Source organism: Actinacidiphila sp. bgisy160, from assembly GCF_057707815.1.
Map to the genome: position 1 here is coordinate 112300 of NZ_JBYIQW010000007.1, position 55686 is coordinate 167985.

A 55686-nucleotide genomic window follows, 5' to 3' on the forward strand; every position below is an offset into this window, starting at 1 on the left:
GGCCGGGGTGACCGCCGCCCCGCGCACCTGCTCCGGCGCGAGGAAGCCGGGGGAGCCGACAGCGGTGCCCACATGGGTGAGGGTGCTCGCGCCGGTGGACCAGGCGATGCCGAAGTCGATGATCCGGGGGCCCTTGGGCGACAGCAGGATGTTGGAGGGCTTCAGGTCGCGGTGGACGACCCCGGCCTCGTGGACGGCCACCAGGCCCTCCGCCAGGGCGGCGCCGATGGACGCGGTCTCGGCGGCCGGGAGCATGCCGTCCCGGGCGACCTTGTCGTGCAGGGAGGGCCCGGGGACGTACTGCGTGGCGAACCACGGGCGGTCCGCCTCCAGGTCGGCGGCGACCAGCCGGGCCGTGCAGCCGCCGCGGATACGTCTCGCTGCGGACACCTCGCGGGCGAAGCGGGAGCGGAACTCCTGGTCCTCCGCCAGCTCGGGGCGGATCACCTTCAGTGCGACGCGCTGGCCGCGCTTGTCGGCGCCCAGGTAGACGACGCCCATGCCGCCCGCGCCCAGCCGCCGGTGCAGGCGGAACGAGCCGACGACACGCGGATCCTCGCGCCGGAGCCGCATCATCGCCATGTCGTCCATCCCCGCTGCCTGCCTGGCCAGTCTGACGCCGACAGCTTACGGACTGTCCACCCGTCGTGCCGCGAGGCCGCGCCCGCGCGGGGCGGCGGATTGTCAGTGCCGGATGGGATCCTTGAAGAGTGGGGAACATTCCGGCCGCTGACGGCACGGAATTTCGACATGCCGTCAACAGTCCATCGGACAAGGGGGATTGACGCCATGAAGGGTGACCGCGTGGAGATAGTCGTCGACGCGGGCGACACGACGAGGACCTACGAAGTGGTCGCCACCAGGGCGGGCCGCAGGGTCGAAACGGCGGTCCGCCGAGGGGTGGTGGAAGTGAGCGAAGTCACCCGGTCCGGCTCGGTGGTGCGCACCGCGCGCTTCATGGCCACCCGGGTCCTCGCCCTGGTGGAACAGCCCGTGCCGACCGGCGACGTGGAGGACGACGAGCGGGGCTGACGGGCCGCGTCCGCGCCCGCCCGGGGGATCCCCTCGGGGATGTCCCGGGGGTGCGGCCGGGTCCCTCCACCCAGGGGAGTACACGAGCGGTCCCCGAGTCATCCTCGGGGAGGCCAGGGAAGCGGTACGAAGGCATGACGACCGGCGCCGGAGCCGCGCCTAGTGTTGAGCTCAAGCGGCGGGCGGAGCACTCGTCCCCCGAGGTCAAACGCCCGCCGCCCCGACAACTGTGCATGAGCACGGACCACGACCCGGGAGAGGGCCATGGCGAACACGGTGAGCCGTACGGTGCGGCCGGCGCGCGGCAACAGGATCGCCGCCTTCGGCATACGCCCGTCGGGCACCCGGCATCCGCTGGTGGCGGTGGCGATGGTGCTGCCGCTCGCGGTGCTGCTCGCGGTGGCCTTCGGGGGCTGGGACGCGGTGGTCACACAGGCGTCGTCCGTAGCCGGTCTGATGGGGCGCTGACAGATCGCCCGGCGGCCCCGGAAGAGCGGTCCGGGGCCGCGAGGACCGGTGAACCAACCCCGTGGGGACGGGGGTACGGCGGACGGCACGAATGCCCGGGTACCCGTGGCGGTACCCGGGCATCACACCCGGCATTGCCAGTGAGCGGCGCGCTGCCGCACAGTGGGCCGGTGACACGTGCAGTGGGGGAGGAAGTGACCAGTAGCGGAACACCGCTGACGCACGCCCTGGGGGCGGTCGCGGCCGCGGCCTCACGGGTCCCCGCCCAGGTGCGGCCCGCCGTGCTCGCCGAACGGCCCGACGCCACCGTCGTCCGGGGCGGCCGGCTCGTCGCCAAGGCCCACGCCCCGGGCACCGATCCGGAAGAGCTCGCGCTGCGGCTGCGCGTGGCGGCGCATCCGCTGCTGGACGGTGTCCTGCTGCCCCCGGCGCCGCTGACCGACCACAAAGGCGCGCTGAGCATCGTACTCCTCGGTCGCACCGTGAGCCTGTGGCCCCTCGGCGAGCCGGTCGACCACGACGACCCCGACGCCGCGCCCTGGGCCGAGGCCGGCACGCTCCTGGCCCGTCTGCACACCGTGCCGCCGGCCGGGCTGCCCGGCCGGACGCCGCCGATGCGCGGCCCGGTCAGGGCGGCCGCCGCGGTCGCCAGGATGCTCGCCGCGGGCCCCGGCGACCCGGCGGTGCTCGCCGCCTGGCACGGACTGCCGGCCTGGGCGCGCGGCGAGGCTGCGCAGCCGCGGCAGGTGCTCTGCCACGGCGACCTGCACATGGGCCAACTGGTGCGCCACCCGGCGCCCGACGGGCCGTGGTGCCTCATCGACGTGGACGACCTCGGGCTCGGCGAGCCCACCTGGGACCTGGCCCGGCCGGCGATGTGGTTCGCCGCCGGGCTGCTCGACCCCGCCGACTGGGGCCGCTTCCTCGGCGCCTACCGCGCCGCGGGCGGCCCCGCCGTCCCCGAGGACGGCGACCCGTGGCCGCATCTCGACGTGGCGGCGCGGACGTTGGCGGTACAGACCGCGGCCGTCGCGGTCGCCAAGGCCGCGCAGGAGGGCCGCGCGCTGGACGGTACGGAACAGGCCGTCCTCGACACGTGCCGCCGGATCGCGGAAGTAAAGTGCAGTTCTACGCCGGGGGAAGACCTCCGGCAGGCGCGAGCGAGGAGATGAGCCGACGATGCTCTGTCCCAAGTGTCATGGCCCGATGCAGACGTACACCCGCAGCGGCGTCCAGATCGAGCAGTGCGGCAACTGCCGGGGGATCTTCCTGGACTACGGGGAGCTCGAGGCCCTGACCCGCATGGAGGGGCAGTATGCCCAGCCCGCCCCGCCGCCGGCTGGTTACCCGCAGGCCTACCCGCAGCAGCACGCCGCGCCGGCCTGGGGTGCCCCGCACGGGGGTCACCACGGCCACCACAAGCACCAGAGCTGGGCGCACATGCTCTTCTCGTCGTGACGACGAGCGAGGGCCGGAGCGATTGCTCCGGCCCTCGGCTGCTGGTGGACGATACTGGGATTGAACCAGTGACCTCTTCCGTGTCAGGGAAGCGCTCTCCCGCTGAGCTAATCGTCCTCGGTACTGCGGGTGGTGCTGGTACGGCGTGCGCGATACTGGGATTGAACCAGTGACCTCTTCCGTGTCAGGGAAGCGCTCTCCCGCTGAGCTAATCGCGCTCGGGTCCCCGTGCCGAAGCCCTGGGGAAGGCCCTCCCGGGCCCAGTGGACGATACTGGGATTGAACCAGTGACCTCTTCCGTGTCAGGGAAGCGCTCTCCCGCTGAGCTAATCGTCCTCAGAGGTGGAGACGGGATTTGAACCCGTGTAGACGGCTTTGCAGGCCGTTGCCTCGCCTCTCGGCCACTCCACCAGCGCGGGGGCGCCAACCCCCACTTCGAGCGGACGACGAGATTCGAACTCGCGACCCTCACCTTGGCAAGGTGATGCTCTACCAACTGAGCCACGTCCGCAGTGTCTCCCCGGAGCTCACACCCGGGTGGGACCGCCGCCGGTGCGCTTCCGCGTCCCGGCGACGAGTTGAACTCTAGCGGATTACGGCTCCGCCACCAAAACGCGTTTCCGCAGCGTGCCGGGTCGGTGACCAGCGCATCTCGTCCGTCGCCGCCGACCTAGACTCGCACTCGCCCCTCCGGACCGACCTGGGAAGCCCCGTGCCCGACCTCGAGCCCCTCGCCCGATTCGGCGGCCTCGTCGCCTCCGACCTGCGGGATGTCACCACGGACCCGGCCGCGCTGGACTCGTCCGGCTTCTGGGCGGTGGTCGCCGGCTTCGAGGGCGGAACGGTCTGCGCGCGCTTCGGGAACGTACGGCCGGAACCCGCCACGGCGGCCCCCCGCCGGCTCTGGAAAGGCCCCGCCCGCGCCGACTGGACGTCCTCACTGGACCGTGCCGGGTACACCGCGGGAGTGCGCCGCGTCCGCGAGTACATCGCGGCCGGCGAGGTCTACCAGGCCAACCTCTGCCGGGTCCTCACCGCGCCGCTGCCCGACCCGGACGCCGACATCGACGCCCTCGCGGCCGTCCTCGCCCGCGGCAACCCCGCCCCGCATGCGGGAACGGTCCGGCTGCCCGCGCACGGCATAGAGGTGGCCAGCGCCTCCCCCGAACTCTTCCTGCGCCGCCGCGGCAAGGTGGTCGAGTCCGGGCCCATCAAGGGCACCGGCCGCACCGAGGCCGACCTGCTGCCCAAGGACCACGCGGAGAACGTCATGATCGTCGACCTGGTTCGCAACGACCTCGGCCAGGTCTGCGCCACCGGCACGGTCACCGTCCCCGATCTCTGCGTCGTGGAGAAGCACCCCGGCCTGGTCCACCTCGTCTCCACCGTGCGCGGCGAACTGCGCGAGGGCGCCGGCTGGGCCGCACTGCTGGACGCCGCGTTCCCGCCGGGATCCGTCACCGGGGCGCCCAAGTCCAGCGCCCTGCGCATCATCGCCGAACTGGAGACCGCCCCGCGCGGCCCCTACTGCGGTGGCATCGGCTGGGTCGACGCCGACCGCGGCACCGGCGAGCTCGCCGTGGGCATCCGCACCTTCTGGATCGACCGCGCCGCCCCCGGCGCCCCCGTGCTGCGCTTCGGCACCGGCGCCGGGATCACCTGGGGCTCCGATCCGGAGCGGGAGTGGGACGAGACGGAACTGAAGGCCTCCCGGCTGCTGGCGGTAGCGTCGGGTACGTACGACTCGAACGAAGGCGAACGGAACCATGGGGCAGAGTGACACCGTGAGCACGACCACCCTGGGCCCGATCTGGGTCAACGGCGCGCTGCGCGAGACCGACGAGGCGTCCGTGTCCGTCATGGACCATGGCCTGACCGTCGGGGACGGCGTCTTCGAGACGCTCAAGGCGACCGGCGGCACCGCGTTCGCGATGGACCGCCACCTGCGCAGGCTGACCCGCTCCGCGCGCGGCCTCGGCCTGCCCGAGCCCGACCAGGACGAGGTGCGCCACGCCTGCGAGGCCGTACTCGCCGCCAACCCGGTTCCCCACGGCCGGCTCCGCGTCACGTACACCGGCGGCGCCTCGCCGCTCGGCTCCGAGCGCGGCACCACCGGCCCCACCCTGGTCGTCGCCCTCGGTGCCGCGACCGTCCGTCCGGACACGACCGCCGTCGTCACCGTCCCCTGGACCCGCAACGAGAAGGGCGCCCTCGCGGGGCTCAAGACCACCTCGTACGGGGAGAACGTCGTCGCCCTGGCCCGCGCCCACCAGCACGGCGCCTCCGAGGCGCTGTTCGCCAACACGCAAGGACGCCTCTGCGAAGGCACCGGCTCCAACGTCTTCGTCGTCCTCGGGGGCAAGCTGCTCACGCCGCCGCTCGCCTCGGGCTGCCTCGCCGGGATCACCCGCGAGCTCGTCATCGACTGGGCGGGCGCCGAGGAGGCCGACCTGCCGTTCGAGGCCCTCGCCGAAGCGGAGGAGATCTTCGTGACCTCCTCGCTCCGCGACGTCCAGGGCGTCCACCGGGTCGACGACCGTGACCTGGCCACCGGGTCCCACCCCGGCCCGGTCACGGCCAAGGCGATGCGGGTCTTCGCGGAGCGGTCGGCGGAGCACCCGAACCCCTGAGTCCGGGATGGTTGAACCCGTGACGTAACCGCGGCGACCCGGTACAACTCCACACCATGACCACCACCCTGCGCCCGGCCGAGCCCGAGCAGCGCTGGCGCGGCGGAGTACGCGCCCGCCGCTTCCATGTCTGCGTCAACGGGCGACCGGTGGGGGAGACCACCTTGTGCACCGACGCCCGGTTCGGGCCCGAGGCCGGCCGCATCGCCGCGCTGCGGATCGACCACGACCAGCAGCGCCGCGGCCGCGGCACGGTCGCCGCCCTCGCCGCGGAGGAGGTCCTGCGGGGGTGGGGCTGCCGCCGCATCGAGGTCTCGGTGCGGACGCAGGACACGGCCGCGCTCCGCCTCGCGGGCGTGCTGGGGTACGTCGTCCGCAACCGGAGCATGCGCAAGGCGCTGCCCGACGTGCCCCCGGCCCTGCCCGAGGGCAGCGTCGTGCGGCCCATGACGGAGGCGGAGTACCCGGGGTGGGTGGCCCGCAGACAGGACGACTACGTCCGGTCCTGGACGCGGCACGGCGTGCCCGAGGCGCAGGCTCGCGAGAAGGCCGAGGCGGACGACCGGACGGCCCTGCCCGAGGGGCTCGCGACGCCCGGTGCGGTGCTGAGGGTGCTGAGGGCACGGGAGGCCGGCAGGACCGGGGTGGGGGACCCGGTGGGGGAGCTGTGGGTGGGGCGGAGGGACGAGGACACGGGATTCGTCTTCGACGTCCGCGTCGCAGCGGGGCACCGGAAACGGGGCCACGGGCGCACGCTCATGCTCGTCGCGGAGCGGGAGTGCCTGGCGGCGGGACTGCGGTGGCTCGGCCTCAACGTCTTCGCCGGGAACGAGGCGGCGGAGGGGCTCTACGCTTCGCTGGGGTACGGGGTGACAGAGGTGCACTTGGCGAAGCCGCTTGTCTGAGTGTCCGGGGTTGGCCCCGCCGGCGGTGCGGCCGGTTCACCGGCGGCGCTGCCTTCACCCGGCCCACCCGACGTACCCCGCGAGGCGGTCACTGAGCGCGCAGGGCGATCGGGCGGGAGGGGGGCGCACCCACCGACCGGCGTGCGCTGGCGTGCGCACGCCGATGAGTGCGCGGTGCGTGATGGTCAGTGGGCCAGGGCGGCGTCTGCGAGTGATTCGATGCGGGTGCGCAGGCCGTCCTGGGACCTGCCGCCGTCGAGGCGCTCGCCGGAGATGACGTAGGTGGGGGTGCCGGTGACCCCGATGGCCTTGCCCTCGGCCTGGTCGGCGTCGACGACGAGGAGATGCCGCCCGTCGACGAGCGCCGTGTCGACCTCTTCCGCGTCGAGCCCGAGCTCGGCCGCGATCTCGACCAGCAGCGCCTCGCCCCGCTCGCTCAGCTCCTCCGTGCGGGCGAGGACCGCCTCGGCGTACTCCCAGCCGTGGCCCTGGGCGAAGGCCTCCTCCGCGGCCTGGGCGGCGGCGTAGGAGTGCTTGTGCTTCTCCAGCGGGAAGTGCCGCAGCTGGATCTCCAGGGCGGCGCCGTACCGCTCGCGCAGGGCGTGCAGGTCGGTGAGGGCGGCGGCGCAGTCGGGGCACTGGAGCTCGCACCAGTACTCGAGGACCACGGTGCGGGGGGTCGCTTCGTTCATGGGGCCAGTCTCCCACCGGGGGAGGAGCCGTCCCGGAGATCACCCTGAGGTTCCCGCCCGGCCGTGGCCCGCGGGCGCCGGGCGGGTGCACGATGGAGCGAACAGACCACTTCGGAGGAGCTCCGCATGCTGACCTCGACCGTGTGTGTCGCGCTGTCCGCGGCGGGCCTGGTGATCGCCCTGCTCACCGCCTACCGGCGCAGGTTCCGCAGGGCGACGATGATCGCGGCGGCGGCGCTGCTGCCCGTCGGCCTGTACATGACGGGCCTTGTCTCGCTGGCCGGGACCGTCGTCCGGGCCGTCGCCGACTGGGCGGCGGACCTGGTGTTCAAGCCGTCGGTGTGGGCGGGCTTCGGCGTGCTCGCCCTGTCGGTCGTGCTGTACGTCCTCGCGCGGGTCGGACGCAGCAAGGGCGTCGCGCAGGGGAGCGCGGGCCGGGCTGTCGCGCCGGGCGTGGGGGCGCCGGCTCTGGCGCAGGGGAAGAAACCGGTCCCGAAGGCGGCGAAGACCGATCCCGACCTGGCCGAATTCGGTGAGATCGAGGAGATCCTCAAGCGCAGGGGGATCTGAGCGGCGTGTTGGTGGCCGGGGGCGGCGGGGCTACGCCATCATCGCCCTGGCGGACCTCGACTACCGCCCCCTGAGCGGGATTTGGCGTGTCCGGGGGCGTACGGTTGTGCGAGTTCGCGTCCCTCCGAGCACACCGTAAGGGCATGGAAGCCGAAGCAGACGACGACGAGCCCCGCGGCTGCCTGTTCGCCCTCTCCCAGCCGCCGCTCATGCTGTTCCTGGCCGTGATCGGCAGTCTGCTCGCCTTGGGCGGGCTCTACGACCTCTGGCCGTTCTGAGCCGGGACGGCGACGGCCTCGCGGCGGCGCGCCCGGTAGGCGGCGACGTGGAGCCTGTTGCCGCAGGTGCGGCTGTCGCAGTAGCGGCGCGAGCGGTTCCGTGACAGGTCGACGAAGGCGCGTCGGCAGTCGGGGGCGTCGCATCGGCGCAGCCGCTCGCGCTCACCGGCGACGAGGAGGAACGCCAGGGCCATCCCGCAGTCGGCGGCCAGGTGCTCGGCAAGGGAGGCGCCCGGGGCGAAGTAGTGGACGTGCCAGTCGTAGCCGTCATGGTCGGTGAGCCTGGGCGTGGTGCCGGCCTCGGCGACGAGCGAGTTGATCAGGGCCGCGGCCTCGGCCGTGCCGGGCGCGGAGAAGACCTGGGCGAAGAGCTGCCGTACGGCACGCACCGCGACGAGGTCGTCCTCGTCGAGCGTGCCCACCTCGCTGACCTCGTTGCGCTCCACGAACGCGCGCAGCGCGGCGAGGTCGCTCAGACCCTCGCGGCCGTCACTCTCCGGTGTGGTGTTGATGAGATCCACCACGCAGTCGAGTGCGCACCTGGTGTCATGGTTGATCAGCACGGGATCGCTCTCTCCCTGGCCTGGTGGGTCGGGCGTTCCGGTGACTGTAGCGCGAGAGCCGTCGTCGTGGAGCGTGCTGCTCCCCGACGACGGCTCTGGCAGGTCGGGTCCGCGCCGTACCCCCGAGATGCGTACGGCGACGGACGGTCGGTGGACTCAGCTCTCGGCGAGGATGTGCGAGAGCTCCGTGTCCAGGTCGAAATGACGGTGTTCGGTGCCGGGGGGCACCGCGGCGTCGGTCCGCTTGAGGAACGACTCCAGGGCCCGCGCAGGGGCCTCGAGCAGCGCCTCCCCCTCCGGAGAGCTGAGGGCGATGCACACGACGCCCTGGCCGTGACTGCGGGACGGCCAGACCCGGACGTCGCCGGTGCCGGTGGGCCGGTGCAGACCTTCGGCGAGCAGGTCGCGGGCGAAAACCCATTCGACTGTCTCCTCGGCACCGGTGTGGAAGGTGGCGTGCACGGCGTAGGGATCGGCCGTGTCGTACCGCAAGCCCGCGGGTACGGGCAGTGACGATTCGCTCGACACAACGAGGCGCAGGTGCAGCTCGCAGCTGACCGTGGTGTTCATAAGCGCCAGGGCCTTTCGCTCAGTGTGCGCTCGGGGATTCGCACGTCGGCGAAATCGACATGCCACCTGCGGGGACGTTGTAAACCCCTCTGACGGGTTTGTGAGGGTTCCGGTACCTCGTCCGGCCGAGTTCTTTTCCTCCCCGGCGAGCCATTCCGGTGACGAAGCGGGGTCGGGTAAGTTTGGCGGCATGACTGCGGAGAGTGACGGGCGGGAGGCGGCTGTGGCCATGGATCCCGCGACCGTCGGCAAGGGGGGCGGCGGGGGCGAGGAGCCGCAGGGCTCCGAGCGCCCGCTGGGGTCGAGGGCGCCGCGTTTCATCCGGCGCTCCCGCGCGCTGCACGTGAGCTGGCAGGCCGGGGTCTTCCTGGTGGGTCTGGCGATCGTCGGGACGGGCGTGGTCCTGCTTCCGCTGCCGGGGCCCGGCTGGGTGGTGATCTTCGCCGGCATGGCGGTCTGGGCGACCGAGTTCGTCTGGGCCCAGCTGGTGCTGCGCTGGACCAAGCGGAAGGTCACCGAGGCGGCGCAGAAGGCGCTCGACCCGAAGGTGCGGCGGCGGAACCTGACGCTGACCGTCATCGGACTGGTGATCATCGGCGTCCTGATGGGCTACTACGTGTGGCGGTTCGGCCTCGTGATGCCGTGGAAGGCCGACCTCCACTGAGGGTGCGCCGTGCGCGATGGTCGGGGCACCCGCTGACATGCGGTAATGTTGTTCCCGCACCGGGGCGATTAGCTCAGCGGGAGAGCACTTCGTTCACACCGAAGGGGTCACTGGTTCGATCCCAGTATCGCCCACCCGGACCGAGGGCCCGGAAGCCGGCAGCGGCTTCCGGGCCCTCGTCGTGTGCCCGGCGATCGTGGTGTTCAGGCCTTCCGCGGGACGTGGGGTGGCGTCCGCCCGAAGGGCCTGTCGTGAGCGTTCGACGGAGTGCGCGCGGGACACGGGGCCTGAGGGCGGCCGGGGCCGCCCTCGCCACGCCGGCCCTGCCGGAGGCCCGCTGCGGTGCCGGTGGCGACCCGGACGGCGGGACGGTGACCATCCGCTACCCCCGGTAGCGCCCAGGGCCAGGTGAAGACGGCCGCTCTTTTCGCGAAGGACCGCCCGCCCATCCACCTGAACGCCCAGTCGGGCCGGCGAGGCCCATGGCAGGCTGCTCGGCGTCCCCGTCGGCGGGGACGCCTTCGCCGTCGTCCACAGCCCCGGAGGCTTTCCAACGCGTCGGCGTCCCCCCGCCCTGGCGGGAGTGGGACGAGTTCGACGCCGTGTCCACAAGATCAGCGCCGCCGAGGGCGACCTGTACGTGCCGGCGAAAACCACGGGGTGATGCACCTGAACGAACCTCTATCCCCGCGCCAGAACGGCAGCGCGGCTGTACGGGGCGGCGCAGGTCGGCGGGGGCGGGGCCTGGCGGCGGTTCCGTTCCTCACCCCGCCCCGATGATCTCCCCGGTGCGATTCCGGGCGTGCGCCTGCTGACCGCGGTGCTGTTCCGCGCGAGGTCGGACGGACGCCCGATGAACCTCCGCCGAAAGGGGCCCCCGCCGCACGGCGCGCACCCTCGCCCGGCACGCGGGCGCCCCGGCCCTGCTCGCGGTGATCCCTCCACCGGGGGTGTGGCTGGTCGGGGCCCGGTTCAAGCCCGGCGACGAGATCGTCGCCAGCCTGGAACTGCTGCCCCGGGCGACCCACCGCCGACGACTACCGGTGGCTGACCCGCGGCATCGCGGACATCCCCGTACCCGCCTTCTCCGCCAACTCGCCCGTACTGGCCGCCGGTTCGGTGGTGGGCGTGCTCATCTCCTGCTCGCTGGGCGGCCTACGCCTTCGCCAGGATCCGCCTCACCGGGCGCAACCTGCTCTTGGCCGTGATGATCTCGACGCGGCTGCCGGCCTTTTTGGTACGTGCTCTCGAAAACCGACCTGATCAACACTTACCTTCCGTTGCTGCTCGGGAAATACCTCGCCGCCGACGCGTTCTTCGTCTTTCCCATGGTGCAATTCATACGCAATCAAGCCGGGAATTGCCGAGGCGGCCCGTATCGACGGCTGCGCACATCCGCGCGTCTATGGAGCATCGTGCTCCCTTTGTGCCGGCCCGCTCTCATCACGAGTGCCCTCTTCACGTTCATCTGGGGGCGCTGCCCGGCGGGGAAGCTCTCACCGGCGTCAGTGTGCTCACCGCGGTCGCGCTCGGCGGCGGGGCTGCGGGCCTTCGTGCCGCCGGCCGCGCCGTGCGGTGCTGCTGCTCGCGGGCGGGCCGGCGGTGGTCGCGGTCGCGGCGTGGACGCTCGTGCCGCTTGCGGTGGTGGCGGCGGGGTGCCTGGTCGGGGCGGCGGTGGCGGCGGGGTGCCGTCCCGGAGGGCAGCCCGCGTGCGCGGCCGGTTGTTGTGTGCGGCTCGTTTGCGCCCGCGGCGGGCGGTTCTCCCGCCCGCCCTCCCCGGACTTCGGCCAGGGTGTCAGGGGCGTACGTGCCGACGCAGTCCGCAGGATGCGAGCACGAGGTGGAGGCGCTCCTCGGTGGCCTCGGCGAGTGGCGGGACCAGCAGTGTCGGGATGCCCGCCTCGACCGCCGCGCCGTCGTGACCGGAACGGTCCCCGACCATCAGCGCCTCGTCCGGGCCCACCCCGAGCACGTCCAGCGCCACTCGGAAGATGGCGGGATCGGGCTTGCAGACACCGTGCTCGAAGGAAAGCACGAACCGGTCGACGTGACCGTCGAGGCCCGCCTTCACGAACCAGGGGCGGATGTCGAAGTGGACGTCACTGACCACGGCCACCCCGACCCCGGCGGCCTTCAGCGTCGCAAGCGTCCGCTCCACGTCCGTCGCGAAGAGATCGGCGTCCGGCTGCGCGAGCTCGTCGTACAGGGCGCCCATCAAGGCCTCGTCGATGCCCGCGGCCGAGACCCACCGCGCGAAACCGGCGCGGTACGACCCCAAGGACGCGTCCGCGCCGGTCATCGCCCGCGCCACGGCAGGCTGCCCGATCGCCGTGTCGAGTGCCGCGCTGAGCCGCCTCACCTCCGCCGGCGAGGTGTCCCGGGCGAGGCGCCGCAACGCGCCCTCGATCCACGACCCGCCCTTCGGACCGGCGTGGTCAGGACCCCACTTGGGGACGATGAGCGTTCCCACCCAGTCCAGAAGGACGGCCTTGAAGGTGGACGGGTCTTCCCCGGGGCGAGGTTCGATCACGTCGCCGGTATACCAGGTGCGGTTCGGCCGGGCGGAGGGTGACTTCCCCCAACCCCCCGTCCCGCCGTCCTGTGCCCGAACCGGCGGGAGGGGGTGTGGCGGGGTGCGCCCGTGGGCGCACCTCCCAGCGTTGGCTGGGCGAGCCGAGCGGCGAACCCGGAGCCGAATGACGTAGGGCCGGACCGCGAGCCCTGTGGGGTCCCCTGGCCGATGGCTGGGGGAGGGGCGCAAGCAACCCGCACGCGACAACGGACCGCGACCACAACCCACCCACCCGCACGATTCCTACCGCAGGCGCCCCAGCGCGTCCCGCACGCGCCGCACGTCGCGCAGACGGTGCTCGTACGTCGCCCCGACCGCCAGCAGGAGGACGCCCGCCAGGGCGAGCGGCACCCAGCGGGGGAGCGCGCCGAGGGCCTGGGCGATGTAGGGCGCCAGTTCGTGCAGCGCGTCGAGTGCGAGCACGCCCGACCCCAGCAGGAGCGGCGCCGCCAGCCGGTGCCGGGCACCAAGGAGCATCACGGCGAGCGAGGCCGCGCCCAGGAACAGGGGGCGGACCCAGCCCGGGTCTCCCCAGGCGGCGGCGAGGCTCGGGAGCAGGGTCGCGGAGAGTCCGGGGGCGTAGGCGGCCCAGGAGGAGAACGCGGAGTCACGGCGCCGGCGCAGGGCGCCGACGCCCAGGGCGGCGACCGTGACGGGGAGCGTGTACGCCTCCGGGACGTGGACGTCGGACGCCGCGAGGCGCACCCAACCGGCCGCGACCATCAGGCAGGTCGCGACGTACCCGAGCCACCGCCGGTCGGCCCGCAGCGCCGCGACCGCCGCGGCGAGGACGCCCGCGAGGGCGAGCGCGAGGGCGAGCAGTGCGCGGTCGTCGGCGACGAGGACGACCCCGAGGAGGGCCGCCGCGTGGCCGGGGTGCTCGAAGAAGCGCCCGGGGGTGCGGAGGGCGGCTGCCTGGGCGGCCGCGGCAATCGCGAGGAGGGTGAACGCCGCCGCGTGCGCGGGCAGTCCGGTCCAGGCGAGGCCGGCCGCGCAGGCGACCACGGCGGCGGCGCTCACCACGCGGGTGTGCGACGCCACGGCGTACAGCGCGCCGAGGCAGGCCGTCAGCACGGCGAGCACGATGAGCGTCGTCGTGCGCTGCGGGTGGGCCCAGGCGACAGCCGTCGCGGCGAGCCCGCACGCTGTCGCCAGGGCGGTCCAGGTCAGGGCCCTGGCCGACAGCGCGAGCAGGGCGGCCACGACGACGAGCCGTACGGGCAGCGGGCCGGGCACGCACACCGCGAGCGCGGCCGACACCAGGGCGCCGGAGGCGGCGACCGGGCCGTACGGGGTGCCGCGGTGCAGCCGCGCCGCCGCGGCCAGTTCCGCGGCGAGCAGGCCGGCCACCGCGACCGCGCCGTACGCGCCGTCCCACGCGTCGGGCGTGAGGACGCCCACGACCAGCGAGGGCAGCGCCCACAGCAGTGCGAGGGCGTGCACCGTGGCGGCGCCGGCCGCGAGACCCGCGGCCACCGGGCGGAGGCGGGCCGGTACGGCGAGGGCCGCCGCACCCAGCACGACCGCCGCGCACACCAGGTACTCCGGGACGACCCAGTCGCCGGGCACGCCGGCCCGCACGAGCCCGCCTGCCGCGCCGACGACCGCGAGCGCCACGACCCCGGACAGGATCCCGGACACGGCGGCGGGCACGGCGGGCCGCAGCGCGACGGCGAGGGCGACCGCCGCCGCGCCCAGCAGCAGCGCGCCCGCGCGCAGTGCCGCACCCGTGTCGCCGGCCGACAGGGAGAGCCCGCCCGCGGTGAGCAGTCCGGCCGTCCCGAGCGCCGTCCCGGCGACCGCGGCGGTGATCCGCGTCCCGCGCCCGGCGGTGAGGAGGGCGGCCGCCGCGTCCAGGGCGGCCGTGACGAGCAGGGCGGTCGCCAGACCGTACGCCGACTGCGCGGCCGACGCCCACAGCGCCAGGGGGAGTTGACCGATCGCCACGGCGAAGGGCACGGGCAGCACGAGCCGCCCGAGCGCCTTTCCGTACCCGGCCCACAGCGCGGTGACGACGGCCAGGGACACCGCCGCGTAGCGCAGCCCGTCCGTGCCGGAGAACACCACGCGGTGGAGCGCGTACGCGTCGAGCAGCAGCAGGACGAGGCCGAGGCAGGCGACGACCTCGGCCGTGGCGGTCAGCGCGCGGCGCAGCAGCAGCGACGGGACGCCCGTCGCCGCGAGGGTCAGCGCGCCCAGCACGGCGGCCCGGCCGCCGATGCCGAGGTGGCCCCAGCTGATGACGGTGAACGCGATGGCCGCGACCGCCAGCAGCACACCGCCCAGGGCCAGCAGCAGGTTCTGCACCGCGCGCGGCGACGTCTCGCGGCGCGGCGGGCCACCCCGGGGCGGAGCCGGCCGCGTGCCCCACGGGGCCGGAGGGTACGGCGGCCGCAGTTGCGCCAGCAACTGCCCGCGCCGGGCGATGAGGCGGCCACGCTCGGCGTCCAGCCGCAGGAGCGCGCGGTCGGTCTCGCGCAGTTCCTCGGCGACCGGCCCGAGCAGGGGCAGCGCGCAGCGCGGACAGGCGGGCGGCGGCGTCGCGGGCAGGTAGGCGCCGCACGCGGGGCAGCGGTCGTGCGGCGGGGGCGTGGTGTCCATGGCTCGGAGTGTGGCGCGGCCCACGTGGCCGGGCATGCGCGCCGGTACTCAGATCCGCGCTGAGTACGCACACTGGCTGCATGGACTGGAGCCGTTACCGCTTCCGCAGTCTGTGGCGGATCGCCGCCTCGCCCGAGGCCGTGTACGACCTCCTGGAGCGCCCGCACGAGTACCCGGCCTGGTGGCCCCAGGTCCGCGAGGTGCGGCAGACCGGCGAGACCGCCGGCATGCTGCGCTTGCGCTCGGTCCTGCCGTACGACCTGTTCGTCACCGCGCAGCAGACCCGCCGCGACCCGGGGGCGCGGGTTCTTGAGGCGGCGATGTACGGGGACCTGGAGGGGTGGGTGCGGTGGACGGTCGGCGCGGACGGCGCGGACGGCGGCACCCGGCTGCTCTTCGAGGAGGAAGTGATCGTCAACAAGCCGCTGATGCGGCGGCTGGCCGTGCCGTGCCGGCCGCTGTTCCGGGCGAACCACGCCCTGATGATGCGGCAGGGGAGGCGCGGCATGGCCGCCCGGTTGCGCGCGGAGGGCGCACCCGGCCGGGAAGCCGTTTGAACGCAGCCGCCGGTGCCCTGTATTGTTCAGGTCGTCCCGGGCGATTAGCTCAGCGGGAGAGCACTTCGTTCACACCGAAGGGGTCACTGGTTCGATCCCAGTATCGCCCACCGTCACGAAGGGCCGGTCCATCTAGGACCGGCCCTTCGTCGTGCGCTGGGCCCTGTCGTCAAAGTAGCTCCCCCAGCTCCGCTGGGAGGTGCCGCGCCAGGTGCCGCGGGGTGGGGGCACCCCCGGGCGAAGGCCGGGGGAGGGACTTCGACGACAGGGCCTAGGCCGCCGGCTCCTCGGGTGTCCGAGCGGGCGACGGCCGCAGCGGCCATGCCGGGTCGACCTGCTCGTCCGTGCCGCTGCGGGCGAACCAGGCCTGCAGCCCGCGGGCCTGGCCGGCGTGCCAGACCGCCTGCCGGGCGTGCAGTTCGGCGGGCGGCACGCCGCCGATGCGCGTGGAGAAGCGGTGTCCCAGCACTCGTACGAGTGTGAGCGCGGCGAGGGCGTCCGCCGCGGCGTCGTGAGCGTCGGTCAGCACCACGCCGTAGTGCGCGCACAGGTCGGTGAGGGTGCGGCGGCCCTTGCGGTAGCGGTCGAGGTGCTTGTCCAGGACCCGGGGGTCGAGGACGCGCAGCGCGCCGCGGACCAGGTAGGCGTCGAGCGGCATGCCGCGGTGGCGTTTCAACTCCCGGTCGAGCAGCGTCAGGTCGAAGGGCGCGTTCATCACCACCAGCGGCACGCCGGCCGCGGCCTGCTCGGCCAGCGCGCGTGCCAGTTCCTCCATCACCGGGCCGGGGCGGCGTCCGTTCGCCCGGAGGTGGTCGTCGTCCAGCCCGTGTACCGCGCGGGCCCCTTCGGGCACCGGGACCCCCGGGTCCACCAGCCAGCGGGTCGTCCTGGCCGGTATGCCGGGGGCGTCCTCGACCACCAACGCGGCCGAGACGACCCGGTCGTGCTCCACGTCGACCCCCGTGGTCTCCGTGTCGAAGGCGGCCAGCGGGCCGTCGTACCAGTGCGGCATGGCGCACCTCCCGTGCGGATCGCAGGATTTGGGCGGCCGGAGGGGCGCCCTTACGGTACGTACCCGTGACCGCACGTCACCGAACCGCAACGGTTTGCGACTTGTCGCTGGTGGGGATGAAGATGGCAACGGGGGTCACCAGGATTCCCGCGCCCGGAAGGCACGGAGAGCGATGGCGCTCGAGCAGCCCGGCCCGGGTGGGCTGCTGTCCGAACGGAACGCACCGTTGCGCGGCGGACTCGCCACCACCAGCTGCATGGAAACCCTCCAAGTGGGATATCTGCACGCGGTGGCGGCGGCCGCCGGCTGTTCGCTCGCCCAGCCCTTCCCGGACAACGGCATCGACTGGCACATAAGCCACAGTTCGCACGGCCACAGCGTGGACGACGAAGTGACCATCAAGGTGCAGCTCAAGTGCACCTACCAGGTCGCCCCGCGGCCCGCTGGCCCGACCTTCGCCTTCACGCTCGAGAACGAGCACCTGGTGAAGCTGGCCCGGAACCCGGTCTCGGTACACAAGATCCTCGTGGTGATGCTCGTGCCCCGCACCCAGGAGGAGTGGCTGCGCGCCAGCCACGACCGGCTGGAGCTGCGGCACTGCTGCTACTGGACGAACCTCGCCGGTCACGCGGTGACCGGCAGGCGCAAGACCACCGTGCGGATACCCACCGCGCGGATATTCGACGACCGGGCCCTGTGCGAGATCATGACGCGGGTCGGGGCGGGAGGGAGGCCCTGATGAGCCCGACGGCCGACGACGCACTCGTCCCGCCCGACCCCGAGCGGGTCGACCCCGGCGTCCTCGTCGCCCTCCTCGCCCGCCACGGCTGGCGGCTGCGCGGCGGCGCCCCCGGACGCTACACACGCTGGACGCCCCCCGGCGAGCCGGCGTCCGCCGCCCGGACCAGCCTCCTGGTGCCCGATCGGCGTACCGCGGGCGCCCGCTACGCCGACCACGCCGAACTGCTGGGCGAGGCCCTCGACGCCCTCGCCCGCTGCGGCGAGCCGTCGGCGCGCGAGGTGCTGACCGCGCTTGCCGTCCCCGGCGACGAGATCCGCTGGCACCGCGAGCCGCCGCCGGCCGCCGGTGCGGCCGTGCCGTGGACGGCCGCGGAGCAGTTGCGCGCCGCCGCCCGCGCCATGCTCATGTCCGCAGCCCGTGCCGAACGCGACCGCTTCGGCTACTTCGGCGCGCGCCACACCGGGCACGCCGACGCCTTCCTGGAACAGGTGCTGGTCGGGGACGCGCCGGGGCACCAGCTCACGGCGTACGCGCCGGTGCCCGAGGGCCGCCGCATCGTGACCACGCTGCTGCGTGCCCTGCAGGCCGCCCGGGACGCCGTGGACTACCAGCGGACCACCGGCGGCATGGAGGCCTTCGACGCGGCCGTGGGCCTCGGCGTCTGCCACGAACTGGCCGACTCCCTGATCCGGATGGTGCGCGGCACCGAGGGCGTGGCGGTCACCCTGGCCTGGGCACCGGCGGCCGGGCCACCGGCGGGGTTCGCGACCGTGCCGGAGCCGGTCGAGTTCTCCCCTGGCGACCTCCCCGCGCTGGAGGCCGCCAGTGATCGTTACGTGCGCGGGGAACCCTCCGTCGACGTGCGGATCACCGGCACCGTCACCCGGCTGCGCCGGCCGCGTCCCTCCGGGGGCGGCACCGTCCGGCTGCGTGTGCTGGCCGGTGCCGACGTACGCCACGTACGCGTCCGCCTGCCGGAGGATGGGTACCGCATCGCGGCCCAGGCGCACCTGGTCGGGCTGCCCGTCCGGCTCTCCGGGCGGCTGGAACGGCGTACCGGCTTCCGTCACCTCACCCACGCGTCCGTGCTGACCCCCGTGCACGTCGACGAGGCCGACCGCGACCGGCTGATGAAAGCCCTGCACGGCGGCGTCGACACCTTCGAGGACTCCTTCGGCGGCTGACCGGGGTGCCCGCCGGGCGGCGGCCGCGCCGCCGGGGCCATCGCTTCGCGGGGCACCCGTGCGGCTCGGTAGGATTCAGCGGTGCAGCATTCCGCTGCCGGACCCAGTGGGACATACGTCAGGAGAGACCGGTGTCAGACGTCCGTGTGATCATCAAACGCGATTCCGAGGAGCAGGAAGAGCGGCTGGTCACCACGGGCACGACGGCGGCCGAGCTCTTCGACGGCGACCGCACCGTCGTCGCCGCGCGCGTGGGGGGCCAGCTCAAGGACCTCACCCACGAGGTCGCCGACGGCGACGAGGTCGAGCCCGTCGGGATCGCCAGCGAGGACGGCCTCAACATCCTGCGCCACTCCACCGCGCACGTGATGGCCCAGGCCGTGCAGGAGCTCTTCCCGGAGGCCAAGCTCGGCATCGGCCCGCCGATCAAGGACGGCTTCTACTACGACTTCGACGTCGACAAGCCCTTCCACCCCGACGACCTCAAGCGCATCGAGAAGAAGATGCAGGAGATCGTCAAGCGCGGTCAGCGCTTCTCCCGCCGTGCCGTCAGCGACGACGAGGCCCGCGAGGAACTCGCCGACGAGCCCTACAAGCTGGAGCTGATCGGCCTCAAGGGCTCCGCCGCCGAGGCCGCCGAGGGCGCCTCCGCGGAGGTCGGCGCCGGCGAACTGACCATCTACGACAACCTGGACGCCAAGACCGGCGAGCTGTGCTGGAAGGACCTCTGCCGCGGTCCCCACCTGCCCTCCACCCGGATCATCCCCGCGTTCAAGCTGATGCGCTCGGCCGCCGCCTACTGGCGCGGCAGCGAGAAGAACAAGCAGCTGCAGCGGATCTACGGCACCGCCTGGCCGTCCAGGGACGAGCTCAAGGCGTACCTGGACTTCCTCGTCGAGGCCGAGAAGCGCGACCACCGCAAGCTCGGCCAGGAACTCGACCTGTTCTCCATCCCGGAGCAGATCGGCTCGGGCCTGGCGGTCTTCCACCCCAAGGGCGGCATCATCCGCCGGGTCATGGAGGACTACTCGCGCCGCCGGCACGAGGAGGAGGGCTACGAGTTCGTCTATACCCCGCACGCCACCAAGGGGAAGCTCTTCGAGACCTCGGGCCACCTGGACTGGTACGCCGACGGCATGTACCCGCCCATGCAGCTCGACGAGGGCGTGGACTACTACCTCAAGCCCATGAACTGCCCGATGCACAATCTGGTCTTCGACGCGCGCGGTCGCTCGTACCGTGAACTGCCGCTGCGCCTGTTCGAGTTCGGCACCGTGTACCGGTACGAGAAGTCGGGTGTCGTGCACGGCCTCACCCGTGCCCGCGGCTTCACCCAGGACGACGCGCACATCTACTGCACCAGGGAGCAGATGGCGGACGAGCTCGACAAGACGCTCACCTTCGTCCTCAACCTGCTGCGCGACTACGGCCTGACCGACTTCTACCTGGAGCTGTCCACCAAGGACCCGGAGAAGTTCGTCGGCTCCGACGAGATCTGGGAGGAGGCCACCGAGACGCTGCGGCAGGTGGCCGAGAAGCAGGGCCTCCCGCTCGTCCCCGACCCGGGCGGCGCCGCCTTCTACGGTCCCAAGATCTCCGTCCAGGCCAAGGACGCCATCGGCCGCACGTGGCAGATGTCGACCGTGCAGCTCGACTTCAACCTGCCGGAGCGCTTCGACCTGGAGTACACGGCGGCCGACGGCTCCAAGCAGCGCCCGGTCATGATCCACCGCGCGCTCTTCGGCTCCATCGAGCGCTTCTTCGCGGTGCTGCTGGAGCACTACGCGGGTGCCTTCCCGGTCTGGCTGGCGCCGGTCCAGGCGGTCGGCATCCCGATCGGCGACGCGCACGTGCCCTACCTGCAGGAGTTCGCCGCCGAGGCGAAGAAGAAGGGCCTGCGGGTCGAGGTGGACGCCTCGGCGGACCGCATGCAGAAGAAGATCCGCAACGCCCAGCGGAGCAAGGTGCCGTTCATGGTCATCGTCGGCGACGAGGACATGGCGGCGGGCTCGGTCTCCTTCCGCTACCGGGACGGCTCGCAGAAGAACGGCATCCCGCGCGACGAGGCGATCGCCGAGATCGCCAAGGCCGTCGAGGACCGCGTCCAGGTCTGACCGCCGGTTCGCACGACCGGGGCCCCGGAGGCTATTCGCCCTCCGGGGGCCCCGGTACGTCCGACCGCTCCCCGGGCCGGCGGAAGCTCTTGACCAGCCAGGACGAGAACGACCCGACGACCGCGCCGATCAGGACCACGCCCAGGAACATCACGCCGACGGCGATCACCCGCCCGCGCACCGTGACGGGGACGAGGTCGCCGTACCCGGTCGTGGTGATCGTGGAGCAGAGCCACCACACCGACTGGCCGTAGGTCCGGATCTCCGCGCCGGGGGTGTACCGCTCGTACGCGTAGACCTGCAGGCTCGCCGCGAAGCCGAGCAGGAGGGCGCTGAGCCCCGCATAGGACATGACCCGGGCTTCCAGGGAGAGCCGCGGCTGCTGGTGGCGGTTCAGCATCTGCCCGTAGAGCTGCAGCATGCGCAGCGGACGCAGCAGCGGCAGGATCACCACCACGAGGTCGAGCCAACGCCGGCGGACGTACGTCCAGCGGTGCGGTGCGACGGCCACCCGAACCAGGTAGTCCAGTACGAAGAACCCCCAGGTCACGACGGTGATCAGCAGCAGTAGGTCCGACCAGTCGGGCGGCAGGTCCGGGACGAGCACGCGCACCGCGTACGTGACGAGGAACACCAGGGACCCGATGGACAGCGGCACGCTGCCCCAACGCTCCCACTCCCGCAGCCGCCGCTCGTCATCCATGGACATGGGGCCAGCATCGTGCCACGTGGCCGGGAGCGCCCCCGGCGACACGCAGGCCCGGGACGACGCCATATGCTGCAAGACATGACGAGTGAGCCGGAACTGCAGAACGGAGTGGGGACGCAGGACGCGTTCCAGCGCCTGTGGACGCCGCACCGCATGGCGTACATCCAGGGCGAGAACAAGCCGACCGGCCCCGGGGCCGGGGACGGCTGCCCCTTCTGCGCGATTCCGGAGATGAGTGACGAGGACGGGCTGGTCATCGCGCGCGGCGACGCCGTGTACGCGGTCCTCAACCTCTACCCGTACAACGGCGGCCACCTCATGGTGGTCCCCTACCGCCACGTCGCGGACTACACCGACCTCGACGGGCCGGAGACCACCGAGCTGGCCGAGTTCACCAAGCGCGCCATGGTCGCGCTGCGCTCGGCCTCCGGCGCCCACGGCTTCAACATCGGCATGAACCAGGGCACCGTGGCGGGCGCGGGGATCGCCGCGCACCTGCACCAGCACGTGGTGCCGCGCTGGGGTGGCGACACCAACTTCATGCCGGTGGTCGGCCACACCAAGGTGCTGCCGCAGCTCCTCGCCGACACCCGCAAGATGCTCGCCGACGCCTGGCCGGCCGGCTGACCCGGCCCGTCCCGCCGCCGGGCCGGGGCGGCACGGCGGCCGTCCGGCCCGGGGCCCGTCAGTAGACGTCGGCCTCGCTGGGCGACGCGTCCTGCACCGAGGTGCTCAGGAACAGCGAGCGTGCGGTGAACTTGGTGGTGTCCACGCCGTTCTCCTCCATGACGGCGATCGCCGCGGAGTGCACCGCGCGCAGCACCGGGGTGGCCGCGCGCAGCGCGTCGTCGGCCATGAAGCGGTGCTTCCAGGGCGGCGACGCCCAGGTGTGGCGCAGCCCGAAGGGCTCGGGCAGAACGATCTTGCCGCCGAGGTAGTCCAGCAGCTGCGGGAAGCGGGTGAACGGGGCCCGCGCGGCCAGCCGGACGACCTCGGCGCTCTCCACGAGCGGCAGCTGCACCTTCTTCGTCTCCCAGAACTTGACGGGGTGACTCGTCTCCTTCTCCTTGGCCTCCGGCGCCGTGGTGAACAGGGAGTGCACCGGCCCCAGGGCGTGCCCGGTCACCTCGACCCGCAGGGTGCTGGCCAGCACCGTCACGGTGACCATCAGGGTCATCACCAGCTGGCCGTCCCACAGCACGAACTGCACGCCCAGGTAGTGCCGGTTGCCCTTGCCGAACTGCTGCTCGTTGCAGATCCGCTGGATCTCGAAGTCGCGGACGGTGTACCCGTCGACGTCCGAGCCGGCCGGCCGGGCGATCTTCTTGGCGTCCTCGCCCACGGGGGCGACGACCCAGTGCTGTATCAGGGGCTTGGTGAAGCCGCCGGTGTGCAGCGGGCCGCGCTGCAGGTCGCGCAGCCGGCCGTGGATCGCCTTGATCACGTCCCAGCTGCGGAACGGGTGGATCTCGGCGAGGCCCTCGCGGGGCGTCAGCTCCTCGGCCATCTGCCAGATGCCCCAGCGGGTGCCCATACCGAGTATGCCCTTGGGGCCGGCGTAGAAGACCACGTTGCTCTGCTGCTCGGCGGAGAGCTTGGCCAGGCTCTGGCGCAGCTTCTCGGCCCGGGTCTCGTTGGGGTTGCGCGGCACGGCCTCGGGGATCTTGGCGCCGACGCCGCTGCCGGAGACCAGCCCCGCCCAGCGTTCGCGCAGGTCCTTGGCCGTCTGCTCACAGATCCGCTTCGCCCAGAACCAGCCGAGGACCGGGGCCGCCATCATCACCCGCAGGTACTGCGACCAGAAGCCGGCGAGCGGCGGGTCGAGGACGAACAGGACGGCGAAGAAGCCGACCACGACCAGGACCACCGAGCCGAGCAGCCCGGCCCTGGAGCCCTCGGACTTCGCCACGACGGCGCGCAGTTGGAAGGCGCCCAGCCAGATCAGCATCCCGGGCAGGAAGAGCAGGCCGAACACGACCATGACGGCCGTCAGCTTGTTGTCCCTTTCCTGGCGGATCCGGTTGGCGGCCAGGCAGTGCTCGACGACGGTCTGCGGCTCCGCGCCGAAGGACTGCACCAGTTCGTTGCGGGCGGCGCCCAGCATCCGGTTCTGCACGGCGCGGGCGAAGGCCTCGCCCAGGTTCGCCTGGAGCAGCCTGACCCGCGCTTCCTTGACCGAGGACTTGCCCTCGTCGGCCTTCGACAGGGCCTCCAGGGGGCTGTCCCGGTAGGCGGCCGACGCGAGCGCCTGGGTGGCCGCGGTCTGCCCGTCGACACCGCTCAGCGGTATCTGCGCGCCCGGGCTCAGGAAGTCGAAACCGTCGGTCACTGCCGCCCCCTTCTGGTCCCCGCCCGCGCGGAAGTGAACCCGCCCGGCCCTTTCCCCGGCCGCGGCACCGGCACACCTGCGACGCCGCCCACCCAGCGTATACGGGGCGTGTGACGTGCGTCATCGGCCCGGCGGAAGAAGATCGTTCCGCCGGGCCGCCAACCTCCCCCACCTGGGGGTTACTTGCCGGACTCCTGGGCGTGCTGCTCCCTCAGTTTCTGCGCCAGCTGGGGCGGCATCGGCTCGTGCCGGGCGTAGCTGCGGCCGTACCGGCCGGTGCCGTGCGACAGCGACCTGAGGTCGACCGCGTAGCGCCCGATCTCGATCTCCGGTACCTCGGCCCGCACCAATGTGCGTCCCAGGCCGACCGGTTCGGTGCCCAGCACCCGTCCGCGGCGCCCGGACAGGTCGCTCATGACCGGACCGACGTACTCGTCCGGCACCATCACCCGGATCTCGCTGACGGGTTCCAGCAGGTGGATGCGGCACTGGGTGGCCGCCTCGCGCAGGGCGAGCGCGCCCGCCGTCTGGAAGGCGGCGTCGGAGGAGTCCACCGAGTGCGCCTTGCCGTCGACCAGGGTGATGCGGATGTCCTCGACCGGGAAGCCGAGGGCCACGCCCTTGGCGGCCTGGGCGCGGACGCCCTTCTCCACCGAGGGGATGAACTGCCGCGGTACCGCGCCGCCGACGACCTTGTCGACGAACTCGATGCCGGAGCCGACCGGCAGCGGTTCCACCTCGATGTCGCAGATGGCGTACTGGCCGTGCCCGCCGGACTGCTTGACGTGCCGTCCGCGCGCCGCCGACTTCTCGCCGAAGGTCTCGCGCAGCGCCACCTTGTGCGGCACCGCGTCGACCTGCACGCCGTAGCGCGTGCGCAGCCGCTCCAGTGCCACGTCCATGTGGGCCTCGCCCAGGCACCACAGCACGACCTGCCGCGTGTCGGGGTTCTGCTCCAGCCGCATCGTGGGGTCCTCGGCGACGAGCCGGGACAGGCCGACGGACAGCTTGTCCTCGTCGGCCTTGCTGTGCGCCTGGATGGCGACCGGCAGCAGGGGGTCCGGCATCAGCCAGGGCTCCATGAGCAGCGGGTCGTCCTTGGCGGAGAGGGTGTCCCCGGTCTCCGCGCGGGTCAGTTTGGCGACGCAGGCCAGGTCGCCCGCGACACAGTGCGGCACCGTCCGCTGCTGCTTGCCGAACGGCGAGGACAGGGCGCCGACGCGCTCGTCGACGTCGTGGTCCTCGTGGCCGCGGTCCTCCAGACCGTGTCCGGAGACGTGGACCGTCTCGTCGGGGCGCAACGTGCCCGAGAAGACCCGCACGAGGCTGATCCGCCCCACGTACGGGTCGGAGGAGGTCTTCACGACCTCGGCGGCCAGCGGCCCGTCCGGATCGCAGCTGAGCTGCGCGTGCGCGGTGCCCTGAGGCGTGGTGACCCGCGGCACCTCGCGTTCCAGCGGCGTCGGGAAGCCACCGGTGATCAACTCCAGCAGCTCCACGGTGCCGATGCCCTGTCTGCAGCCCTCAGCGGCCGGCGCAGCGGCCAGCACGGGGTGGAAGGAGCCGCGTGCCACGGCCCGCTCCAGGTCCTGGATCAGCGTCTTGAGGTCGAGCTCCTCGCCGCCGAGGTAGCGGTCCATGAGGGTCTCGTCCTCGCTCTCGGCGATGATCCCCTCGATGAGCCGGGCGCGCGCCTCGTCCATCTCCGGCAGTTGCCCGTCGTCCGGTGCGCGCTCCTCGCGCTTGCCGGAGGAGTAGTCGTAGACCCGCTGCGACAGCAGACCGATGAGCCCGGTCACGGGTGTGTGGCCGTCCGCGGCCTCCTCGCCGTGCAGCGGGAGGTACAGCGGCAGCACCGCGTCGGGGGAGTCGCCCCCGAAGGCCTCGCGGCAGGTCTGCGTCATCTCGTCGAAGTCCGCCCGTGCCGCCTCCAGGTGCGTGACGACGACCGCGCGCGGCATGCCGACCGCCGCGCACTCCTCCCAGACCATCCGGGTGGCGCCGTCGACGCCGTCGGCCGCCGAGACGACGAAGAGGGCCGCGTCCGCTGCCCGCAGACCGGCCCTGAGTTCCCCCACGAAGTCGGCGTACCCGGGGGTGTCCAGCAGATTGATCTTGATCCCGTCCCACTCCACCGGTACGAGCGAGAGCTGTACCGAGCGCTGCTGACGGTGCTCGATCTCGTCGTGGTCGGAGACGGTCCCGCCGTCGGCCACGTGCCCGGCGCGGTTCACCGCCCCTGTCGCCAGCGCGAGCGCCTCGACCAGTGTCGTCTTCCCGGAGCCACTGTGGCCGACCAGCACCACGTTGCGTACGTCCTCGGGCCGGCCGGCCGCCAATGCCCTTCCGGCGGCTCCCGGACCTGCATCTCTCCTGTCGCCCATGTGCCTCGCCTCCCGGTCCGTCACGGCATGGGGACTGGCGCCACGGGAGACCACCCGCCCAGGGCGGTCTGCAATGACGCCCGCGGTAATTCGACCTTCCCACGCGCGTCACGGTGCGTCCATACGTCGTACGGGTCGCGGTAGGACGGGAGCCAGGCAGCTGCGGTGGAACGCGCCTGGCTACGATGGGCCAGCCGGGCGGCCGACGGGGCCGCGCCGGGGCACCCACGAACCCCTCCGGGAAGGCCATGCTGAACAAGTACGCGCGTGCTTTCTTCACGCGTGTCCTCACACCGTTCGCCGCGTTTCTGCTGCGCCGGGGCGTCAGCCCGGACACGGTCACGCTGATCGGCACCGGAGGAGTGGTCGCGGGAGCGCTGGTCTTCTACCCCAGGGGCGAGTTCTTCTGGGGCACGGTCGTCATCACCCTGTTCGTCTTCTCCGACCTGGTGGACGGCAACATGGCCCGGCAGGCGGGCGTCTCCAGCCGCTGGGGCGCCTTCCTGGACTCCACGCTGGACCGGGTCGCCGACGCGGCCATCTTCGGCGGGCTGGCCCTGTGGTACGCCGGGGGCGGGAACGACCTCGTGCTGTGCGCGGTGACGATCTTCTGCCTCGCCAGCGGCCAGGTGGTCTCGTACACCAAGGCGCGCGGTGAGAGCATCGGACTGCCGGTGGCGGTGAACGGCCTGGTCGAACGAGCCGAGCGACTGGTGATCTCACTGGTGGCCTGCGGTTTCGCCGGACTCCACAAGTTCGGCGTCCCCGGCATCCAGTGGCTGCTGCCGATCGCCCTGTGGATCGTGGCCGTCGGCAGCCTGGTGACGCTGGTGCAGCGGGTGATCACCGTGCGCCGCGAGGCCTTCGAGGCCGACGCGGCGGCGCACGAGGGGAGCGGGCGGGCGTGAAGGACGCGCTGACCGACGCGCTGTACGGACTGGGCTGGGGCGCGGTCAAACGGCTGCCGGAACCCGCCGCGGCGCGGCTCGGCCGGTCCATCGCCGACCTCGCCTGGAGCCGACGTGGCAAGGGCGTGCAGCGCCTGGAGTCCAACCTGGCCAGGGTCGTGCCCGGCGCCGACGAGGCGCGGCTGCGCGAGCTGTCGAAGGCCGGTATGCGCTCGTACCTGCGCTACTGGATGGAGTCCTTCCGGCTGCCGGCCTGGAGCGAGGACCGCATCCGCGGCGCGTTCGACCCCAAGGACCTGCACCACCTGGAGGAAGGCCTGGCCAGTGGCCGCGGGGTCGTCCTCGCCCTGCCGCACATGGCCAACTGGGACCTCGCGGGCGCCTGGGTCACCACCAGGCTCGGGGTGCCCTTCGCCACCGTCGCCGAGCGGCTCAAGCCCGAGACGCTGTACGACCGGTTCGTCGCCTACCGCGAGGGCCTGGGCATGGAGGTGCTGCCGCACACCGGCGGCGCCGCCTTCGGCGCGCTGGCCCGGCGGCTGCGCGGCGGCGGCCTGGTGTGCCTGGTCGCCGACCGCGACCTGTCCTCCTCCGGCGTCGAGGTGGACTTCTTCGGCGAGGCCACCCGCATGCCCGCGGGGCCGGCCCTCCTCGCCCAGCAGACCGGGGCGCTGCTGCTGCCGGTCACCCTCTGGTACGACGACTCGCCCAACCTCCAGGGCCAGGTGCACGCCCCGGTCGACGTGCCGCAGGACGGCACGCGGGCGGAGCGGACCGCCGTCATGACGCAGCGCCTGGCGGACGTCTTCGCCGCCGGCATCGCCGAGCACCCCGAGGACTGGCACATGCTGCAGCGGCTGTGGCTCGCCGACCTCGAACCGCGGGCGGACGCGTCGGGCGGGCAACCCGGTGGGCGGGCCACGGCGTCCTCCCCGGTGTCCGGGCCCTCCCCGGCGTCCGGGCCCTCCCCGGCGTCCGGGGACCCCACTGACCGCTCCGGAACGGAGAAGCCTTGAGGATCGGGATCGTCAGCCCGTACTCGTGGGACGTCCCCGGCGGCGTCCAGTTCCACATCCGTGACCTCGCCGAGCACCTGATCGCGCTCGGCCACGAGGTCTCCGTCCTGGCGCCGGCCGACGACGACACCCCGCTGCCGCCCTACGTCGTCTCCTCCGGCCGTGCCGTGCCCGTGCCGTACAACGGCTCGGTCGCGCGACTCAACTTCGGCTTCCTGTCGGCCGCGCGAGTGCGCCGCTGGCTCCACGAGGGCGCCTTCGACGTCATCCACGTCCACGAGCCGTCCTCGCCCTCCCTCGGCCTGCTGACCTGCTGGGCCGCGCAGGGGCCGATCGTGGCCACCTTCCACACCTCCAACCCGCGCTCCCGGGCGATGATCGCCGCCTACCCGATCCTGCAGGCCGCACTGGAGAAGATCAGCGCCCGCATCGCGGTCAGCGAGTACGCGCGGCGCACCCTGGTCGAGCACCTGGGCGGCGACGCCGTGGTCATCCCCAACGGCGTCGACGTGGGCTTCTTCGCCGGCGCCGAGCCCAAGACGGAGTGGCAGGGGCAGACCATCGGCTTCATCGGGCGGATCGACGAGCCCCGCAAGGGCCTGCCCGTGCTGATGAAGGCCCTGCCGGGGATCCTCGCCGAGCGGCCGGACACCCGGCTGCTGGTCGCCGGGCGCGGCGACGAGGCCGAGGCGGTGGAGGACCTGCCCAAGGAGATGCGCGACCGGGTCGAGTTCCTCGGCATGATCAGCGACGAGGACAAGGCGCGCCTGCTGCGCAGCGTCGACCTGTACGTGGCGCCCAACACCGGCGGCGAGAGCTTCGGGATCATTCTCGTGGAGGCCATGTCGGCCGGGGCGCCGGTGCTCGCCAGCGACCTGGACGCCTTCCGTCAGGTGCTCGACGGGGGCGCGGCCGGCGAGCTCTTCCCCAACGAGGACCCGGACGCCCTGGCGGGCACCGCGGTGCGGCTGCTCGGCGACCCCGAGCGTCGCGCGCAGCTGCGTGAGCTGGGCTCGCGGCATGTCCGGCGTTTCGACTGGTCGGTCGTCGCCGCCGACATCCTCGCGGTGTACGAGACGGTCGCCGCCGGGGCGGCGTCGGTCGCCGCCGACGAGCGGGTGGGGCTGCGGGCCCGCTTCGGCTTCGCCCGCGACTGAGGCGCACGACCGGCGCCCGGCGGCCCGTCGCCCCGATGGGCCGTACCGGGCGCACCGGTAGCCTTGCGGCCCGTGACCACCTTCATCTGGGTCCTCGTGGCGCTGGTCGTCATCGGCCTCTACCTGAGCTGGACCGCGGGCCGGCTGGACCGCCTGCACACCCGTATCGACGCCGCCCGGGCCGCACTGGACGCGCAGCTGCTGCGCAGGGCCTCCGTGGCGCAGGAGCTGGCCACCGCGGGGGTGCTGGACCCGGCGGCGAGCATCGTGCTCTACGAGGCGGCGCACTCCGCCCGGCAGGCCCGGGACGAACGGCGCGAGGTGGCCGAGAGCGAACTGAGCCAGGCGCTGCGCGCCGTCTTCGCCGAGTCCGACGCGGTCGACGCGGTGCGGGCCGCCCCCGGTGGCGACGCGGCCGCCCACGAGCTCACCCAGGCGGTGCGCCGGGTGCCGATGGCGCGGCGCTTCCACAACGACGCCGTACGCGCCGCCAGGGCGCTGCGCGAGCACCGCAAGGTGCGCTGGTTCCGGCTCGCCGGGCACGCGCCGCGGCCGGTGACCTTCGAGATGGACGACGAGCCGCCGGCCGTCCTGACGGTGGAGGGCGTGGCAGGCCACTGAGGGGCGATTGGCCCTTTTGCGGTCCACTTCGTGGGGTCCACCATGAAACACAGAGCAACCATCGGTGTTCCGCCGGTCGCCCGTGAGGAGGCCGGCAGACGCCGGGGGTTGCCGCCATTCCGCAGTTGAGTCTCCGAGTGAGGTCCCCGTGTCCACCACGCTTCCCAGCACCCCCGAGTCCCCCGAGACCGGCACCGCCCGCGTCAAGCGCGGCATGGCCGAGCAGCTCAAGGGCGGCGTGATCATGGACGTCGTCACCCCCGAGCAGGCCAAGATCGCCGAGGACGCGGGCGCCGTCGCCGTCATGGCGCTGGAGCGGGTCCCGGCCGACATCCGCAAGGACGGCGGCGTGGCCCGCATGTCCGACCCGGACATGATCGAGGGCATCATCGACGCCGTCTCGATCCCGGTCATGGCCAAGTCGCGCATCGGCCACTTCGTCGAGGCCCAGGTCCTGCAGTCGCTCGGCGTCGACTACATCGACGAGTCCGAGGTCCTCACCCCGGCCGACGAGGTCAACCACTCCGACAAGTGGGCCTTCACCACCCCCTTCGTCTGCGGTGCCACCAACCTGGGCGAGGCCCTGCGCCGCATCGCCGAGGGCGCGGCCATGATCCGCTCCAAGGGCGAGGCCGGCACCGGCAACGTGGTCGAGGCCGTCCGCCACCTGCGTCAGATCAAGAACGAGATCGCCCGCCTGCGCGGCTTCGACAACCACGAGCTGTACGCCGCCGCCAAGGAACTGCGCGCGCCGTACGAGCTCGTCAAGGAGGTCGCCGAGCTCGGCAAGCTGCCGGTGGTGCTGTTCTCCGCCGGTGGTGTCGCCACCCCGGCCGACGCGGCGCTGATGCGCCAGCTCGGCGCCGAGGGCGTCTTCGTCGGCTCCGGCATCTTCAAGTCCGGCGACCCGGCCAAGCGCGCCGCCGCCATCGTGAAGGCCACCACCTTCTACGACGACCCCAAGATCATCGCGGACGCCTCCCGCAACCTGGGCGAGGCCATGGTGGGCATCAACTGCGACACCCTCCCCGAGGCCGAGCGCTACGCCAACCGCGGCTGGTAAGCGCCCCGCGCCCCTCGATGGGCAGGCCGGCGCCGGCCTGCCCATCGATCGTTGCCCCACCCGACGTTCCGGAAGGTCCCAACCCCGTGTCCAGCAGCACCCCGACCATCGGAGTCCTCGCCCTGCAGGGCGACGTCCGCGAGCACCTCGTCGCGCTCGCCGAGGCCGACGCCCTGGCCCGCCCCGTGCGGCGGCCCGGCGAACTGGCGGAGGTGGACGGCCTGGTGGTCCCCGGCGGCGAGTCGACCACGATGTCCAAGCTCGCCACGCTCTTCGGCCTGATGGAACCGCTGCGCGACCGCATCAGGGACGGGCTCCCGGTCTACGGCACCTGCGCCGGCATGATCATGCTCGCCGACAAGATCCTGGACGGCAGGGACGACCAGGAGACCTTCGGCGGGATCGACATGATCGTGCGCCGCAACGCCTTCGGCCGGCAGAACGAGTCCTTCGAGACCGGGGTCGAGGTCGAGGGTGTGGAAGGCGGCCCGGTCGAGGGCGTCTTCATCCGCGCCCCCTGGGTCGAGTCCACCGGCAGCGAAGTCGCCACGCTGGCCCGTCTCGACGACGGCACGATCGTCGCCGTCCGCCAGGGCAACCTGCTGGCCACGTCGTTCCACCCCGAACTCACCGGGGACCACCGGGTGCACCGCTACTTCGTGGACATGGTGCGCGCCGCCCGGTGAGGTGATCCCGGTAGGATCGCAGTGTTCGTGAAGCAATCGGTGACGTGAAGGAGACAGGCTGATGTCCGGCCACTCTAAATGGGCTACGACGAAGCACAAGAAGGCCGTGATTGACGCCAAACGCGGCAAGCTCTTCGCGAAGCTGATCAAGAACATCGAGGTCGCCGCTCGTGCCGGCGGTGCCGACGTGTCCGGCAACCCGACCCTCTTCGACGCCATTCAGAAGGCGAAGAAGAGCTCGGTGCCCAACAAGAACATCGACAGCGCGGTCAAGCGCGGCGCCGGTCTCGAGGCGGGCGGTGCCGACTACGAGACGATCATGTACGAGGGCTACGGCCCCAACGGTGTCGCGGTGCTCATCGAGTGCCTCACCGACAACCGCAACCGCGCCGCCTCCGACGTGCGCGTCGCCATGACCCGCAACGGCGGCTCCATGGCCGACCCGGGCTCGGTGTCCTACCTGTTCAACCGCAAGGGCGTCGTGATCGTCCCCAAGGGCGAGCTCTCCGAGGACGACGTGCTCGGCGCCGTCCTGGACGCCGGTGCCGAGGAGGTCAACGACCTCGGCGAGTCCTTCGAGGTGCTCAGCGAGGCCACCGACCTCGTCGCGGTGCGCTCGGCGCTGCAGGAGGCCGGCATCGACTACGACTCCGCGGAGGCCAACTTCGTCCCCACCATGCAGGTGGAGCTCGACGAGGAGGGCGCCCGCAAGATCTTCAAGCTCATCGACGCGCTCGAGGACAGCGACGACGTGCAGAACGTCTTCGCCAACTTCGACGTCTCCGACGAGATCATGGAGAAGGTCGAGGCCTGACCCGTCCGGTACGACGCACGGCGGGACGGCGGCCCGTGGGGATGACACACCCCCACCGGGCCGCCGTCGTTGTCGGTGGCACCCGATAGCCTCCAGGAACCTGAACGGCTGTCCGAGGGAGGGAGGGGCGCGGTGCGTGTGCTGGGCGTGGACCCGGGGCTGACCCGGTGCGGCGTCGGCGTGGTGGACGGAGCCCCGGGGAAGCCGCTGCGCATGGCCGGGGTCGGTGTCGTCCGCACCTCGGCGGATGCCGACATCGGCCATCGCCTTGTGCTCGTCGAGCGCGGCATAGAGGCCTGGCTGGACGAGTACGCGCCCCAGGCGGTCGCCGTGGAGCGGGTTTTCAGCCAGCACAACGTGCGCACCGTGATGGGCACCGCCCAGGCCAGCGCGGTCGCCATCCTGTGCGCGTCCCGCCGCGGGCTGCCGGTCCACCTGCACACCCCCAGCGAGGTCAAGGCCGCCGTCACCGGCAGCGGCCGGGCCGACAAGGCGCAGGTCGGCGCCATGGTCACCCGGCTCCTGCGGCTCGACGCCCCGCCCAAGCCCGCCGACGCCGCCGACGCGCTGGCACTCGCCATCTGTCACATCTGGCGCGGCACCGCCACCAACCGACTCCAGCAGGCCGTCGCCCGCGCACGTATCCAGGAGCCCAGCACATGATCGCCTTCGTCAGCGGGCCGGTCGCCGCCCTCGCCCCCGACACGGCCGTGATCGAGGTCGGCGGCATCGGCATGGCCGTCCAGTGCTCCCCGGGCACCCTCGCCACACTGCGCCTGGGGGAGCAGGCCAGGCTCGCCACCTCCCTCGTCGTCCGCGAGGATTCCCTCACCCTCTACGGCTTCGCCGACGACGACGAGCGCCAGGTCTTCGAACTGCTCCAGACCGCCAGCGGCGTCGGCCCCCGGCTCGCCCAGGCCATGCTCGCGGTGCACAGCCCCGACGCGCTGCGCACGGCCGTCGCCACCGGCGACGAGAAGGCCCTCACCGCCGTCCCGGGCATCGGCAAGAAGGGCGCGCAGCGGCTGCTGCTGGAGCTCAAGGACCGCCTCGGCGCGCCCGTGGGCGCGGCGGGCGCCGCACGCCCCGCGGTGGCCGCAGGACCCGCCTCCTGGCGCGAGCAGCTGCACGCCGCGCTGATCGGCCTGGGCTACCAGCCGCGCGAGGCGGAGGAAGCCGTGGCCGCCGTGACGCCGCAGGCCGAGGCGAGCGCCGAGCCGCAGGTCGGGGCCCTCCTGCGGGCCGCCCTGCAGACCCTGAACCGAGCCCGCTGACCGTAGCCCGCCGAGCGTAAGGCGCACCGAAGTGAACTGGGACGACGAGTCCGTACCGACCACCGCCGACCGTCTCGTCGGCGCCGCCGCAGACGGCGAGGACCAGGCCGTCGAGGCGGCGCTGCGGCCCAAGGCGCTGGAGGAGTTCGTCGGCCAGGAGCGGGTCCGCGAGCAGCTCGACCTGGTGCTGAAGGCCGCGCGGCAGCGCGGCGGCACCGCGGACCACGTGCTGCTCTCCGGCGCCCCCGGGCTCGGCAAGACGACCCTGTCGATGATCATCGCGGCCGAGATGGGCGCCCCGATCCGTATCACCTCCGGCCCCGCCATCCAGCACGCCGGAGACCTCGCGGCGATCCTCTCCTCCCTCGCCGAGGGCGAGGTGCTCTTCCTCGACGAGATCCACCGGATGTCCCGGCCCGCCGAGGAGATGCTCTACATGGCGATGGAGGACTTCCGGGTCGACGTCATCGTCGGCAAGGGTCCAGGCGCCACCGCCATCCCCCTCGAACTGCCGCCGTTCACCCTGGTCGGCGCCACGACCCGGGCCGGCCTGCTGCCGCCGCCGCTGCGCGACCGCTTCGGCTTCACCGGCCACATGGAGTTCTACGCCCCGTCCGAGCTGGAACTGGTCATCCACCGCTCCGCGCGCCTGCTGGACGTCGAGATCGAGCCCGGGGGTGCCGCCGAGATCGCCGGCCGCTCTCGCGGCACCCCCCGTATCGCCAACCGACTCCTGCGCCGCGTACGGGACTTCGCGCAGGTGAAGGCCGACGGCGTGATCACGCGTGAGGTCGCCGGCCGGGCGCTGGAGGTGTACGAGGTCGACGGCCGCGGCCTGGACCGGCTGGACCGCGCCGTGCTGCGGGCCTTGCTGGGGCTCTTCGGCGGTGGCCCCGTGGGGCTGTCGACACTGGCGGTGGCCGTGGGGGAGGAGCGGGAGACGGTGGAGGAGGTGGCCGAGCCGTTCCTGGTGCGTGAGGGGCTCCTGGCGCGCACATCGCGTGGCCGTGTCGCCACACCCGCCGCGTGGGCACACCTTGGACTTGTGCCGCCACAGGGCGCCGGACCCGGGCAAGACGGGCTGTTCGTCCCTTGACGGCGGGGAGACTCGCCGCCGCAGGAACCTCGGTGTAATGCTTGGCGTTGTTCCACCGGCGAACGAACGCTTAGACTCCGCCGACGTCGTCCCTCCGGGACCGACACCCTCAATCCCGTAGACCAGGCCCGCAAGGCCGTGCGAAGGATCGTCAAGACACCATGAATCTGGTTCAAATCCTGCCTTTCGTCCTGATCATCGGTGTCATGCTGCTGATGACCCGCTCCGCGAAGAACCGGCAGCGCCAGGCCACGCAGATGCGTGACCAGATGGTCCCCGGTTCGGGCATCCGGACGATCGGCGGCATGTACGCCGTCGTCAAGGAGGTCAACGAGGACACGGTCCTGCTGGAGCTGGCCGACGGCGTCCACGCGCACTTCGCGAAGAACGCCATCGCCGCCGTCCTCGACCAGGCCGAGTACGACCGCGTCGTCCACGGCATCGAGCCGGAGCTCGACGCGCACGACGCCGAGGACGTCGAGAACGCCGACGAGCCGGCCGACGAGCCCGTCGACCTCAGCAAGACCGACGAGGGCGCGACCGAGGACGTCTCCAAGACGGACGGCACCGACAAGAAGTAACGGCCCGGCCGGTACGTTTGCAGGGTTCGGCAAGTCCGTACAACTCAACGTGCCGCCCTGCTGCGCGCGCAGGTCCGCAGGGCGGTTGGACAGGGAGAAACGAGAAGGTGGCAGCACCGAAGAGGGGCCGTAGGCCCTCGGGGAGCCAGGGATACCCCGGGCGGGCGCTGGCAGTGATCCTGCTGGCCATCGTGGCGCTCACCGGAGGGATGTTCCTCTCCGGCCACACCACCCCGCGGCTGGGCATCGACCTGGCCGGCGGTACGAGCATCACGCTGACGGCCAAGAGCGACCAGGCCGGCGCGATCAACAAGACCAACATGGAGACCGCCAAGTCGATCATCGACCGGCGGGTCAACGGTCTCGGTGTCTCGGAAGCCGAAAGCCAGATCCAGGGCGACCGGAACATCATCGTCAACATCCCCAAGGGCACCAACGCCGCGCAGGCCGAGCAGCAGGTCGGCACCACCGCCCAGCTCTACTTCCGGCCCGTGCTCGCCGAGGTGGCCAACACCCCGGCGACCCCGGCCTCGCCGAGCGGCAGCCCCTCGGGCTCGCCCTCGTCCACGGCCTCGCCGTCCGCGAGCGCCTCGACCGGGGCCAAGGCGTCCGGCTCCCCGTCCGACAGCGCCTCGACGCAGGGCCGCGCCGTCACCGACGCGCTGAAGGCATCCTCGACGCCGTCCGCCTCCGCCTCGGGCGCACCGTCGCCCAACCCGTCGCCCTCGGCGAGCACCGCGGCCCCCGGCAGCACGATGGACACCTCCATCCCCGCGGACCTGCAGGCCAAGCTCGCCGCGCTGGACTGCTCCGACGCCAAGGCGCGCGCCAACCTGAACCTCAAGGCCAAGCCGACCGACAAGATCGTCGCGTGCAGCCAGGACGGCGGCGCCAAGTACGCCCTCGGTCCCGCCGCGGTGGACGGCAAGAACGTCAGCAAGGCCGCCGCGCAGTTCGACACCCAGGGCGGCAACGGCTGGGTCGTCACCCTGGACTTCGACGGCACCGGCTCCAAGGCCTTCTCGAAGATCACCTCGCAGCTGTCCCAGCAGCAGCCGCCGAACAACCAGTTCGCGATCGTGCTGGACAACGAGGTCGTCTCCGCCCCCTCGGTGAACCAGACCCTCAGCGGCAGTGCCGAGATCTACGGCAGCTTCACCCAGGAGAGCTCCGAGGAACTGGCGAACGTCCTGTCCTACGGCTCCCTGCCCCTCACGTTCGACAAGTCCGACGTCACCAAGGTGTCGGCGGCGATCGGCGGCGAGCAGCTGCACGGTGGTCTCATCGCCGGCGGCGTCGGCCTCGCCCTGGTCGTGCTCTATCTGGTCGCCTACTACCGCGGCCTGAGCTTCGTGGCCATCCTGAGCCTCATCGTCTCGGCGATCCTCACCTACGCGATCATGACGCTGCTCGGCCCGGCCATCGGCTTCGCGCTGAACCTGCCCGCCGTCTGCGGCGCCATCGTCGCCATCGGCATCACCGCCGACTCGTTCATCGTCTTCTTCGAACGCATCCGTGACGAGTTGCGGGAGGGCCGCTCCCTGCAGCCGGCCGTCGCCCGCGGCTGGCCGCGCGCCCGTCGCACGATCCTCGTCTCGGACTTCGTGTCGTTCCTGTCCGCCGCCGTGCTCTTCATCGTCTCGGTCGGCAAGGTGCAGGGCTTCGCCTTCACCCTGGGCCTGACGACCCTGCTCGACGTGGCCGTGGTGTTCCTCTTCACCAAGCCGCTGATGACGATCCTGGCCCGCAAGAAGTTCTACGCCAGCGGACACCCCTGGTCCGGGCTCGACCCGCGTGCCCTGGGCGTCAACCCCCCGCTGCGCCGCACCCGCCGCCCCGCGGCCCGTACCGACGTCAAGGAGGCCTGATGTCCCGGCTCGGTAGCCTCGGGCACCGCCTGCACCGAGGCGAGATCGCCTACGACTTCGTCGGCAAGCGCAAGCTCTGGTACGGCGTCTCGGTCCTGATCACCCTCGCGGCGATCATCGGTCTCGCCGTCAACGGACTCAAGCTCGGCATCGAGTTCTCCGGCGGCGCGGTCTTCACCACCCCGAAGACCGAGATGTCGGTCAGCCAGGTCCAGGACAAGATCGCCGACAACACCGGCGGCCACCAGGCCATCGTGCAGAAGCTCGGCTCGGGCTCGGTCCGCATCCAGATCAGTGACATCTCGCTCACCGAGGCCAAGAAGATCCAGGGCGAGATCGCCACGGACCTGAACGTCAAGTCCAACGACATCGACCCGCAGATCATCGGTCCGAGCTGGGGCGACGAGATCTCCAAGAAGGCCTTCCAGGGCCTGGTGATCTTCATGGTCCTGGTGACGGTCTACCTGGCGATCGCCTTCGAGTGGCGCAAGGCCGTGGCCGCCCTGATCGCCCTCATCCACGACCTCACGATCACCATCGGCGTCTACGCGATCGTGGGCTTCGAGGTCACCCCGGGCACGGTGATCGGTCTGCTGACCGTCCTCGGTTACTCCCTCTACGACACCGTCGTCGTCTTCGACGGCCTGAAGGAGTCCACGAAGGACATCACCAAGCAGAACCGCTACACATACAGCGAGGTGGCCAACCGCAGCCTCAACCAGACCCTGGTGCGTTCGATCAACACCACGGTCGTGGCGCTGCTCCCGGTCGCGGGCCTGCTCTTCGTCGGTGGCGGTCTGCTGGGCGCGGGCATGCTCAACGACATCGCGCTGTCGCTCTTCGTCGGCCTCACCGCCGGTGCGTACTCCTCGATCTTCATCGCGACCCCGCTGGTCGCGGACCTCAAGGAGCGCGACCCGGAGATGAAGGCGCTGCGCAAGCGCGTGCTCGCCAAGCGCGCCGCCGACGCCCGCCGTGGCGGCGACGGCGCGGACGAGCCGCAGGACGCCTCCCCCGCGGACGCGGACGGCGACCCGGAGGAGGACGCCCACGCGGGCGCCGTCGTCGGCGGCCAGCGCACCCAGCCGGCCCGTAACAACCGTGGCCGCAACCGTCCCTCCGGCAAGCGCCGCTGAGGGCGGGCCGGACGATCGACGACACGCGGCGACGAAGCACCGAGGAACACAGGCGATGACCACGACGGACGCCACCCCGGAGGGGCTGCGCAGCCTGCTGCTCAGCCGTATCCGGGACGTGCCGGACTATCCGAAGCCGGGCGTGATGTTCAAGGACATCACCCCGCTGCTGGCCGACCCCGCGGCGTTCAACGCGCTGATCGACGCCCTGGCCGGGCTCTGCGCCCGGCACGGCGCCGACAAGGTCGTCGGCCTGGAGGCGCGTGGGTTCATCCTCGCCGCCCCGGCGGCCGCCCGCGCCGGGCTCGGGTTCGTGCCCGTGCGCAAGGCGGGCAAGCTGCCCGGGGCGACGCTGGGCCAGGCGTACGAGCTGGAGTACGGCACCGCCGAGATCGAGGTCCACCAGGACGCCTTCTCGGCCGGTGACCGGGTCCTGGTCATCGACGACGTGCTCGCCACCGGCGGCACGGCCGAGGCGTCCCTGGAGCTGATCCGCCGGAGCGGCGCGCAGGTCGCGGGCGTCGCGGTCCTCCTGGAACTGGGCTTTCTCGGCGGCCGCGCCCGCCTCGCCCCGTCCCTCGCCGGCGCTCCCCTGGAGGCGCTGATCGCGGTCTGAGCCCCTGGCTCGCCGGAGGCGGGTCCCGGCCGCGGAAGCGGTACGGGGCCCGCCTCCGGGCGTCACGGGGGGTCCACGGGGCGGACGGGACGCGGTTCACCCGATCAGATCGCTACCATGGTGTCTCGGAACCTCCCTCCTCGCCCGTCTCCGGCCGGGAGGGGACCAGAAGGAGTGCCCTTGCAAGAAGAGGCCAGGCAGGCTCAGCCGATGACCGCCGCAGACGGGAAGCAGGCGGCTTCCCTCTCCGCGGCTCCTCCTGTCGCGCCCGCCGCGCCCGCGGAGGGCAAGGCCGCCAAGCCCGCTCCCGCCGCCCCGGCGACTCCTGCCGCCCGGCCCGTACGCACTCCCGGCAGCGTGGCCCCGAACCGCCCCGCCACCTCCTCCAACCGGGTCCGCGCCCGCCTCGCCCGGCTCGGCGTCCAGCGGTCCAGTCCGTACAACCCGGTCCTGGAGCCCCTGCTGCGGATAGTCCGCAGCAACGACCCGAAGGGCGACCCGTCCCAGCTGCGCCAGATCGAGCGCGCCTACCAGGTCGCCGAGCGGTGGCACCGGGGCCAGAAGCGCAAGAGCGGCGATCCGTACATCACGCACCCGCTCGCGGTCACCACGATCCTGGCCGAGCTCGGTATGGATCCGGCGACGCTGATGGCCGGGCTGCTGCACGACACCGTCGAGGACACCGAGTACGGCCTCGACGCGCTCCGGCGCGACTTCGGTGACTCCGTCGCCCTGCTGGTGGACGGCGTCACCAAGCTGGACAAGGTCAAGTTCGGCGAGGCCGCGCAGGCCGAGACGGTGCGCAAGATGGTCGTCGCCATGGCCAAGGACCCACGGGTCCTGGTCATCAAGCTCGCCGACCGCCTGCACAACATGCGCACCATGCGGTACCTCAAGCGGGAGAAGCAGGAGAAGAAGGCCCGCGAGACGCTGGAGATCTACGCACCGCTGGCGCACCGGCTGGGCATGAACACCATCAAGTGGGAGCTGGAGGACCTCGCCTTCGCGATCCTCTACCCCAAGATGTACGACGAGATCGTCCGGCTCGTCGCCGAGCGCGCGCCCAAGCGGGACGAGTACCTGGCGGTCGTCACCGACCAGGTGCAGCAGGACCTGCGCGCCGCCCGCATCAAGGCGACCGTCACCGGCCGCCCCAAGCACTACTACAGCGTCTACCAGAAGATGATCGTGCGGGGCCGGGACTTCGCCGAGATCTACGACCTGGTCGGCATCCGCGTCCTCGTCGACACCGTCCGCGACTGCTACGCGGCGCTGGGCACCATCCACGCGCGGTGGAACCCGGTGCCGGGGCGGTTCAAGGACTACATCGCGATGCCCAAGTTCAACATGTACCAGTCGCTCCACACGACGGTCATCGGGCCCAGCGGCAAGCCGGTCGAGATCCAGATCCGCACCTTCGACATGCACCGCCGCGCCGAGTACGGCATCGCGGCGCACTGGAAGTACAAGCAGGAGGCCGTCGCCGGCGCCTCCAAGGTGCGCACCGACAGCCCCAAGTCCGCCAAGAAGGACGACGCCGTCAACGACATGGCGTGGCTGCGGCAGTTGCTCGACTGGCAGAAGGAGACCGAGGACCCTGGCGAGTTCCTGGAGTCGCTGCGCTTCGACCTGTCGCGCAACGAGGTCTTCGTCTTCACCCCCAAGGGTGATGTCATCGCGCTGCCCGCCGGCGCGACCCCCGTCGACTTCGCGTACGCCGTCCACACCGAGGTCGGCCATCGCACGATAGGGGCCCGGGTCAACGGCCGTCTGGTGCCGCTGGAGTCGACCCTGGACAACGGCGACACCGTGGAGGTCTTCACCTCCAAGGCGGCGGGCGCCGGCCCGTCCCGAGACTGGCTCGGCTTCGTCAAGTCCCCGCGTGCCCGTAACAAGATCCGCGCCTGGTTCTCCAAGGAGCGCCGCGAGGAGGCCGTCGAGCAGGGCAAGGAAGCCATCGCGCGCGCGATGCGCAAGCAGAACCTGCCGATCCAGCGGGTGCTCACCGGCGACTCCCTGGTCACGCTCGCGCACGAGATGCGCTACCCCGACATCTCCGCGCTCTACGCGGCGATCGGCGAGGGGCACATCACCGCGCAGTCCGTCGTGCACAAGCTCGTCGAGGCCCTGGGCGGCGAGGAGGGCGCGACCGAGGACATCGCCGAGGTCACGACCCCCTCGCGCAGCCGCACCAAGCGGCGTTCGGCCGCCGACCCGGGTGTCATCGTCAAGGGTGAGAAGGACGTCTGGGTCAAGCTGTCACGCTGCTGCACCCCGGTGCCGGGCGATCCGATCATCGGCTTCGTCACCCGCGGCAACGGCGTCTCCGTGCACCGGGCCGACTGCGTGAACGTCGAGTCGCTCTCGCAGCAGCCCGAGCGGATCATCGACGTCGAGTGGGCGCCGACCCAGTCCTCGGTCTTCCTGGTCGCCATCCAGGTCGAGGCGCTGGACCGGTCCCGCCTGCTGTCGGACGTCACGCGCGTGCTGTCCGACCAGCACGTCAACATCCTGTCCGCCGCCGTCCAGACCTCCCGCGACCGGGTGGCCACCTCGCGCTTCACCTTCGAGATGGGCGACCCCAAGCACCTCGGGCACGTCCTGAAGGCCGTCCGCGGCGTCGAGGGCGTCTACGACGTGTACCGCGTGACCTCGGCGCGCCAGCGCTAGGCCTGCCAGGCCTGACCCGGCACGACACGGCGAAGGGCCCGTACGCCTCGCGTACGGGCCCTTCGCCGTGGTCCGGGGAGGCCCCCGGACCACCACGTCAGCGTCTCAGCCGCCGAACTCGTCCAGGGACTTGAGCGCCTGGTCGAGCAGCACCTGCCGCCCGTCGAGTTCCCGCTGGAGCTTGTCGGCCTTGGAGGTGTTGCCCGCCGCCCGCGCCGCCTCGATCTGCTCACGCAGCTTGTCGACGGCCGCCTGGAGCTGCCCGGTCAGGCCCGCGGCACGCGCCCGCGCCTCGGGGTTGGTGCGGCGCCACTCGGACTCCTCGGCCTCCTGGATCGCGCGCTCCACCGCGTGCATGCGGCCCTCGATGCGCGGCCGGGCGTCGCGCGGCACGTGGCCGATCGCCTCCCAGCGCTCGTTGATGCCGCGGAAGGCCGCGCGCGCCGCCTTCAGGTCGGTGACCGGGAGCAGCTTCTCGGCCTCGATGGCCAGCTCCTCCTTCAGCGCGAGGTTCTCGCGCTGCTCGGTGTCCCGCTCGGCGAAGACCTCCGAGCGGGCCGCGAAGAAGACGTCCTGGGCACCGCGGAAGCGGTTCCACAGGTCCTCCTCCGCCTCGCGCTGGGCGCGGCCGGCGGCCTTCCAGTCCGCCATCAGCTCGCGGTAGCGCGCCGCCGTCGGGCCCCAGTCGGTGGAGCCGGACAGCGCCTGCGCCTCCTCGACCAGCTTCTCCTTGCGCCGGCGGGCGTCCTCGCGCTGCGCGTCGAGTGCCGCGAAGTGCGCCTTTCGCCGCTTGGAGAAGACCGAACGGGCGTGGCTGAAGCGGTGCCACAGCTCGTCGTCGGTCTTGCGGTCCAGCCGGGGCAGGCCCTTCCAGGTGTCGACCAGCGCGCGCAGCCGCTCGCCGGCGGCGCGCCACTGCTCGCTCTGCGCCAGCTGCTCGGCCTCGGTGACCAGGTCCTCCTTGGCCGTCCTGGCCTCCTCGGAGGCCTTGGCCTTGGCGACCTTGCGCTCCTCGCGGCGCGCGTCGACCTGCTCGGTCAGCGCGTCCAGCCGCTTGGCGAGGGCGGCCAGGTCGCCCACGGCGTGGGCCTCGGTCACCGTGGCGCGCAGGTGATCGATGGCGGTCAACGCGTCCTTGGGGGACAGGTCGGTGGTCTTCACCCGGCGTTCGAGGAGGCCGATCTCGACGACGAGGCCCTCGTATTTCCGCTCGAAGTAGGCCAGCGCCTCCTCAGGGGAGCCCGCCTGCCACGAGCCGACTTCACGCTCGCCATCGGCCGTACGCACGTACACGGTCCCCGTCTCGTCGACGCGGCCCCACGGGTCGCTGCTCACAGCGCCTCCTCCACGTGATGCCCGGCCGTCGCACGGCTCGCGGGCATCGTCCACAGTTCCATTCGGCCGGGCCGAGCCCTGACCGGTCCGACGGTCCGCTCACATCCATGGTGCAGCCGTCGGAGCAGGCACCCTACACAACGCCAACATAGGCGACCGGTGCCCCGGCTGTCCGCATCCCGCACCCGCGAAATTAACCCGCGGGTGCGGGACGCGGCGGTCAGGACGTACCGACCGTCGCCTTGTTGATCACCACGGTGGCGTTCGGGGCGCCGTCACCGGCGCCGGTCGTCTCGCCCGCGGCCGCGATCTTGTCCAGCACCTCCATGCCGGCCGCGCCGATCGTCCCGAACGGGGTGTAGTTCGGGGGCAGCGGGCTGTCCTTGTAGACCAGGAAGAACTGGCTGCCGCCGGTGTGCGCCTGGCCGGTGTTGGCCATGGCGACCGTGCCCGCCGGGTACGTGCCCCCGGCGATCTCCTTCGCCTTCAGGTTCTCGTCCGGGATGGTGTAGCCGGGACCGCCGGTGCCCTGGGCCGTCGGGTCGCCGCACTGCAGCACATAGATGCCGCTGGTGGTGAGCCGGTGGCACTTCGTGTGGTCGAAGTAGCCCTTGCCGGCCAGGAACGCGAAGGAGTTGACCGTGTGCGGGGCGTTCTTCGCGTCGAGGTCCAGCGCGATGTCACCGCAGGTCGTCTGGAGCGTGAGGGTGTACTTGGCCGCGGTGTCGATGGTGACCGCGGGCTCCTTCTTCCACTGCTCCGTGCCGGGGTTGCCCTCGGCGGGCTTGGCGCAGGGGTCGGGCGCCTTGCTCGGTTCCGCGGGGGTGGGGGAGACGTCCGCGGCCGCGGCGTCGTTGTTCTTGGAGTCCGGGCTGAAGGCACCCGCCGCCCAGGCCGTGGCACCGGCCGCCAGCACGACCGCGAGCACGGCGGCGACCACCGCGTTGCGCCGCACGGCCTTGCGCTGGGCCTGCACACGGCGCTCATGCTGCCGCTCGAACTTCTCCCGGGCGAGCTGGCGCCGCCGCTGATCCTTGGTGACCACTGAGCCGTCTCCCGATGACTTCTGCTCGTCGCGTCCGAATGTGAGTACGTCGCCGATCTTTGCGTCCGGCGCGCCCCCCGTCCAGCGACGTTACTGGTTCGCGATGGCCGCGTCGCCGCCGGTAGGCTCGTGGGGCCGCCACCGTGCGGTCACGACCTGCCGAGAACGACAGCCGACAGAAGGACGAACGTGCTCATTGCCGGGTTCCCCGCCGGGGCCTGGGGCACCAACTGCTACGTGGTCGCCCCCGCCGCCGGTGAGGAGTGCGTGATCATCGACCCGGGCCACGAAGCGGCCCAGGGCGTCGAGGACACGCTCGCCAGACACCGTCTCAAGCCCGTCGCCGTCATCCTCACCCACGGCCATCTCGACCACACGGCCTCGGTCGTCCCGGTCTGCGGGGCCCATGGCGTCCCTGCCTGGATCCACCCCAGGGACCGCTACATGCTGAACGACCCGGAGAAGGCCCTCGGCCGCTCGATCGGCGCGCAGCTGCTCGGCGAACTGGCCATCGGCGAGCCGGACGACGTGAAGGAGCTCGCCGACGGCAGCACGCTGGGACTCGCCGGTCTCGAGCTGTCCGTGGCGCACGCGCCCGGCCATACCGAGGGGTCGGTGACGTTCCGGCTCCCCGAGACCGCCGAGATCCCCTCGGTGTTCTTCTCGGGCGACCTGCTCTTCGCCGGCTCCGTAGGCCGCACCGATCTGCCCGGCGGTTCCATGGACGAGCTGTACGCCTCGCTGGCCCGTGTGTGCCTGCCGCTCGACGACTCGACCGTGGTGCTGTCCGGCCACGGACCCCAGACGACCATCGGCCGTGAGCGCGCCACCAACCCGTATCTGGCGGAGGTGGCCCGCGGCCTCGGAGGGGACGACCACCCCGCCCCTCCGCGACGAGGAATGTGACGAGAGACCTCACAGTGAGCACCTTCCAGGCCCCCAAGGGCACCTATGACCTCCTGCCGCCCGACTCCGCCGTGTTCCTGGCGGTGCGCGAGGCGCTCGCCGAGCCGCTGCGGCGGGCCGGCTACGGCTACGTCGAGACCCCCGGTTTCGAGCAGGTCGAACTCTTCTCCCGCGGCGTCGGCGAGTCCACCGACATCGTGACCAAGGAGATGTACACCCTCACCACCAAGGGCGGCACGAACCTCGCGCTGCGCCCCGAGGGCACCGCCTCCGTGCTGCGCGCCGCTCTGGAGGCCAACCTGCACAAGGCCGGCAACCTGCCGGTCAAGCTCTGGTACTCCGGCTCGTACTACCGCTACGAGCGCCCGCAGGCCGGGCGTTACCGCCACTTCTCCCAGGTCGGCGCGGAGGCGATCGGCGCCGAGGACCCGGCGCTCGACGCCGAGCTGATCATCCTCGCCGTGGACGCCTACCGTTCCCTGGGGCTGCGGAACTTCAGGCTGCTGCTCAACTCGCTCGGCGACCGCGAGTGCCGTCCGGTCTACCGGGCCGCCCTCCAGGACTTCCTGCGCGGACTCGACCTCGACGAGGACACCCGCCGGCGGATCGAGATCAACCCGCTGCGCGTCCTGGACGACAAGCGCGACAGCGTCCAGAAGCAGCTCGTCGGCGCCCCGATGATGCGCGACCACCTGTGCGAGGCCTGCAAGGCCTACCACGAGCAGGTGCGCGAGCTGCTGACGGCCGCGGGCGTGGAGTTCGAGGACGACCCGAAGCTGGTGCGCGGCCTGGACTACTACACCCGCACCACCTTCGAGTTCGTGCACGACGGCCTCGGCTCGCAGTCCGCGGTCGGTGGCGGCGGCCGCTACGACGGCCTGTCCGAGATGATCGGCGGCCCGGCGCTGCCGTCGGTCGGCTGGGCGCTGGGGGTGGACCGTACGGTGCTGGCCCTTCAGGCCGAGGGCATCGAGCTCGAACTGCCCGCGGCCACCCAGGTGTTCGCGGTGCCGATGGGCGAGGAGGCGCGCCGCGTGCTGTTCGCCGCGGTCACCGAGCTGCGCCGGGCGGGGATCGCCACCGACTTCGCCTTCGGCGGCAAGGGCCTGAAGAACGCCATGAAGTCCGCCAACCGGTCCGGTGCCCGCTTCGCGATCGTCGCCGGTGAGCGCGACCTCGCCGAGGGCGTCGTCCAGCTGAAGGACCTGGAGAGCGGCGAGCAGGACGCCGTGCCGCTCGACGGCGTCGTCGCGGCCGTGCGCGTGCGGCTCACCTGAACCGTCCGCGGGTCATCACGCGGCCGGCCGGTGCTGCCACCGGCCGGCCGCGCCGTCGGAGCACAGACCGCCGGTCGGCTGCCACCTGACCGCCGGTCAGTCCGGCCGTCCCCGCTCGATCCACCGGGCGATCCGCTCCGGCCGCATCGGCCGCCCGAAGTACCAGCCCTGGCCCCAGTCGCAGCCCAGCGAGCGCAGGCGCCGGGCGTGCTGGGAGCTCTCCACGCCCTCGGCGGTGACGGTGAGGCCGAGCGCGTGCGCCAGCGACACCAGTCCGCCGACGATCCGCCAGCCCACCGGGTCATCCGTCCCGGCGCGGTGGGGGTCGGTGACGAACGCTCCGGCGATCTTCAGCCCGGACACCGGAAGGTCCCTCAGATAGGCGAGGTTCGACCAGCCGGTGCCGAAGTCGTCGACGGCCAGTGAGACCCCTGCGTCGGCGATCGCCTGCAGGGCGCGCAGCGACTCGTCCTCGGGTCCGATCACGGCGCTCTCGGTGATCTCCAGCTCCAGCCGCCCCGGTTCGAGGCCGGTGCTGTCCAGGATCGACGTGACGTCGTTCACCAGGCCGGGGTTGCGGATCTGCCGTACCGCCAGGTTCACGTTGATCTGCGGGGCCGCCTCCCCGTAGCGCCGCACCCAGGCGGCCGCCTGACCGACCGCGCGCTCCAGGATCCACCGGCCCAGCGGCATGATCAGCCCGGTCTCCTCCGCCGTCCCCACGAACTCGTCCGGCCCCAGCACCCCGAACTGCGGGTGACGCCAGCGCACCAGGGCCTCCACCGCCACCAGGGAGCCGTCGGCGAGCGAGCACAGCGGCTGGTAGTCCACGAAGAACTCCCCGCGGTCCAGCGCCACCGGCAGCCGTACGGAGATGGCGTACCGGCTCACGGCACGCGCGTTGTGCGTGGGGTCGAAGAGCGTCCAGCGGCCCCTTCCGGCCTCCTTGGAGCGGTACAGCGTCAGATCCGCCGCCCGCACCGCCGCGCCGGGGGTCGTGGCGGCGATCCGCTGCGCCAGCACCCCCACGCTGGCGCCGATCGTCAGCTGCTGGCCGCCCACGAGGAAGGGCCGGGAGAGGGTGGCCAGGACGAGCTTGGCGACCGCCACCGCCTCCTGGTCGCCGCGGCACTCCTCCAGCAGCACCACGAACTCGTCGCCACCCAGCCGGGCCACCAGGTGCCCCAGCGGGGAGAGCGCGGCGTCCAGACGTTCGGCCACGGCGGTCAGCAACTGGTCCCCGGTCTCGTGACCGAGGCTGTCGTTGACGACCTTGAAGCCGTCGAGGTCGACGTAGCACAGGCCGAAGCGCGCGCCGGGCTGCGGCTGTTCGAAGAGGCCCTCCAGCCGCTCGAAGAACGCGGTGCGGTTGGGCAGCCCGGTCAGCGGGTCGTGGGTGGCCTGGTGGCGCAGGCGCTCCTGCAGCCGGTAGCGGTCGGTGATGTCCTCGACCATCGCCACCTGGTAGCGGGGTTCGCCGTGCTCGTCGCGGATCAGCGAGACCGTCAGGTGCGTCCACACCACCTCGCCGTCGCGCCGGTAGTACGGCTTGTCGCACTGGAACCGCTCGCGGCGTCCGTTGACCAGTTCGTCGTACGCCTCCCACACCCCCGGTGCGTCCTCGGGGTGCACCAGCTCGGTGACCCGGCGGCCCCGCAGATCCTCCTGGCGCGCCGCCCCGAGCAGGTCCCGGAGCGCCTGGTTGACCTGCACGATCGTGCCGTCCACGTCCGCGATGCCGATGCCGATGGCGGCGTGCTCGAACAGCGCGCGGAAGCGGGCCTCCGAGGCGCGCCGGGCCCGCTCGGCGTCCTCGCGGGCCCGGAACGCCGCGCGCTGGATCGCCTCCTGCTCCCGCAGCGTCCGCTCGCGCAGCGCGGCCGCCCAGCCGGAGGCGAAGGCGCCGGCCACGCCGGGTACCCGCTCGGGACCGGCCGGCTGGATCTGCAGCAGCGCCACGGCGGCCGCCAGGATCTCCGGATCGGTGAAGTGGGCCTCCACCAGCAGCGTGCCGGCCTGTTCCGCGAGGGAGGTGTCGCAGGTGCGGTCGCCGAGCGCCCGGCCGAGCAGGTCCGCGGTGGTGGCCGCCACCCGGCGCAGGGTCAGCGGGGGCAGCGCCAGCCCCGGGCCTGAACGCAGCAGGCGGGACCAGGCGTCCGCGAAGTCCGGGGCGGGCCCTGCGACGGTGGACGGCGACTCCCTCACGGCCGCCGTCCCACGCCGGCCAGGCCCGACAACCACTCGGGATGCGGCCCCACCGACTCCGGGTCCTCCGGGTGCCACTCGGGCAGCCAGACGACACCCGGCGGCAGGAGCCGCCAGCCGTCGAAGAAGGCCGTCACGTCCTTCCTTGTCCGCATGACCAGCGGCGTGGTGGTGCGCCGGGCGTACAGCTCGGCGAGCGAGTCCGCCTGCTCCGGGCGGCTCTCCCGGGAGGCGTGGGTGAGCACCAGATGGCTGCCGGGCGGCATGGCGTCGCGCAGCGCGCCCACGATCTTGCCGGGGTCCTCGGCGTCGGTGACGAAGTGGAGCATCGCCACCAGCAGCACCGCGACCGGTTCCCCGGGCGCGAGCAGGGCGGTGACCTCGGGCCGGGAGAGCAGATCGCCGGTGTCGGTCATGTCGGCCATGACCATGGCGCTCAGCGGGTCGTCCTGGAGCAGCAGACGGCTGTGCGCCACCGCGATCGGGTCCAGGTCCACGTACACCACGCGCGCCTCGGGGCGGACGGCCCGCGCGACCTCGTGCACGGCGCCGAAGGTCGGGATCCCGGAGCCGATGTCCAGGAAGCGGGTGATGCCCAGGGAGGCGAGGTACTGGACCGCGCGGCGGAGGAAGGCGCGGTTGGCCCGCATGATCACCGGCAGGTCGGGCCACAGCGCCATGGCCTGCCGCGCCATGTCGCGATCGGCCTCGAAGTTGTGGGATCCGCCCAGGTAGTAGTCGTAGACCCGGGCGGCGTTCGGAGTCTCCACGTCCGTCCCCGCGGGCACCCACTCCGGTCGACGCATGGGACACCTCTCCCCGTCTGAGGGAATCCTCGGATCCTCGGGTCCACTTAGAATCCTATATGCCTGATATCTGCGCATTCTCGGAGAGTGTGGCTTCACGTCGGTGTGCGACACGTCGATAGCACAGAGCGACACGGGGTACACGAAGCGCTCTCGAATTCCGCTCTTCCGCCCGGCCGTTGTCGCTCGGACGGGTGACACGGCACCATGGGAACCGGCACTTCCGGCGGGTCCGACGCGTTGGGCAGTGCGGCACATCCCCGACCCACGGAAACGGCGACATGGTGACTACGGCGGTTGACACGGCTCGCACCGACAGCGGGAGCCAGGAGTCCGCGGGCGGGCTCATCGGCGCGGGCAGGGCCTTCACCTGGCTGCTCGTGGTCTGCGGTGCGCTCGGCCTGCTCGCCTCGTGGGTCATCACGATCGACAAGTTCAAGCTGCTGGAGGACCCGAACTTCGTCCCCGGCTGCAGCCTGAACCCGATCATCTCCTGCGGCAACATCATGAAGAGCGAGCAGGCGCACGCCTTCGGCTTCCCCAACCCGATGATCGGCATGGTCGCCTACCCCGTCGTCATCGCCCTCGCCATGGGGATGTTCGCCGGCGCCCGCTACCGCCGCTGGTTCTGGCTCGGCCTGCAGGCCGGGACGCTCTTCGGCGTCTGCTTCGTCACGTGGCTGCAGTACCAGTCGCTGTACAGCATCGGCTCGCTGTGCCTGTGGTGCTCGCTGGCGTGGGTCGTCACCATCGCGCTGTTCTGGTACACCCTCGTGCACAACCTCAAGCACGAGATCATCCCGGCGCCCGCCCGCGTCCGCGACCTGGTCCTGGAGTTCCACTGGGTCGTCCCCGTCCTCTGGTACGGCGCGATCGCCGTGGCGATCCTGACCCGTTGGTGGACGTACTGGAGCACCCTGATCTGACGGCGGGGACGCGGTGTCAGTGCGGTGACATAGGCTTCCTTGCCGTGGAGCCCGACCTGTTCACCGCCGCCGCAGAGGAACGCCAGTCGAGGGAGCCCGGAGGCAGCCCCCTGGCCGTACGGATGCGCCCGCGCACCCTCGACGAGGTCGTGGGGCAGGGGCATCTGCTCCGGCCCGGGTCGCCCTTGCGACGCCTGGTCGGCGAGGGCGGCGGCGGACCGGCGGGACCGTCCTCGGTGATCCTCTGGGGCCCGCCGGGCATCGGCAAGACGACCCTCGCCTACGTCGTCAGCCACGCCACCAACAAGCGCTTCGTCGAGCTCTCGGCGATCACCGCGGGCGTCAAGGAGGTCCGCGCGGTCATCGAGAGCGCCAAGCGCGAGTCCGGTGGCTACGGCCGCGACACCGTGCTCTTCCTCGACGAGATCCACCGGTTCAGCAAGGCCCAGCAGGACTCCCTGCTCCCCGCCGTCGAGAACCGCTGGGTCACCCTGATTGCCGCCACCACCGAGAACCCGTACTTCTCGATCATCTCCCCGCTGCTGTCCCGGTCCCTGCTGCTCACCCTGGAGCCGCTGACCGACGACGACCTGCGCGGTCTGCTGCGCCGCGCGCTCACCGACGAGCGCGGCCTGAAGGGCGCGGTCACGCTGCCGGAGGACACCGAGGAGCACCTGCTGCGGATCGCCGGCGGAGACGCCCGCCGGGCGCTGACCGCCCTGGAGGCGGGCGCGGGCGCGGCCCTGGCGAAGGGCGAGCCGGAGATCTCCCTGGGCACCCTCGAGGAGACCGTCGACCGTGCCGCCGTGAAGTACGACCGTGACGGCGACCAGCACTACGACGTGGCCAGCGCGCTTATCAAGTCCATCCGCGGCTCGGACGTGGACGCCGCCCTGCACTACCTTGCCCGCATGATCGAGGCGGGGGAGGACCCGCGCTTCATCGCCCGCCGGCTGATGATCTCCGCGAGCGAGGACATCGGCCTGGCCGACCCGACCGCGCTGCCCACGGCGGTCGCCGCGGCACAGGCGGTTGCCATGATCGGCTTCCCGGAGGCAGCGCTCACCCTCAGCCACGCCACGATCGCGCTCGCCCTGGCGCCCAAGTCCAACGCGGCCACGACGGCCATCGGGGCCGCGCTCGCCGACGTACGGGCGGGCAAGGCGGGGCCGGTCCCGGCCCATCTGCGCGACAGCCATTACAAGGGCGCCGCGAAACTCGGCCACGGCAAGGGCTACCAGTACCCGCACGATCTGCCCGGCGCCATCGCAGCCCAGCAGTACGCGCCGGACGAGATCCACGGCCGGCGCTACTACGAGCCGACCCGCTACGGCGCCGAGGCCCGCTACGCCGACGTGCTGGAGCGGGTCAGGGAGCGGCTGGCGGGGGAGTAGCGCGCGGCACCCGGGTGGTCAGCGGTCCCGCACTTGTCGTCGCCTCCCGCGCGGCGTCGAAGAGCGTGTGCATGGCCCGGTGCAGGCCGGCGTGGCCGCGTACGGGCTCCGGGAACTCGAAGCGGGCGTCGAAGACGCCGTCCTCGCCGGTGAAGCGCACCCGCAGTCCGAAGCGGTCCAGCGCCAGCGGCACCGCGGTGGTCGGCGTGCTGCGGCTGTCGGCGCCGCCGCCGGCGAGGGCGCACAGCCAGCCCATCTGGTCGGCATGGGCGGCCGCCAGGTGCTGCAGCAGTTCCGCCTCGTGGTCGACGAGCGGGTCGGGGCGGGCGGAGGCGAACTCCTCCGGCTCCACCTGTCCGGCGCCCCACAGGTCGTCCAGCGACGCCTCGCCGACCTCCAGCCGCAGCCGCACCTTCCCGGCCGGGGCCGGCAGGTCGCGCGCTACGGTGATCCAGCCCGCGATCCAGGCGCGGCCTCGAATGCGTCCGGGCACCGCCACCGGGGCGACGTCAGTGATGTCGAGCACAGCCGTCAGGTCGTCGTCCTCGGCGTGCGTCGCGGCCCGAACGGCGGGCGACTGCGCGGGGAACAGCAGGAAGAGGTCGCCGTCGGTACCCACGATTCGCTCCTCGGGAACCATGAGCTCGGGGAGGCCGGGGGCCAGGCCGGGAATCACCAGGATGGCGGAGGCGGTACTCTGTACGAGAGTTCGTGTGCGCTCGGCTGCTGACGGCAGTCGGGCGATTTCATGCCCGCTGGGACGCGGCTGACCATGAGCTGATCGGACCTCCGTCAAGTCGGCGCCCGTGGTGGCGTCGGCGGCGCCCTGTGCGGCGTCCGTACCGTCCGTGATGCGCGTGGTGTTCCCAGGGCGAGACATACGATCTCCTTCGCTAAGGTAAGCCTTACCTAACTTACATGGAGGTCTGGGAAACGTGAACCAGTCGCGTCCCAAGGTCAAGAAGTCGCGTGCCCTCGGCATCGCCCTGACGCCGAAGGCTGTGAAGTACTTCGAGGCCCGTCCCTACCCGCCGGGCGAGCACGGCCGCGGCCGCAAGCAGAACAGTGACTACAAGGTCCGTCTGCTGGAGAAGCAGCGTCTGCGCGCGCAGTACGACATCTCCGAGCGCCAGATGGCCCGCGCCTACGACCGCGCCCGCAAGGTCAGCGGCAAGACCGGTGAGGCCCTGATCGTCGAGCTCGAGCGCCGCCTGGACGCCCTCGTCCTGCGCGCCGGTCTGGCCCGCACCATCTACCAGGCCCGCCAGATGGTCGTGCACGGCCACATCGAGGTCAACGGCCACAAGGTCGACAAGCCGTCCTTCCGCGTCACCCCCGACGACGTCGTGATGGTCCGCGAGCGCTCCCGCTCCAAGACCCCGTTCCAGGTCGCCCGTGAGGGCGGCTGGGCCGGCGACGGCGAGACCCCGAAGTACCTGCAGGTCAACCTGCAGGCGCTGGCCTTCCGCCTGGACCGTCTGCCGAACCGTCGTGAGGTCCCCGTGATCTGCGACGAGCAGCTCGTCGTCGAGTACTACGCTCGCTGACGCCTGCCGCACCCGGCACGCACGTCAGCCCCGGCGCCCCGCCCTTCCGGCGGGGCGCCGGGGCTTTCGCGTCCCCGGGTGCGCCCGCGCGCGGCGGTCAGTCCTGGGCGGCCCGGCCGAGCGGCGCACCGGCGCGCAGCGGGTCGGCCGGCGGCATGGGACCGCGGGGCGGACACGCGCCGGGACGCGTCGGGGGCAGCCCGGTCAGGGCCCGGGCGACCGCGGCGTCGAGGTCGAGGACGCCGCCCTCCTCGTACGCCCCCTCGTAGCCGACCCGGCCCAGTTCGGCGCGGGCCAGCTCCTCGCAGCGCTGGTGGGGGATGCCGAAGTGGCGCGAGCCGAACACCGGCAGCCCGACGAGCCCCCAGATGCCGCTCGCCGCGCCCTGCAGCACCGCCGCCTCGCGGGCGTCCCCCGGGACCCGCAGCAGCGCGAGCAGTTCGATGCCGAGCACGATGCCCACCATGTCGCGGAACGCGTGGTTGATTCGCACGCACTCGGCCGCGAGCTCGGCGGCGAGCACGGGGTCGTCCTGCCGCCAGGCGATGACCGCCCGGGTGTAGAGCGCGTACGCCAGGGCCCAGCGCTCCCCGTGGTCCTCGCAGACCTCGCGGATACGGTCGCACCGCTCGCTCCCGCCCTCCAGGTCCCCCTCGAAGGCCACCGCCATCGCCAGTTCGACCTCGGCCATGATCACGTTGCTGTTGAGTTCGCCCAGCGTCCGGTAATGGCCCAGCGCCTCCTCGAACAGCGCCCTGGCGCGCGGCAGGTCGTCGCTGAGCAGCGCCCCGCACCCCATGCGGTGCACCGCGTACGCCACCGCCGTCGCGTCGCCGGTGGCCAGCGCCTGCTCCCGGCACTCGTACAGCATGCCCAGCGCCGCGGTGCCGTCGCCCTGGAGGATCGAGACGTAACCGCACACCCACAGCGCCTTGGCCCGCTGGCCGGTGGGCTCGTGGCCGGCGGCCAGCGCGCGCTCCAGCCAGTACCGGCCCTCGGCGAGGCGGCCGCAGCCGACCCAGAAGAACCACAGGCTCGCCGCCAGGTACTGCCCGGTCCGCAGCTCCTCGGGGTGCCCCAGGGAGAACTCCAGCGCGGCCCGCAGGTTGGCCAGCTCCCGTTCGGTGCCGGCCGAGATCTCCTCCTGCCGCGCGCCGAACCACTCCATCTCGCCCCAGGTGGCGAAGCCCAGGTACCAGTCCCGGTGCCGGGTCCGCAGCCGCCGTTCCTCGCCCAGCTCGCGCAGCCAGCCCAGCCCGTACCCGCGCAGGGTGTCCAGCAGCAGGTAGCGCACCGCGCCGGCGACTTCACGGCGCAGCACCACCGACTTGTCCACCAGGTCCGCCAGCAGGTCCACCATCGCGTCGGCGCTCACCTCACCGCCCGCGCACACGTACTCGGCCGCGTCGAGGTCGAAGTCCCCGGCGAACACCGACAGCCGTGCCCACAGCAGTCGTTCGCGCGGGGAGCACAGCTCGTGGCTCCACCCGATCGTGGTGCGCAGCGCGCGGTGCCGGTCGGGACCGCCCGTGCCACCGCGCCGGGTCAGCAGCCGGAAGCGGTCGTCCAGCCGCCCGGTGATCTGCCGCACCGACAGTGCCCGCACCCGGCCCGCCGCCAGCTCGAGCGCCAGCGGGATGCCGTCCAGGCGGCGGCACAGCTCCTCCACCTCGGCCCGGTTGCCCGCGTCCACGGTGAAGCCCGGCAGCACGGCGGACGCCCGGTCGGCGAACAGCTCCACCGCGTCGTCGGCGTCGCCGAGCGGCTCCAGCGCCACGATGTGCTCTCCCGCCACCCCCAGCGGCTGCCGGCTGGTGGTCAGCAACCGCAGTCCCGGTGCCCGCCGCAGCATCGCGTCGGCGAGTTCCGCCGCCGCCTCCACCTGCGGTTCGCAGCAGTCCAGGACGAGCAGGAGCCGGCGGCGGGCCAGGAAGGCGCCGAGCGCGGCCCGGGGGCCGCGCGTGGTGTGGTCGGTGAGGCCGAGCGCGTCCGCCACGGAGTAATCCACCAGCGCCGGGTCCCTCACATCCCCCAGCCCGGCCAGCCAGACCCCGTCGGCGAACCCGGCGCGCAGCCCGGCCGCCGCGCGCAGCGCGAGCCGGGTCTTGCCGACCCCCCCGACGCCGGTCACCGTCACCATCCGGACCCTGTCCAGCAGGCGGGCCACCTCGTCGAGCTCGCGCCGCCGGCCGACGAAGTGGTTCAGCTCGCACGGCAGGTTGCCGGGCGTCGTCTCATGGCGCATGGGTCACGGAGGGTATCGTCAAATAAGCGGAACGTACAATCCGGGCCCGTGGTCAGGGGGCGGTCCCGGCCGGTACCGGCCCGCAATGCGGTACGGAGCGTGCTGCCCGTCGCGATAAGGTCGGTATCTGTATCGGTACCTGGTTGGCGCGGTGGATCCGAGGGAGTGGCAACGTGTCCGGTGGAGAGGTGGCCGGCCTCATCGTGGCCGTCTTCTGGGCGATCCTGGTGTCGTTCCTCGCCGTGGCACTCGTGCGGCTCGCCCAGGCGCTCCGTCAGGCCACCCGCCTCGTCGCGGAGGTGACCGACCAGGCCGTGCCGCTGCTCGGCGAGGCCTCCGAGGCGGTCCGCTCGGCCCACGCCCAGCTGGCCCGCGTGGACACCATCACCTCCGACGTCGCCGAGGTGACCGCCAACGCCTCCGCCCTGTCCACGACCGTCGCCTCGACCTTCGGAGGGCC

Annotated in this window: 52 protein-coding genes, 7 tRNA genes and 1 pseudogene (2 of these 60 cut by a window edge); 39 read left to right on the forward strand and 21 right to left on the reverse strand. The window is 72.3% G+C overall.

Going from position 1 to position 55686, the window contains the following annotated elements:
* A protein-coding gene (locus tag AC3EUJ_RS09225) for a serine/threonine-protein kinase (RefSeq protein ID WP_431960639.1) crosses the window boundary here: on the reverse strand, positions 1–582 show its beginning. It extends 654 nt beyond the left edge of the window; only the first 582 of its 1236 coding nucleotides appear in the window; the start codon lies at positions 580–582; its stop codon lies beyond the left edge, outside the window.
* A gap of 207 nt (positions 583–789) precedes the next feature.
* On the opposite strand from AC3EUJ_RS09225, the gene AC3EUJ_RS09230 reads away from it, so the two are divergent.
* The 4 genes from AC3EUJ_RS09230 to AC3EUJ_RS09245 all read left to right on the forward strand — a co-directional run bounded on the left by AC3EUJ_RS09230 (position 790) and on the right by AC3EUJ_RS09245 (position 2958).
* Entirely contained in the window at positions 790–1032 is a 243-nt protein-coding gene (locus AC3EUJ_RS09230; RefSeq protein ID WP_431960549.1) for a hypothetical protein, read from the forward strand.
* A 264-nt stretch (positions 1033–1296) separates the two neighbouring features.
* The gene (locus AC3EUJ_RS09235; protein WP_431960550.1) at positions 1297–1500 is read left to right on the forward strand and encodes a hypothetical protein; all 204 of its coding nucleotides are present in this window, start codon (positions 1297–1299) and stop codon (positions 1498–1500) included.
* Between the two features lie 194 nt (positions 1501–1694).
* A complete protein-coding gene (locus AC3EUJ_RS09240) occupies positions 1695–2672 on the forward strand; it encodes a phosphotransferase enzyme family protein (protein ID WP_431960640.1) in 978 nt (325 codons plus the stop codon).
* Between the two features lie 7 nt (positions 2673–2679).
* Positions 2680–2958, forward strand: a complete 279-nt coding sequence (locus AC3EUJ_RS09245) for a TFIIB-type zinc ribbon-containing protein (protein WP_431960551.1) — start codon at positions 2680–2682, stop codon at positions 2956–2958.
* Between the two features lie 42 nt (positions 2959–3000).
* On the opposite strand, the gene AC3EUJ_RS09250 is transcribed toward AC3EUJ_RS09245, so the two are convergent.
* From AC3EUJ_RS09250 to AC3EUJ_RS09270, 5 genes are all read right to left on the reverse strand, one after another.
* A tRNA-Val gene (locus AC3EUJ_RS09250) sits at positions 3001–3075 on the reverse strand.
* 29 nt (positions 3076–3104) lie between these two features.
* Positions 3105–3176, reverse strand: a tRNA-Val gene (locus tag AC3EUJ_RS09255).
* 46 nt (positions 3177–3222) lie between these two features.
* Positions 3223–3294 (reverse strand) — tRNA-Val (locus AC3EUJ_RS09260).
* Between the two features lie 4 nt (positions 3295–3298).
* Positions 3299–3369, reverse strand: a tRNA-Cys gene (locus AC3EUJ_RS09265).
* Positions 3370–3396: 27 nt separating this feature from the next.
* Positions 3397–3469: transfer RNA gene (locus AC3EUJ_RS09270), tRNA-Gly, on the reverse strand.
* A 201-nt stretch (positions 3470–3670) separates the two neighbouring features.
* On the opposite strand from AC3EUJ_RS09270, the gene AC3EUJ_RS09275 reads away from it, so the two are divergent.
* The 3 genes from AC3EUJ_RS09275 to AC3EUJ_RS09285 are packed head-to-tail and all read left to right on the forward strand — an operon-like array spanning position 3671 to position 6493.
* Positions 3671–4738 carry a chorismate-binding protein gene (locus AC3EUJ_RS09275; protein ID WP_431960552.1) on the forward strand — a complete coding sequence of 356 codons (1068 nt, stop codon included), beginning with the start codon at positions 3671–3673 and terminating at the stop codon, positions 4736–4738.
* Positions 4725–5588, forward strand: a complete 864-nt coding sequence (locus AC3EUJ_RS09280) for an aminotransferase class IV (RefSeq protein WP_431960553.1) — start codon at positions 4725–4727, stop codon at positions 5586–5588. Before AC3EUJ_RS09275 ends, AC3EUJ_RS09280 begins: the two co-directional genes overlap by 14 nt.
* Before the next feature lie 56 nt (positions 5589–5644).
* Entirely contained in the window at positions 5645–6493 is an 849-nt protein-coding gene (locus AC3EUJ_RS09285; protein WP_431960554.1) for a GNAT family N-acetyltransferase, read from the forward strand.
* 185 nt (positions 6494–6678) lie between these two features.
* Here the strand turns inward: AC3EUJ_RS09285 and AC3EUJ_RS09290 are convergent, their stop codons facing one another.
* Positions 6679–7185, reverse strand: coding sequence for a DsbA family protein (locus AC3EUJ_RS09290; RefSeq protein WP_431960555.1), 507 nt, complete (start codon positions 7183–7185; stop codon positions 6679–6681).
* 126 nt (positions 7186–7311) lie between these two features.
* On the opposite strand from AC3EUJ_RS09290, the gene AC3EUJ_RS09295 reads away from it, so the two are divergent.
* Together AC3EUJ_RS09295 and AC3EUJ_RS09300 are read left to right on the forward strand one after the other, a co-directional pair.
* Complete coding sequence (locus AC3EUJ_RS09295) at positions 7312–7755, forward strand: hypothetical protein (RefSeq protein ID WP_431960556.1); 444 nt, start codon at positions 7312–7314, stop codon at positions 7753–7755.
* Between the two features lie 143 nt (positions 7756–7898).
* Positions 7899–8033: a hypothetical protein gene (locus AC3EUJ_RS09300; RefSeq protein ID WP_431960557.1), complete on the forward strand. Its 135-nt coding sequence runs from the start codon at positions 7899–7901 to the stop codon at positions 8031–8033.
* Here AC3EUJ_RS09300 and AC3EUJ_RS09305 read toward each other — a convergent pair.
* On the reverse strand, positions 8012–8596 hold the full coding sequence (locus AC3EUJ_RS09305) for a CGNR zinc finger domain-containing protein (RefSeq protein WP_431960558.1): 585 nt from the start codon (positions 8594–8596) through the stop codon (positions 8012–8014). The two genes, AC3EUJ_RS09300 and AC3EUJ_RS09305, sit on opposite strands and share 22 nt — an antisense overlap.
* Positions 8597–8752: 156 nt before the next feature.
* A complete protein-coding gene (locus AC3EUJ_RS09310; RefSeq protein ID WP_003959770.1) occupies positions 8753–9166 on the reverse strand; it encodes an SsgA family sporulation/cell division regulator in 414 nt (137 codons plus the stop codon).
* A 190-nt stretch (positions 9167–9356) separates the two neighbouring features.
* Between AC3EUJ_RS09310 and AC3EUJ_RS09315 the strand changes: the two genes are divergently transcribed.
* From AC3EUJ_RS09315 to AC3EUJ_RS09325, 3 genes and pseudogenes are all read left to right on the forward strand, one after another.
* Positions 9357–9830: a TIGR02611 family protein gene (locus AC3EUJ_RS09315; protein WP_431960559.1), complete on the forward strand. Its 474-nt coding sequence runs from the start codon at positions 9357–9359 to the stop codon at positions 9828–9830.
* Positions 9831–9892: 62 nt separating this feature from the next.
* Positions 9893–9964: transfer RNA gene (locus tag AC3EUJ_RS09320), tRNA-Val, on the forward strand.
* 1134 nt (positions 9965–11098) lie between these two features.
* Positions 11099–11299, forward strand: a pseudogene (locus tag AC3EUJ_RS09325) (ABC transporter permease subunit); the annotation flags it as partial.
* 326 nt (positions 11300–11625) lie between these two features.
* Here the strand turns inward: AC3EUJ_RS09325 and AC3EUJ_RS09330 are convergent.
* Both AC3EUJ_RS09330 and AC3EUJ_RS09335 read right to left on the reverse strand, forming a co-directional pair.
* A complete protein-coding gene (locus tag AC3EUJ_RS09330) occupies positions 11626–12360 on the reverse strand; it encodes an HAD family hydrolase (protein WP_431960560.1) in 735 nt (244 codons plus the stop codon).
* Positions 12361–12645: 285 nt separating this feature from the next.
* A complete protein-coding gene (locus AC3EUJ_RS09335) occupies positions 12646–15003 on the reverse strand; it encodes an SCO7613 C-terminal domain-containing membrane protein (RefSeq protein ID WP_431960561.1) in 2358 nt (785 codons plus the stop codon).
* 80 nt (positions 15004–15083) lie between these two features.
* On the opposite strand from AC3EUJ_RS09335, the gene AC3EUJ_RS09340 reads away from it, so the two are divergent.
* Both AC3EUJ_RS09340 and AC3EUJ_RS09345 read left to right on the forward strand, forming a co-directional pair.
* Complete coding sequence (locus tag AC3EUJ_RS09340; RefSeq protein WP_431960562.1) at positions 15084–15560, forward strand: SRPBCC family protein; 477 nt, start codon at positions 15084–15086, stop codon at positions 15558–15560.
* Positions 15561–15598: 38 nt separating this feature from the next.
* A tRNA-Val gene (locus AC3EUJ_RS09345) sits at positions 15599–15670 on the forward strand.
* A 161-nt stretch (positions 15671–15831) separates the two neighbouring features.
* On the opposite strand, the gene AC3EUJ_RS09350 is transcribed toward AC3EUJ_RS09345, so the two are convergent.
* A complete protein-coding gene (locus AC3EUJ_RS09350) occupies positions 15832–16572 on the reverse strand; it encodes an exonuclease domain-containing protein (RefSeq protein ID WP_431960563.1) in 741 nt (246 codons plus the stop codon).
* 172 nt (positions 16573–16744) lie between these two features.
* Here AC3EUJ_RS09350 and AC3EUJ_RS09355 point away from each other — a divergent pair, with 172 nt between their 5' ends.
* From AC3EUJ_RS09355 to thrS, 3 genes are all read left to right on the forward strand, one after another.
* A complete protein-coding gene (locus tag AC3EUJ_RS09355) occupies positions 16745–17311 on the forward strand; it encodes a DUF4365 domain-containing protein (RefSeq protein WP_431960564.1) in 567 nt (188 codons plus the stop codon).
* Entirely contained in the window at positions 17311–18498 is a 1188-nt protein-coding gene (locus AC3EUJ_RS09360) for a hypothetical protein (RefSeq protein WP_431960565.1), read from the forward strand. Before AC3EUJ_RS09355 ends, AC3EUJ_RS09360 begins: the two co-directional genes overlap by 1 nt.
* Positions 18499–18629: 131 nt before the next feature.
* Entirely contained in the window at positions 18630–20612 is a 1983-nt protein-coding gene (thrS, locus tag AC3EUJ_RS09365; protein WP_431960566.1) for a threonine--tRNA ligase, read from the forward strand.
* A 31-nt stretch (positions 20613–20643) separates the two neighbouring features.
* Here thrS and AC3EUJ_RS09370 read toward each other — a convergent pair whose 3' ends face one another.
* Complete coding sequence (locus AC3EUJ_RS09370) at positions 20644–21321, reverse strand: potassium channel family protein (RefSeq protein WP_431960567.1); 678 nt, start codon at positions 21319–21321, stop codon at positions 20644–20646.
* Between the two features lie 66 nt (positions 21322–21387).
* Here AC3EUJ_RS09370 and AC3EUJ_RS09375 point away from each other — a divergent pair, with 66 nt between their 5' ends.
* A complete protein-coding gene (locus AC3EUJ_RS09375) occupies positions 21388–21948 on the forward strand; it encodes an HIT family protein (RefSeq protein ID WP_431960568.1) in 561 nt (186 codons plus the stop codon).
* A 58-nt stretch (positions 21949–22006) separates the two neighbouring features.
* Here the strand turns inward: AC3EUJ_RS09375 and AC3EUJ_RS09380 are convergent, their stop codons facing one another.
* Complete coding sequence (locus AC3EUJ_RS09380; RefSeq protein WP_431960570.1) at positions 22007–23650, reverse strand: hypothetical protein; 1644 nt, start codon at positions 23648–23650, stop codon at positions 22007–22009.
* A 179-nt stretch (positions 23651–23829) separates the two neighbouring features.
* Positions 23830–26034 (reverse strand): elongation factor G-like protein EF-G2, encoded by a 2205-nt coding sequence (locus AC3EUJ_RS09385; protein ID WP_431960571.1) that lies wholly within the window; start codon positions 26032–26034, stop codon positions 23830–23832.
* 185 nt (positions 26035–26219) lie between these two features.
* Here AC3EUJ_RS09385 and pgsA point away from each other — a divergent pair, with 185 nt between their 5' ends.
* The 15 genes from pgsA (at position 26220) to AC3EUJ_RS09460 (ending at position 41540) form a co-directional block, all read left to right on the forward strand.
* A complete protein-coding gene (pgsA, locus tag AC3EUJ_RS09390; RefSeq protein ID WP_431960572.1) occupies positions 26220–26942 on the forward strand; it encodes a phosphatidylinositol phosphate synthase in 723 nt (240 codons plus the stop codon).
* Positions 26939–27958 (forward strand): phosphatidylinositol mannoside acyltransferase, encoded by a 1020-nt coding sequence (locus AC3EUJ_RS09395; RefSeq protein WP_431960573.1) that lies wholly within the window; start codon positions 26939–26941, stop codon positions 27956–27958. The genes pgsA and AC3EUJ_RS09395 overlap by 4 nt, the downstream gene beginning before the upstream one ends.
* Entirely contained in the window at positions 27955–29115 is a 1161-nt protein-coding gene (locus tag AC3EUJ_RS09400) for a glycosyltransferase family 4 protein (protein WP_431960574.1), read from the forward strand. The genes AC3EUJ_RS09395 and AC3EUJ_RS09400 overlap by 4 nt, the downstream gene beginning before the upstream one ends.
* A 63-nt stretch (positions 29116–29178) precedes the next feature.
* Positions 29179–29736, forward strand: a complete 558-nt coding sequence (locus AC3EUJ_RS09405; protein ID WP_431960575.1) for a LemA family protein — start codon at positions 29179–29181, stop codon at positions 29734–29736.
* Positions 29737–29884: 148 nt separating this feature from the next.
* On the forward strand, positions 29885–30799 hold the full coding sequence (gene pdxS, locus AC3EUJ_RS09410; protein ID WP_431960576.1) for a pyridoxal 5'-phosphate synthase lyase subunit PdxS: 915 nt from the start codon (positions 29885–29887) through the stop codon (positions 30797–30799).
* An 86-nt stretch (positions 30800–30885) separates the two neighbouring features.
* A complete protein-coding gene (gene pdxT / locus AC3EUJ_RS09415; protein ID WP_431960577.1) occupies positions 30886–31485 on the forward strand; it encodes a pyridoxal 5'-phosphate synthase glutaminase subunit PdxT in 600 nt (199 codons plus the stop codon).
* 61 nt (positions 31486–31546) lie between these two features.
* Entirely contained in the window at positions 31547–32299 is a 753-nt protein-coding gene (locus AC3EUJ_RS09420; RefSeq protein ID WP_431960578.1) for a YebC/PmpR family DNA-binding transcriptional regulator, read from the forward strand.
* A gap of 132 nt (positions 32300–32431) precedes the next feature.
* Positions 32432–32962, forward strand: a complete 531-nt coding sequence (gene ruvC / locus AC3EUJ_RS09425; protein ID WP_431960579.1) for a crossover junction endodeoxyribonuclease RuvC — start codon at positions 32432–32434, stop codon at positions 32960–32962.
* Entirely contained in the window at positions 32959–33573 is a 615-nt protein-coding gene (gene ruvA / locus AC3EUJ_RS09430) for a Holliday junction branch migration protein RuvA (RefSeq protein ID WP_431960580.1), read from the forward strand. Before ruvC ends, ruvA begins: the two co-directional genes overlap by 4 nt.
* A gap of 31 nt (positions 33574–33604) precedes the next feature.
* The gene (gene ruvB / locus AC3EUJ_RS09435) at positions 33605–34669 is read left to right on the forward strand and encodes a Holliday junction branch migration DNA helicase RuvB (protein WP_431960581.1); all 1065 of its coding nucleotides are present in this window, start codon (positions 33605–33607) and stop codon (positions 34667–34669) included.
* Between the two features lie 161 nt (positions 34670–34830).
* Entirely contained in the window at positions 34831–35250 is a 420-nt protein-coding gene (gene yajC, locus AC3EUJ_RS09440; RefSeq protein WP_431960582.1) for a preprotein translocase subunit YajC, read from the forward strand.
* A 107-nt stretch (positions 35251–35357) separates the two neighbouring features.
* Positions 35358–37118, forward strand: coding sequence for a protein translocase subunit SecD (gene secD / locus AC3EUJ_RS09445; protein WP_431960583.1), 1761 nt, complete (start codon positions 35358–35360; stop codon positions 37116–37118).
* Complete coding sequence (secF, locus tag AC3EUJ_RS09450) at positions 37118–38254, forward strand: protein translocase subunit SecF (RefSeq protein WP_431960584.1); 1137 nt, start codon at positions 37118–37120, stop codon at positions 38252–38254. The genes secD and secF overlap by 1 nt, the downstream gene beginning before the upstream one ends.
* Positions 38255–38309: 55 nt before the next feature.
* The gene (locus AC3EUJ_RS09455) at positions 38310–38870 is read left to right on the forward strand and encodes an adenine phosphoribosyltransferase (RefSeq protein WP_431960585.1); all 561 of its coding nucleotides are present in this window, start codon (positions 38310–38312) and stop codon (positions 38868–38870) included.
* 210 nt (positions 38871–39080) lie between these two features.
* On the forward strand, positions 39081–41540 hold the full coding sequence (locus tag AC3EUJ_RS09460) for a RelA/SpoT family protein (RefSeq protein ID WP_431960586.1): 2460 nt from the start codon (positions 39081–39083) through the stop codon (positions 41538–41540).
* 105 nt (positions 41541–41645) lie between these two features.
* On the opposite strand, the gene AC3EUJ_RS09465 is transcribed toward AC3EUJ_RS09460, so the two are convergent.
* Together AC3EUJ_RS09465 and AC3EUJ_RS09470 are read right to left on the reverse strand one after the other, a co-directional pair.
* Complete coding sequence (locus AC3EUJ_RS09465; RefSeq protein WP_431960587.1) at positions 41646–42875, reverse strand: DUF349 domain-containing protein; 1230 nt, start codon at positions 42873–42875, stop codon at positions 41646–41648.
* Positions 42876–43095: 220 nt separating this feature from the next.
* Positions 43096–43920 carry a peptidylprolyl isomerase gene (locus tag AC3EUJ_RS09470; protein ID WP_431960588.1) on the reverse strand — a complete coding sequence of 275 codons (825 nt, stop codon included), beginning with the start codon at positions 43918–43920 and terminating at the stop codon, positions 43096–43098.
* 189 nt (positions 43921–44109) lie between these two features.
* Here AC3EUJ_RS09470 and AC3EUJ_RS09475 point away from each other — a divergent pair, with 189 nt between their 5' ends.
* Positions 44110–44826, forward strand: a complete 717-nt coding sequence (locus tag AC3EUJ_RS09475; RefSeq protein WP_431960589.1) for an MBL fold metallo-hydrolase — start codon at positions 44110–44112, stop codon at positions 44824–44826.
* A gap of 14 nt (positions 44827–44840) precedes the next feature.
* Positions 44841–46103 carry a histidine--tRNA ligase gene (gene hisS / locus AC3EUJ_RS09480; protein ID WP_431960590.1) on the forward strand — a complete coding sequence of 421 codons (1263 nt, stop codon included), beginning with the start codon at positions 44841–44843 and terminating at the stop codon, positions 46101–46103.
* 96 nt (positions 46104–46199) lie between these two features.
* Here the strand turns inward: hisS and AC3EUJ_RS09485 are convergent, their stop codons facing one another.
* Complete coding sequence (locus AC3EUJ_RS09485) at positions 46200–48308, reverse strand: putative bifunctional diguanylate cyclase/phosphodiesterase (protein ID WP_431960591.1); 2109 nt, start codon at positions 48306–48308, stop codon at positions 46200–46202.
* Entirely contained in the window at positions 48305–49114 is an 810-nt protein-coding gene (locus AC3EUJ_RS09490) for an SAM-dependent methyltransferase (protein WP_431960592.1), read from the reverse strand. Before AC3EUJ_RS09490 ends, AC3EUJ_RS09485 begins: the two co-directional genes overlap by 4 nt.
* A 281-nt stretch (positions 49115–49395) precedes the next feature.
* Between AC3EUJ_RS09490 and AC3EUJ_RS09495 the strand changes: the two genes are divergently transcribed.
* Positions 49396–50040 carry a vitamin K epoxide reductase family protein gene (locus AC3EUJ_RS09495; protein ID WP_431960593.1) on the forward strand — a complete coding sequence of 215 codons (645 nt, stop codon included), beginning with the start codon at positions 49396–49398 and terminating at the stop codon, positions 50038–50040.
* Positions 50041–50084: 44 nt separating this feature from the next.
* The gene (locus tag AC3EUJ_RS09500; RefSeq protein ID WP_431960594.1) at positions 50085–51434 is read left to right on the forward strand and encodes a replication-associated recombination protein A; all 1350 of its coding nucleotides are present in this window, start codon (positions 50085–50087) and stop codon (positions 51432–51434) included.
* On the opposite strand, the gene AC3EUJ_RS09505 is transcribed toward AC3EUJ_RS09500, so the two are convergent.
* The gene (locus AC3EUJ_RS09505) at positions 51409–52170 is read right to left on the reverse strand and encodes a DUF2470 domain-containing protein (RefSeq protein ID WP_431960641.1); all 762 of its coding nucleotides are present in this window, start codon (positions 52168–52170) and stop codon (positions 51409–51411) included. The genes AC3EUJ_RS09500 and AC3EUJ_RS09505 overlap by 26 nt on opposite strands.
* A 199-nt stretch (positions 52171–52369) precedes the next feature.
* Here AC3EUJ_RS09505 and rpsD point away from each other — a divergent pair, with 199 nt between their 5' ends.
* Entirely contained in the window at positions 52370–52981 is a 612-nt protein-coding gene (gene rpsD / locus AC3EUJ_RS09510; protein WP_319135001.1) for a 30S ribosomal protein S4, read from the forward strand.
* Between the two features lie 97 nt (positions 52982–53078).
* Here the strand turns inward: rpsD and AC3EUJ_RS09515 are convergent, their stop codons facing one another.
* Positions 53079–55226 (reverse strand): ATP-binding protein, encoded by a 2148-nt coding sequence (locus AC3EUJ_RS09515; protein WP_431960596.1) that lies wholly within the window; start codon positions 55224–55226, stop codon positions 53079–53081.
* 173 nt (positions 55227–55399) lie between these two features.
* On the opposite strand from AC3EUJ_RS09515, the gene AC3EUJ_RS09520 reads away from it, so the two are divergent.
* Positions 55400–55686, forward strand: the 5' portion of a protein-coding gene (locus AC3EUJ_RS09520; RefSeq protein ID WP_431960597.1) for a DUF948 domain-containing protein. It continues 136 nt past the right edge of the window; the window shows 287 of its 423 coding nt (coding positions 1–287); it begins with the start codon at positions 55400–55402; its stop codon lies beyond the right edge, outside the window.

Excerpts from the sequence above, each read along its gene's own strand:
- AC3EUJ_RS09230 (WP_431960549.1), top strand. The coding sequence starts at position 790 with ATGAAGGGTGACCGCGTGGAGATAGTCGTCGACGCGGGCGACACGACG.
- AC3EUJ_RS09235 (WP_431960550.1), top strand. The coding sequence starts at position 1,297 with ATGGCGAACACGGTGAGCCGTACGGTGCGGCCGGCGCGCGGCAACAGG.
- AC3EUJ_RS09245 (WP_431960551.1), top strand. The coding sequence starts at position 2,680 with ATGCTCTGTCCCAAGTGTCATGGCCCGATGCAGACGTACACCCGCAGC.
- AC3EUJ_RS09280 (WP_431960553.1), top strand. The coding sequence starts at position 4,725 with ATGGGGCAGAGTGACACCGTGAGCACGACCACCCTGGGCCCGATCTGG.
- AC3EUJ_RS09285 (WP_431960554.1), top strand. The coding sequence starts at position 5,645 with ATGACCACCACCCTGCGCCCGGCCGAGCCCGAGCAGCGCTGGCGCGGC.
- AC3EUJ_RS09290 (WP_431960555.1), bottom strand. The coding sequence starts at position 7,185 with ATGAACGAAGCGACCCCCCGCACCGTGGTCCTCGAGTACTGGTGCGAG.
- AC3EUJ_RS09295 (WP_431960556.1), top strand. The coding sequence starts at position 7,312 with ATGCTGACCTCGACCGTGTGTGTCGCGCTGTCCGCGGCGGGCCTGGTG.
- AC3EUJ_RS09300 (WP_431960557.1), top strand. The coding sequence starts at position 7,899 with ATGGAAGCCGAAGCAGACGACGACGAGCCCCGCGGCTGCCTGTTCGCC.
- AC3EUJ_RS09310 (WP_003959770.1), bottom strand. The coding sequence starts at position 9,166 with ATGAACACCACGGTCAGCTGCGAGCTGCACCTGCGCCTCGTTGTGTCG.
- AC3EUJ_RS09315 (WP_431960559.1), top strand. The coding sequence starts at position 9,357 with ATGACTGCGGAGAGTGACGGGCGGGAGGCGGCTGTGGCCATGGATCCC.
- AC3EUJ_RS09335 (WP_431960561.1), bottom strand. The coding sequence starts at position 15,003 with ATGGACACCACGCCCCCGCCGCACGACCGCTGCCCCGCGTGCGGCGCC.
- AC3EUJ_RS09340 (WP_431960562.1), top strand. The coding sequence starts at position 15,084 with ATGGACTGGAGCCGTTACCGCTTCCGCAGTCTGTGGCGGATCGCCGCC.
- AC3EUJ_RS09350 (WP_431960563.1), bottom strand. The coding sequence starts at position 16,572 with ATGCCGCACTGGTACGACGGCCCGCTGGCCGCCTTCGACACGGAGACC.
- AC3EUJ_RS09355 (WP_431960564.1), top strand. The coding sequence starts at position 16,745 with ATGGCGCTCGAGCAGCCCGGCCCGGGTGGGCTGCTGTCCGAACGGAAC.
- AC3EUJ_RS09360 (WP_431960565.1), top strand. The coding sequence starts at position 17,311 with ATGAGCCCGACGGCCGACGACGCACTCGTCCCGCCCGACCCCGAGCGG.
- AC3EUJ_RS09370 (WP_431960567.1), bottom strand. The coding sequence starts at position 21,321 with ATGTCCATGGATGACGAGCGGCGGCTGCGGGAGTGGGAGCGTTGGGGC.
- AC3EUJ_RS09375 (WP_431960568.1), top strand. The coding sequence starts at position 21,388 with ATGCTGCAAGACATGACGAGTGAGCCGGAACTGCAGAACGGAGTGGGG.
- AC3EUJ_RS09385 (WP_431960571.1), bottom strand. The coding sequence starts at position 26,034 with ATGGGCGACAGGAGAGATGCAGGTCCGGGAGCCGCCGGAAGGGCATTG.
- pgsA (WP_431960572.1), top strand. The coding sequence starts at position 26,220 with ATGGGCCAGCCGGGCGGCCGACGGGGCCGCGCCGGGGCACCCACGAAC.
- AC3EUJ_RS09420 (WP_431960578.1), top strand. The coding sequence starts at position 31,547 with ATGTCCGGCCACTCTAAATGGGCTACGACGAAGCACAAGAAGGCCGTG.
- ruvA (WP_431960580.1), top strand. The coding sequence starts at position 32,959 with ATGATCGCCTTCGTCAGCGGGCCGGTCGCCGCCCTCGCCCCCGACACG.
- yajC (WP_431960582.1), top strand. The coding sequence starts at position 34,831 with ATGAATCTGGTTCAAATCCTGCCTTTCGTCCTGATCATCGGTGTCATG.
- secF (WP_431960584.1), top strand. The coding sequence starts at position 37,118 with ATGTCCCGGCTCGGTAGCCTCGGGCACCGCCTGCACCGAGGCGAGATC.
- AC3EUJ_RS09455 (WP_431960585.1), top strand. The coding sequence starts at position 38,310 with ATGACCACGACGGACGCCACCCCGGAGGGGCTGCGCAGCCTGCTGCTC.
- AC3EUJ_RS09460 (WP_431960586.1), top strand. The coding sequence starts at position 39,081 with ATGACCGCCGCAGACGGGAAGCAGGCGGCTTCCCTCTCCGCGGCTCCT.
- AC3EUJ_RS09490 (WP_431960592.1), bottom strand. The coding sequence starts at position 49,114 with ATGCGTCGACCGGAGTGGGTGCCCGCGGGGACGGACGTGGAGACTCCG.
- AC3EUJ_RS09495 (WP_431960593.1), top strand. The coding sequence starts at position 49,396 with ATGGTGACTACGGCGGTTGACACGGCTCGCACCGACAGCGGGAGCCAG.
- AC3EUJ_RS09515 (WP_431960596.1), bottom strand. The coding sequence starts at position 55,226 with ATGCGCCATGAGACGACGCCCGGCAACCTGCCGTGCGAGCTGAACCAC.